Genomic DNA, 57,671 nt, shown 5'->3' with positions numbered 1-57,671 from the left:
ATTGGGAGAGAACAACGCCGAGACAATAGCGGCCATGGGTAGTCTCGCGGCGGTCTATGAACGGAGCGGAAAGATCAAACAGGCCGAGCCGCTTTATGCGAAGGCGGTTGACTGGGAAGAACACAATCTCGGGCGAGACAATCGTGACACGTTGATGGCCATGAATGGACTCGCTGTGACGTACGCCGAGGAAGGTCGTTATCCGGAATCGGAGGCGATGTTTGCTAGATTGGTGCCGGTCGAACAGAGAGTCTTCGGACAAGACGATTTGCAGACACTCAGAGCTATGGGCAATCTAGCCGCGACTGAAGACATGGAAGGGAAGCACGCTGAGGCTGAGGCGCATCTCCATACTGCACTCGATCGGAAGCGCCGCGTACTTGGTGATGATAATCCCGAGACTCTCGACTCGGAGACCAATCTCGCCGCTGTGTATGCAGAAGAGGGCAAGTACGCGATGGCAGAGCCTCTTCTCGGAAAGACGCTCGACACCTACCGCCGCGTACTAGGAGACAAACATCGCCATACCATCAATGCGATGAACGTACTTGCGGGGCTTTATAGAATCGAAGGCAAAACAAAGCAGGCAGAAACCATAGCCGCGCAGGCGATTACAACTGGAAAGGGTTCCCTAGGAGATGCGCACCCTCTGACTTTGGATAGCATGTTTGAACTTGCACAGTGTTATGCCCAGGAAGGACTTTATACACAGGCAGAACCTCTGCTGTCCAAAGCACTCGATGGTCGACGCCATCTATTCGGCAACGAGCATCCGGACACTCTGATCGTCCTAATCGCGGAAGGTGAGGTGCGGCTGCGACAACGGCGATATGTCGACGCCGAGGCAGTTTTCAAGGAAGCTTCATCAGCGTACAAGAAGGTAATGCCCGACAGTTGGCAATGGTTCATGGCCCAGAGCCTGCTCGGGGCTAGCGTAGCGGGACAGAAAAGGTTCGCGGATGCGAAACCGTTGTTGCTTTCGGGCTACGAGGGAATGGTGCGACAACGGGCAACCATGAACGCTCCAGATTTGCAGAACTTGCCGGATGCCGCTGATCGCATCGTGCAGTTTTATAAGGAAAGTGGGGATCCAGGACTCGCAGCCAAGTGGAGCGAGAGAGCGAATGCAGAGTCGCCACCTTCGCTTTCGAATAAGTAATCGCACTACTGTTTCGAGCAATTGTATTGCTGGATTTCATCTGTGGCCAGACAGGACGCAAGACTAGATCCACTGCTGCGAGAGCGGCTGCGGCGACTGAGAATTGTGCCCGGATCGGGATCGCGCACGATTGCCTCACGGCTGATGGCCCCTGCATCCCGTGCAGGATCAGACATCCATTTGCTGCCTCAGGCTCAAGGCCTCCGCAGATGATTGAGTATGTGTTCTCTGCCAGTCCCGAAACAACTCGGAGAGAGCCTCGGGAGCACCGGACTGTCTGCCTCGTATCTAATTCCAAAATCGTGTAAGACCATGCTCCACTCATGCTGCAATTCCTCGTATGCCCAACAGCCCATCTATGCTCATATGCGCTCCAACTTGGCTCGCCACCGGCCTGTACCACTCGTTTTCCAGTTGCACTGCAGTCCCGTGTATCTTGAATTGGACGAGGAATGAACCCGTGCCATGGCTGGCCAGCGATGTGAAGCATTCACTGCGGACGCTCTTCAGAGCCCCGGCGTTCGCGATTGCCGTGATCGCTACTCTGGCGCTGGGTATTGGCATGAACACTGCCATCTTCACGGTGGTTAACACGGTATTGCTGAAACCGCTCAGTTACCCGAATGCTGATCGCATCGTGCAGTTTGGTCAACGTTCGGTGACCATCGCCAGCTTCCGTTCGAACGTTCCGGAGTTTCACACATTTCAGCGACAGACGAACGTCTTCCAGGAAGTCGCTGCCTACGACATGTCGGGGCCCGGCTTCAATCTGACTGGGGAACGTCCCGAGCAAGTCCGCGGTATCCACGTGACCGAGGGATACTTCCGTCTTTTTGACGCTCCAGTGATGCGGGGCCGGACCTTTACGCAGCAGGAGGATCTTCCTAACGGTGGGAAAGCGGTGGTGCTCAGCTACGGGCTGTGGCAGCGAAGATTCGGAAGCGATCCGGCGATCGTGGGCAAATCCCTTCTGCTAGGCAATGAGCCGTACACCATTCTTGGCATTCTCGGCAAAGATTTCGTCCCCCAGCCTCAAGCTGATATCTGGTTACCGTTTCAATTTCCGCAGGTCAGCAGCGACTTCAACAGCTATTTCCGTGTGGCTGCTCTGCTGAGGCCCGGAGTGACTTTGGCTCAGGCAAAAGCCCAGCTGAAGCTCGCTGCAGCCGAGTTCCGAAGAGAATACCCCGACACCAACCAGCGGCTGGAGTTTCACATCGAGCCTCTACGCGACAGTATTGTGGGAGATTCACGCAAGTCCCTGACAACAATGCTGGCGGCGGTCGGCCTGGTGCTCTTGATCGCCTGTTCGAATGTCGCGAATCTGCTCCTGCTGCGCGCTACGGCGCGCAGGCGCGAGATCGCTGTTCGCTGCGCGCTCGGAGCCGGAGGCATGTACATCGTGCGCCAATTCCTGATCGAAAGCGTGCTCCTTTCGTTAGCAGGAGGTCTTCTCGGCCTCGCCCTTGGGTTTGCAGGTGTACGTGGTCTGCTCACGATAAGCCCAGCCGATCTGCCGCGAATAGGCGAGAACGGTTCCCAAGTTGCGATCGACTGGCGTGTCTTAGTTTTCACTCTGGTTATCTCCCTCATCACCGCAGTTCTATTCGGTCTCTTCCCGGCTCTGGTCGCCTTGCGCACAGATCTGAATTCGGCATTGAAAGATGATCCCAATCGCTCTGGAACAGGATTGCGGCAGGGCAAGACGCGTTCACTCCTGGTGATCCTTGAGTTCTCTTTAGCACTCGTACTGGTAATCGGATCCACACTGCTTATTCGCACTCTGCGAGCTCTCCATACCGTTAAGCCGGGCTTCGACGCACAGAACACGCTCACCCTGGAAATGTCTGTCACAGGCGACCGCTTCGAAACGACTGCGGGCGTTGCCGAACTCTCACGTAACGGTCGCGAGCGTCTCAATTCGATGCCCGGCATAGAGATCGCCGCTGCCGCTTTTTGGCTGCCGAACTATGTAGGTGACGCATTACCGTTTCAAATCCTCGGTCAACCGCTCGATCGCGATCATCAGTACGCCAGCAGCTGGATGAGTATTTCACCCGGGTATCTCAGCGTCTTCAGGATTCCTGTTCTGCGCGGACGCGACATCACGGAGAACGACACTGCTTCTTCGCCCCATGTCGCACTCATTAATGAAACAATGGCCAACCGCTACTGGCACAATCAGGATCCTGTCGGCCAGAAGGTGGACGTGAGCCGCGGCCTGGGTCCGGGTCTGAACGAGTCGACCTGTACGGTCGTTGGTGTTGTAGGAGACACGCACACAAACGGGCCTCGGCGCCCCCCAGAGCCGGTGCTCCTTGTGCCCATTACTCAGGTTACTGACGCATACACCGCGTCTTATTCAAACGTGCAACCTCTGCTCTGGGTGGTTCGAACGCGTACCGAGCCTCAGAGCCTCATCACTCCAGTGACCGAACAACTGCGCATCGCCAGCGGCGGCTTCCCCGTTGGTCATATACAGACCATGGAAGATGTTATGCATGGCTCAACCGCACGCGATCGGTTCAATATGCTGCTGCTCACAAGCTTCGCAGGTGTGGACCTTATCCTTGCTGCCGTAGGAATCTTCGGCGTGCTGGCCTACTCCGTCGCACAGCGGAATCAGGAGATGGCAATCCGAATGGCGCTCGGCGCGGATCGGCCAGCAATTCGTAAACTTGTAATTTGGTCAGGAATGCGTTTGGCGCTGATTGGGATTACGGTCGGCCTCGCTGCAGCCCCCGTTCTTACCCGATTCATGGAAAGCTTTCTCTTCGCCGTTCGCCCATGGGACCCAGTGGCCTTACTCTTCGCGCCGGTGGTGCTCATCATCGTAGCTCTCGTCGCGGTATGGGCGCCCGGGATGCGCGCCTGCAGCATCGATCCTCTAAGGGCAATCAGAACGGAGTAGTTCCATGGAAGAGCGGGGCGGTTCAATTGGGAAATCGCCTGTCTTTTGCCCCCTCGCGCGCGCGAATTTCTCTGAGAACCTGCTACCTGCGCCAGAAAGGGTTGTACATCTCCACCCGACGCGTACCTCAGGCTGTAGTGCCCGTGAGCGGCAGATCAGTGGCTTCGGTTTGGACAGTCCACCCCATTGCACGATCAAGCTCGGAGAGCTTTTCTTCTAGCCGGATGGCCATCAATTCCGCCTCATAGCGGCTCCGTACCACAGTTTCAACGAGTCGTTGATCCGTTTTCAGATTGAATCGCACCACCGCGAAATGAGCCAGGTCATTGCTCGACATTGTGACCTCCGGGACATTGTAGGGATTTGAGGGCATGGGACGCTGCCATTATTGCACGCGCGGAATTGGGGTGGCAGCATCTGAGATAGATTATGAGCAAGAGTGATCGATTGGCGGGCGCCGTCGCGCTGCCGGTGCTGGCTGCCTTCGGAGGGCTCTTTGTGCTCACGCGCCTTGCAGTACGAGCAGTGCTGCGCCTTTGCGGACAGCAGATGATTTGGCCGCCCGCGTTGGTTGACGACAAGCCAGAGAGGCCTGGCTACACCAAGTCGGGACGGTCGAGGTCGGAACTTTAACGAGCTCGTGCGTTCTCGAGCTTGAACAGCAAAGACGCGTCGAGATGGCTCACACTTTCTTGATCCGGTGGGCCGGATTCGGCCACTCAGTACCTAGCGAATGTTCGCCTTCTCGCCTTTCCCGCTATCATCAGCAAGATGACACCTGAGTCGACCTCTGCCCAACCTGATGGCCTTTGGATAATCGACGCGAAAGGTGCGACCGTTTACGTAAATGAAGACATGGCAGAAATGTTAGGAACGACCCCTTCTGACATGTTAGGCAAAGATTCGTTTCTATATGTGTTTCCAGAAGACTTGGACGCGGCAAGAGCTCTTTTCGCTTCGAAGCAATCGTGAGCACGTGTAATTACGTTGATGCAACAGCTGCAAACCTTGTGACATCCGATGGGGGAGCCAACGCAATCCCGCTACTCTCTGCGGGACTGTATTCAGCGGCACAGGTTGCGGCTTCAAGTCGCAGTACAACGCCCGTTGGGAAAGGTGAATCGAACTGATAGAACGATACCTTTGCGACCCCTGCCTCCGCAGGGGTATCTTTTTGGCAATCGGGATTGTTCTAATGGGGCGCCTGAGACGCTCGTCCGCTTGCAGCCACTCCAGATCATTCATCGCAGCCTGATGTGATCTGCCTCACCCTCGCGGACTCCCAGGCGATCTACACAGCTGAAAACACAACTCTGTCGCATACCCAGAACACCTCCCGGGCCGCATCGGGTCGGGCGAATTTACGTCCGCTTCGTAAATAGGTCGCACACGATGCCAGCACGATTATCAGCTTCATCACTTGTTGGAGTCTTGGCTGAAGACGTGGTGGCGAACAGCGTCGGATACGTTCAGATGCAGAGATTGTCGTGCTAACTGCATTATTCATTAGACGAAAAGCAGGACCTAAATTTTCCCACTTCATCATGAACTGAACGATTTCTGTCTACTCCACCGAACTGAGTGCTTTTAAATTGGCCATGATCCGCTACTTCTTCTGACCTGGCGAACGCATCCTTCCTGTAGCAATGCTGAAAATGCTCAGGCACTTTGGGCGCTCGCTCGTCCAGAAAGACTTCTATCTCGAGGAGAACACGTGAACCGACACATCGCTGGGTACGTGACATTGACGATAGCCCTGGTTATGAACGCCTCGGCCTTACAGCCCGCGACAGGGGAAAAGGAAACAGGATTGGCTGCAGTCTACTCAGATGCTCTCAACGGGCATATCACAGCCAGTGGGCAGACGTTCGACCAGTCGAAGCTGACCGCAGCACACAAAACTCTGCCTTTTGGTACGAAGATAAAGGTAACCAACACGAAGAATAGCCACAGCGTCATCGTACGGGTCAATGACCGCGGACCTGTCCAGTCGGGTCGAATACTTGATCTATCCCAAGCCGCAGCTGCACGACTTCATATTCCCAAGAACTCAATGCGCGAAGTTTCTGTTGACGTTCTAGCACTCGGAAGCGGGAAAACTGTAAAGCAAGCTGCAAAGTAAGCTCCAAATGGGACTGCCCGCTGTGGCGGTTGGCACTCGTTGGCGGGTGAAATTAGTTGACATCTTCTATCACCCTGCTAGACACTTCGCCTGGAAGACGGTTTGACCTGCGTCATCAGCTTAAAAAAGGGAGATTCGGACGGATGAAAATGCTTCGTTTTCTGGTACTTGGTTTTGTAGCCTCAGGGCTGCTGTCGGTCGCTCAATCAACGGCGCCGCCGTCGCCAGCATCGCAGACGAAATCTGCGAAGGCCAAAGTGCAGGCAGACCATCCAAGCGCCTCCGATATTGCGGATGCAAAGGCGAAGGGTCTGGTCTGGGTCAACTTGAATACCAAGGTCTACCACAAGGCAGATGCGACACAGTATGGTACGACCAAGAATGGCAAGTTCATGTCAGAAGCCGACGCTAAGACCGCCGGGTACCGCGAAGCCAAGGATGCTCCGACGAAGGGTGCCAAGAAATCAGCTGAGAAGAAGTAATCGGACCTCAGATGCGCAGTTCAAATTTGCTTTAGCCAACGTGTAACGGGAAGATCAGTTGGTCATCAAAGAGCCCAGAGTCAGAGATGAATACCCGAGTCTAGCACGAGAGAGTAGCTTCAACTTAAGGCCATGCTCCGAGAGAAAATATCAGCTTTTGGCTTGATGCAGGTCAGCGGCCTCGGGCTTGGATTCCAAATCTGAGGCTCTGATTTCCGCGATTAATAATCCCAATTGCATGTTCTGTTCCTGAGTGCCGATCTTTATGTAGCGGCATGCAGGGTTTGGGCTTGGTAGGCAAAGCCCTGGATGATTACGTTGGAACGCGTTTACGAGCCTTTTGCCCACCGGCCCTAATTCAATGAATTCATATCCATTCCCGCTTCTGATTATCTGCGCCATACCCACCACCCGAACGTTTCGGATGCAAGTACCCCAGGGTGTGGATGCCAATTGCGCGCTCTGCATCCGGCTTGCATTTTCTCAATGATCAATTAGTAGTGCGAATGTGATCTCTTGAGTACTGAAGGAAGGAGTCTCGAGTCTTACAGATTCGACAGAGATACTCCTGTTCATCGTAGAGTGCTCGAACCGTACGTTGTCCGAGACCGCACAGAGTAAGTCCCGCGCACAGGTTTCAATCCTGAAGATGAGAATGTTTCCTGCTAGTTCAACCCGGTGCTCGAATGCTGATTCGATAGACTGATCATTCATCAGTTCGATCAAGCTTCCACCTGCCGTCCATTATCGGCTTCTCCTTCAGCTTTGCGATCAGGCTGTCTACACATTCTATAAAGATTGCCTTCTCGCAAAACTTCTTCGAGGTGTACTGGGTCTCAAAATCAGAGTAGCGCGCAACCGATCTGGAATATCTAATTTGCGATTCCACGCGCGGAAGCATCACGGTTGGCGATATGCGAAAACTGCAGAGATCCTCGCCTGAGGCTTTTTGTAGAGCATCAAGTATCCCATGGTACTCGGCGACCATTGCTTCAGTGATTGAGCCGAAGATGTGCGATCGAAATGCCCGCAATCTCATGAAAGCCTGTTTGAAACGTCTCTCATCGACCATCGGGGACCTTGGGCGTGGCCCTACTTTATTGCGTACTACTTGTCGGCTGGCACTACACTCCTCAACCACGTGCTAAGGCGATCGCCACTCAAGAACTCTATTGAGCAGGAACAGGGAAGAGCGTCCTTGTCGGCGCAGCCATTCATCCGATCGGTAAGTTCGGTGATTGTGGCTGAAGAGGCAAGTCGGCAGAGCATTCCCATTTCTTTTAGATGCGCACGCGGGTTAGACAACGATCTCGAAAAGTTTGGGCAATAAATTGATCTGTACCTTTCGTCCGCGCTAGGCCGCCTAGTCAAAAATGTCTTTTGCATATCTGATCTGGACGGGAGCGATGATTCATCATTAGGCCTCTGCACGCGGCTGTACAAGAGACGCATCAATTGTTGCCTATCTATGAGTTGAAGGATGCGCACAGTGCACTAGCACGTCCAAGCAGAACGGAGAGTGGGCTCGCACCCCAGCGCGTTCGGGAGACATGGATCCGACTGAAGCAGAAATTCATCGGCGAAATGGTGATTTGGAGTGTCGAGCTGGTGACCATCGTGCTATTTCATGCTTCCGGACTTCTGTCTGTTGGAGACGTTATCCCCTCGGACAGTGCCTTTGATCGTTGAGACCACGTCATTTTTGAGAGCTTGTGCCGCGTTAGAGCGGCGCCGAGCCAGCCCGGCAAAGATGCTTTCGGAACGTATGGATCTCAATAGTGAACTAGCCTTTCTCCCTACGAGGAAGCGGCCGGATGCCAGCTAAACGCTCGCTGGTCTCTAGTTTGATTGCTTCTTCACGTTCGAGGCGCTCCGGTGATCGCTCGCGGCAGTTTCCATTCGTGCGCCACGAATCCACTCCAGGATCGTCTGGTACTCGCGGCTCTTCTGGTTCAATTGCCAGCGCTGACCGCCATTGTGCGTGGCCAGGTAGTCCCCCACGTCCCCGGCACTGTCCGTCGGTCTCGTGGGCTTGATGAGGATCAGACTCTGAGCAGGATCAGTGACGTTTACCACACGCATCGCATACTTGTAGTTCTCTTCGCTATCTTGATCTGAAAATGCGCCCTGGGCATTCGGTGGCTGAAGCTTGAAGATAACGTGGTTCGAATGACAGAAAACGCACGCAAGCCCGTCAGGACCTCGCGCAGCAAGGATCGGCTCTACCTTGCTTTCGAAGAACCGGAAATCGAGGACCGATCCCGGTTCGACATCGCGAAGGGCGTCATGCAGGTCTTTGCCCTCGAGCACACGTGTAGCGATGAGTTTGAGCCGCGGATTCCTTGACTGGTTCAATTTCTCCATCGCGGAGCGAAACTCCGGCCGCTTGTCAATTTGCTTGATCTTGCCAAGAGTGTCAAGAGCGGCTGCACTGACGTTTGCATCCGGGCTGAGCAGATCGTCCATTACGGCGTCGACCACAAGTGGATATTCAAGGGGCGTCCGTGGCTGCTTGATACCTGCGTTACGGTTTAGGTAATCCTGATCTTGCGAGACCGCTCCGCCAGAAAGTCCGAGGCGCTTCTTCAGAAACTCGGGGTTGGCTACTTCATCGAGGAATGTACGTTGTGCAACGGGGCTAAGCTTTGAGAGTGCGCTTTTCAAAGCTGGCCCGACGGCTGGATCGGTAAGAAAATGTTCCAAGGCGATGTCTACTGCGGCGCGACGGACATCGGGATTTGACGAGTTCAAAGCCTCGAGCGCTTGCTCCTGCAGCGCTGGCTGATTCATAAGAGAGGGGAATGACGAAGCGGCAAAGAGCAATTGCGCGTAGTTGGACGGTTGCGGCCGTACCGCGAGCATCGCACTGAGCGCCTCCCTTAGTGCAGTCTCTCGGGTCCAGGCGGAATGGGTCGGCAGCGCAGCAAGCAGCGGCAGAACCACTGCCTGACTCTCAGGAGTTCCATGTTTCAGGATCTCGATCACCTTCCGAACAAGATCTGGATTCGGTGTATCAGAGGAGTCAAGCTTGAGGATGCCACGTCGGCCTCCTTCATATACGTAACGGACCGTGTCGCGCACAGCAGAGTTCGGATCCTGTGATAGGTTGAGAGCAGCCAGCGTAAAGCGTGCGTCACCAGCCTCGCTCAGAGTGCTGCCCGCCTTCAGCACCTCAATCTTTATCGGGTCATCGGCATTCTTAAGACACTGAAGCAGCGCGTCCTCAAGCTCAGGCCCGGAACTCTTGAAGAAGTGAATCAGATCGCTATCGTTGCCGATACGTGTTTGGTAAAAACCGTTGTTTACGTCGTAGGTAAAATCGACGGCTTCGCGATACGGCGGATACTCGTACCCTTCGCGATGCAGATCAGGTACCCCTGGCACATATTTCGTTAGCACTGCTGGAAGCCCGATGGAAACGGTGTCGCCCTTGAGCTTCGGCAACGCATAGTGGCGGATGTGGAAGTCCCAAAGCGCATTTAAGATGCCTTTGCGGCCGAGCGGCGTCGCGTTGCGCAAGACCCTTGCGAGTACCTGTGCCTGGTCCCTTACAACCTGCTCGTATCCGTTCTCTATCCTTTCTTTGTCGTCGTTTGTGCCTGAGGTGCGTACCCAGGCGGATAGATAACCAGTGTTCTCGTCGAGCAGGTCGTAGATGCTCTCTTCGAGCCCCCGTCGTACCATTGGATCGGTCTCGGTGTTCATGCGAACAGCGAGGGACTCGAGCGTGGTACGCCGCATTTCGGGTCTATCAACCTGCCAGTAGTACCAGCGCCAGATACCTGCAGCGGCCTCGAAGCGCACATAGGGAACTGGATCATTCAGGGTGTCTTCAAGTGCGCGAAGCAACTCGACATCGCCCGTAAGATCGCGGAAGTGCTGGTTGAACACACGTGCCGCTCCCCAGCGGGTCCGAGCATCACCTGAGCGCAACGCGGCGATGAGCATGGTGCGTCCGGCCGGCGCCGCTTCCGTGCGGCGGGAGAGAATCATGCGAATCGCGTAGGCTGCGCTCGTCTGGACCATCTTCGTCTGGTCGCCCAGCGCCTTCATCAGGTCGGGAAGAGCACCAGGATCGGCCATGTGCCCCAAGGCTCGTGCTGCGGCCTCGCGTGCCAGCGGCTGGTCGCTGTGGACCAGGACGTGCCGGATTTGACTTAGAACCGGCTCGGGTGCGAGATCCCAAAACTGATCGAGTTGCTCAAGCAATAAAGGCAAGTCGCTCGTGTCGAGTTTAGAAACCGGTGCCTCGTTCCCGGCATTCCAATTCTTCTCTTTAGTCGCTCCCGGATAGAGTGTTGACAACGCCATCACCGCAAACTGTGTGGCCCGGAATGGCGTATTGAATCCCTGATAGACGGGGTCGCCCTCCCAACTGCCTTCGGGACGCTGCGCAGCGAGCATGGCCTTGACCGCGAGAGCCATGTGAGCGTCGGTCTCAGGCCGACGCCCGGCCTCTGCCAGTGCCAGAACCATGTTGTAGGAGATAAAGTCCGCGGGCTTGGCTTTCTTGTCGAATTGGTACGGCCATCCGCCTTCAGCATTCTCGTACTCGTAGGCTTTAGCGATGAGCTTATCGATCTGGCCTGAGTATCTCTTGCGCCCAATCTCCGAGAGCATCATGACCTCCCAGGCGACGTCGATGAGGTTCTTCGGTTCGTAGTCCAGAGCGAGTCTCTCGACATGGTCACGCTCTGCCCGCCACGATTCGTCGTGCGTCTGGTGCTGAACCATGTCGAAGGTGTGCCAGCTTTGATCGGCGATTTCGAAGGGGCTCACGTCAGGCTCACAGCCATCCGGTTCATCGCCCGGCATCTTGGTCAGGCCCTTATAGTGAATCTTCAGATATTGGGCGTATGGCACGTCGAAGTTCTGCCGCGGCGCATCGTGGGTCACATTCTCTTCGAACTGTCGAGTGATCATGGGTAGTCGGCTGGCTACCGTGCGCGCCGTATAAATAACTCGAACCCAATTTGCACCCGGCTCGCCGTAAAGCGGCCGCGTGTTGTTGTAAATGCGATCGGTTAAAAACTCAAGTGCCGGGCGCTGGGTCGGCGCATATCCGTTTTCAACGGCCCTCAGATAGCCCCGCGTCGTGAACTGGGAAGGGTGGCAAGCGATGCAGAGCTGGGTTTCGGAGTGCTGCATTACGGTGCGTAGTGCTACTGCTCCTCTGCGCGGTGTATTCGACAGCCACGTGTCGCCCATGTTGATCAGGAAATCCATGCCAGAACGCACCGCCAGATGCGGGTCGGTGTAGGGTGGCACGCCATATTCATACGTGTGCAGTTGAAAGGCTGGATGATTAGCGGCTACGCGCACATAGTATTCCCGGCCTGGTTCGAGGATGCGGGTTCGGAATTTGTAGAGGCCGGGATAGTTCTGCGTGGCCTCGATGCGATAGACAAATTCGCCGTTTGAGTAGGGAACAACATCAGGCGTTCCATCGTTTCCTTTTCCCAAATGGAAGATGTCCACGTCCAGCGGCACGTCTCGGTCGGTGACGTTCAGGACAAAGTAGACAAGGCGAGGCCCTTTGCCGCGATAGGTGAATCTAAACCACTGAAAGCCCCTGAGCATCGCCTTGTAGCGGTCCTCGTTCGGCGCCGGAGAGTAGGGACGCTGATCGTCGCCACCAAAGATCGTCTGGCCCAGTTCGAAGGGCTGTGCATTCTGCCAGGTGCCATTCGGTCCTGCCGCAACAACTCCGCGCTTCGGGCCCTTGATCGAGGCCGCTGCCTCCTCGGGCACTCTGGCGAGAGCTGTTGCAATATCCGGCAAGTGTGATCCGGACGAACTCGCAAGGGTCACCGTGAGCGGCCCATCGGTTCGCGGCCGGAGGGTTAAGTAGAAATCAAGGTCGGCTGGATGCAGCCATTTCCGATCAATCTCTCCTCTTGCGTCCTTCAATATTGCAGCGATGGCATCGCCGGCCTGGAGCTCAGCAGGGTCCTTCACGGCGACGGTGAGGGCATAAGAAAAGCCGGTGTGACCAACGCCGAGTTCGATGGTTCGGACCTTCGAGGGAATCGATGCGCCGGCTTCGACAGCACGGGTCACGTGCACGATCTCTCCGATAAACAGACCGACGATCGCCAACGGAACAATGGCCCAGAGTTTGAAGGCGTGGTCTTTGAGGTTGGTCCTCATGGAAGTGGTACCCCCCGGAAGCCGCAGCTTATCGTTCATTGATGAATTGAGACTGATGCCCACCGAGCATATCAGGGACTTTATCTTCGGGACCATCGCGTTTTTGAGAGCTTGTCAATTACATTGAGGCCCAGCCAGTCCGGCAAAAAGGCTTCGGAGTATACATAGGCCAATTAACGCTTCGCGTACGGGAAAGCGGTCTCAGAGCAGAATCCGATCTCAATTCTGGAACATTAGCCGACTTCCTCGTCACCAATAACCGGTGATCGGCCCTGAAGGACCAAATCTGCCGGCGAGTAGATGGGCGATTCAATCAGTCGTCCTTAGATTCTTCTTGAAAGATCTGATGAGCGGTGTGTTAGGGTTTATCCACTAATTCACATCTAGAACTTTTTGGCTAAAGCTTTCAACGCGTTTTGGCGTTTCAAAACGCGGAAGTAGCGAGGACCATCGGAGGGATTGTCGAATGATGTCTGCAATCGATACCCGTGAACTGAGGCACCTAGTTCGGAGCGCAATCTATCTCCCATCCGAAGATGGCTACGATGAAGCGCGCCAAGTCTGGAATGGAATGATCGACCGCAGGCCTGCAGCAGTGGTTTGCGCCGCTGGGGTCGCAGACGTGATGGCTACCCTTCAGTTTGCGCGCGACCGCGGTCTGACCGTTGCAATTCGAGGTGGTGGACACAATGTAGCAGGAGCCGCGGTCGGCGAAGATAGCATTGTCATTGACCTTGCACGATTTAAGTCGGTCCGAGTTGATCCCCTACAGCGTAGTGCTCTCGCAGGAGGCGGATGTCTGTGGGGCGAGTACGATTGGGAGACGCAGGCCTTCGGGCTTGCTTCACCGGGCGGAGCGATCTCTACGACCGGAGTCGCCGGTCTCACGCTCGGAGGCGGCTACGGTACGATTTCGCGATGCTACGGCATGGCCTGCGACAATCTGCTCTCCGCCGATGTGGTGCTGGCGTCTGGCGAATTGGTATCGGCCAGTGCTGACTGCCACTCCGAGCTCTTCTGGGCGTTGCGCGGCGGAGGTGGCAACTTCGGTGTCGTCACCTCATTCCAATTTCAACTCCATCCCGTTCGGCAACCCCTGAGCGGTCTTGTGGGGTTTCCGTTCGAAATGTCGCGATCCGTCTTGCAGCGATTCCGTGAGCTGGGCCTGGAGGCGAGCGATACGTTAACTTTGATGGCTGCAATCATTCCTCTCCCTGGTGGTGGGAAATGCATAGCTGCAGTGATATGCGATATCGGCGACACCGGTGAGGGCGAACGTGCTGCCAGGGCGTTTCGGGAGCTAGGATCTGTGCTGATGGATACAGTGGCCCCAATGTCGTATTGCGCAATGCAGAAACAATTCGATGTGTCTTATCCGAAGGGTCAGCGTCACTATTGGAAGTCAGCATTCCTCAACGCTCTCCCGGATGAACTAATCGACCTGGCAATCGAATTCGCCGGAGATGCGCCTTCGCCGCTGAACGTAATCATGATTGAGATGTACGGGGGTGCAGTGGCCCGCTTCCCGGATCATTCGACTGCATTCGGACATCGCGACGCATTGTTCAACCTAAGCATGCTTGCAATTTCGGATAATCCCGGGATCGACGCCGAACAAAAGAAATGGGCACGAGATGCCTGGCAGCGCGTTCTGCCGTATTCAACAGGCGGCACGTATGTGAATTACATGTCGGAAGGCGAGGATGTCCATGCTGCTTACAGCGATGCCCGATTCCAGCGCCTGGCAAAGGTCAAGGCTCAATACGATCCCACCAATTTGTTTCGTTTCAATCAAAACATTCCGCCGGCGAGTTCATAGAGGACCTGCGATCCACCGCAAAGAACTTCGGCTCGCGGGCTTCGGCTACTCGGAATGTGTTGTTTGCGTTGGTTTGCAGATGAGGGTAGACCGGAAAAGCACAAGTGTGAATCAATCGAGCACGAACTTATGTGGTTGCAGAATTGAGGTCCGAGCGATCCCTCCGGCAGTTGCCACGCTCATTAGGCGAACGTGTCGTTGAGAAATGCGGCCCGAAAACTCGTGGGAATACCCCATCGCTGATAGCCCATCTTAGTCTGGTTCTTCTGGTTATTCTATGGTCTTCATACCGCGGGAGTTCTGCCCGACCTAAGACTTCATGCACAGGTGAGTCTTACCGAACGCACAAACGCGCTAGAACTCGAAGCGTGCGGCAAGCTGCGCCTTACGCTGGTCGGTGAGTAGAACTGTGGCGTTGCCGAAGTTAGTCGCATTGTCGAGGGTAGAGTTGATTGAATGTGAATCAAAGCGCACGCTGTTGGTGACATTGAAAGTCTCCCAGCGTATCTGGAGCCGCGTATGCTCCGTAACGGCAAACGATTTGTTCAGCCCCGCGTCCCAATCGTAATAGCCGTCGCCGCGTAGGGGGTTTCTGGTCCCTGAATCTCCGGGTAGGGTGTAATCAAAGGCGGCGAAGACTGCTTGCGGATCGGCGAATCGCTGTGCCAGGTGACCGCGCTTCGCTGCACGCGATGGAATCTTCGAGATTTGTGTTGCCCAACCTTCGATGTCCCAGTTGGTCGGCCAGTTTCCTCCTTCATTCACCGCGAAGGGAAGCCCGCTCGTCCATCTGATGATTCCGGTGGTCTGCCAACCGCCAAGCACTGCATCACCGATCCGGTTGGCTCTTCCGAGATAGCGGCGGCCGTGACCGACCGGAAGATCCCACACATAATTGGCGTTCATCTGGTGCGTCGCGTCGTAGTCTGATACGCCGTAGAGCTGATTCGGAGCCCAAGTATTGATGATCTGCGCATTGTTATTCGAGCCGGACGTACTCAAGCGCTCCGACTGCGATGCGATGTCCGTCGACTTCGAGTAGGTGTAATTAAGATCGGCGAACATGCCGGCGCCGATTTGCTGCCTGTAAACCACCTGCAGAGCGTGGTACTTCGAATAGGCGATGGAGCGCCAGGCATAAAGAGCAGAGTACTGATCGTGGTAGAAACGGTAGGACGGATACGCTCCGTTCGGGTTGATGCCAGCTCCCGTTTGCGAATCAGGCAAATCCAGGGAGAAAAGCGCGTACGTCTCGTTGTAGAGAGTCTGCTGAAAAACCTGGTAGACGTTTTGCGTCGCAGAGGCGGGTCCAGCCCCGTACCCAAGATCCACGTTGTCCAGCGCGCCGAAGAGTTTTTCCCAATACGCACTGGGCTGGATCGCGCCTACATCCGTACCGGCCCTGGCAAGCTTGGACATCTTGGCAGCCTCGGCAAAGTAGGTAGAGCCGCCGGCCTGCAGATTGATGGGCATTGCCACGTCTTCTTGCGCCAGCAGACGATGAGCCAGCCTGCCTACGTACGCAATCTCGATGGACGATCCGTTATGGAGTTGTCGCGCGATGGAGAAATCGAGCAGATGCGAATAAGGAGTCTTGATCTTTGAATCCAATCCCCAACTGATCGCGAACAGAGACGGATCGGGAACCGCAGGGAACCCGCCCGGAGGTGCTGACGGGATAACCTGCGCCGGAATCGACGTGATACTTGTGAACCGAGGCGCCGTGCCGACGTCCACTGACCCGGGCACATTTGAAATTTGCGATGAAAGCCCGAAGGAACCGCTGGTGTCGAAGGTATTTACGGTCGCCGCTCCGAAGTGATCGAAGACCAATGAGTACCCGGCTCGGATGCTGCTCTTTCCATCTCCGAACATCTTGTTCAGCAGTCCGCCCTTCGCGCTGGGCGAATACGCGAACGCGACTCGAGGTCCGATGTCTTTTTTCTCCATGTTCCAGAAATCGGGTTTGCCATTCGATCGCCCGTTGAGGTCGAAGCCGATCTCTCCCACTGCGTTCGCGGCTCCGCCTCCAGCCGCCTGCGCTGCGCTTCCCTGGAAATAGTCGTTAAGTGCGTAAGGCCTGCAGGCTCCGCCAGAGAGTTTGCAGGTGCCTACCTGCGTTCCGCTGGTCTCTACTGGCGGCTGCAGCAAAGAGTAGCGAACTCCGTAGGTGATGGTCAGGCTCTTGCGAGCCTTCCACGAGTCCTGCGCGTAGAACTCGTACTCATTCCACCGGTAGTCGCGCTTGAGCGGAGTTCCAAGCGCCAGGGCCGTCCCCTGTTTTGTGTAGTTATAAACTGCGTCGCCTTCGGTGATGATGCCTACGTCGCTCAGCAATGCGGCGTTGTAGCGATTCTTGAAGCTCTTGGCCACGGCGGGGTATCCGTATGCGGCGGGATCGAACGGGCCCCCATTGCCGGCGACGGTCGATCCGTTAGAGAGCCAGCCGGCATTCATCTGGCCACCCGGGAAAGAATTGGCATTGCTTGTCCGCTGATCGTCGATGAAGCGAAGGTTCAGTCCGAACTGAAAGCTGTGATCATGCTTCGTCCATGACAGATCGTCCACAACGTTGTGCAGGGGAATAATTACGCCTGTGCTGCGCGTGAATGCCTGTGGCGCGGCAACTCCGTTGAAGCTCACCTCCGGCTGATTCGAGAGCCCTGCATTCTCTACCCCCTGGCGCGTGAACCCGTACCGCACTGCGTTCACCAGGTTTGGAGTGATCACCGCCGTGTATCCCATCGCGTAGCCCTTGTTGTTGGTCAACACCCGCGTGGATGGCGGCTCACCGGGAAATGCAGGTGTGGTGGGCTCATCATCGTTTTGCAGATTGCCTCGCCAGAAAATGCTCTGCTTGCCGGTAATGTTCCAGTCGCCGCGTGCGATATAGGTGTTGTAGGTACGGTGCACGTTGTAGGGGAACCGGAATCCCTGCGTGTTCAAGGAGTCGCCCTGACTTGGGTCGTTCGGCTGAGGATACTTCGCGAAAATCGACAGCACGTTCTGGTTAACGCCGATACCCTGTGGGTCCATACCCTGGATCTGCGACGGCGTTAAGGTCGTGATGGTACCCGACGCGTTGACATACTGAATGTTGCCGGCGCGAAAGCTTGGAGTGGGCACGGTGCCGGCATAGACGCTTTCACCTTCGGCATCACGCCGGCCTTCGTAATTAAGGAAGTAAAACGCGCGATCCCGCAGGATCGGGCCACCGACGGCAGCTCCGAAGACATTGCGGATGAGCTTGGGCGGCCGGTTGGCTTCGCCCGCATCAAGTTGCTGCTGCTTGTTGAAGAACGAATTGGCTTCGAAAAGGCTGCTGCGGTTGTATTCGTAAGCCGAGCCATGAATGTGGTTTGTGCCGCTCCTCGTTACGAGCCCGACTTGAGCTCCGGACGATCGGCCCTCGGCGGCATCGGGATTGCTGGTCGTCACTCGAAACTCTGAGATTGAGTCCTGCGTCACGCGCAGCACGCTGGTAAATGCGTAGCCGTTGTTAATGTCGTTTACGTCAACGCCGTCCAGCGTGATATTCGACTGATCGCTGTGTCCGCCATTCACAGCGCCGCTTCGTGAGTCGCCGGCGCTGTTACCCACCGAGTTGGTTCCATTATTCGAATCTGTTCGGCCGAGAAACGTGACGCCGGGCTGCAGGCTCAGCAAGTCGGGAACATTCCTGCCCTCGATCGGCAGAGACTCAATGTGTTCCTGAGAGAACGCGTTTCCCAACGTGGCGTCAGTGGTGTTGAGCATTGGCTGCACATCGACTTCGACCTTCACGTCCTGGGTGACGTTCGCGATCGACAACACCACATCTTCAGTCGCGGGCTGACCGACAAGCAGATTCATCCCGCGCTTTTCGGTCGTGGAGAAACCCTGCTCACTCACTCGAAGTAAATACTCCCCCGGAGGAAGCTGGGCAAACTGGTACTCTCCCGTTTCATCTGTCTTGCCCTGCCTTGTCGCCCCGGTCGCTGTCAGAATCAGTTCGCAGCGCGCACCGGAAATGGCAGCTCCGCTCGAGTCTGTCACGTGGCCGCGCAGAGAAGTTGTCGCTTGACCGAACAAGGGAACGCAGCAGCAGAGAACATAAGCCAGTAGGACAAGTGCCGTACGCGTGTGCCGCATCTGAGCCTCCTCTGATCTCGGAATGTGTGAATGGCTGGGAATGTAGAACCGAAACGACCCCTTGCTGATGAAGACCCTCTTGGAACGGCAGAGGGAAATCGACTCCTTTGTATATCAGAGCCCCACGGCTCTGAAACGAGAATTTCAAATTACAGCGGAACTGCTTTGAGGGGGAGGGGTTCCGACTCGGCTTAGACAATGAGCTCATGTATCACGTTGCCGGCAAGGTCGTCAGGCGATGCCGTTCTTCTTCGCCTGCGTGCATCCCCGCCACACGATCTAGTCGCTGATCGGCTGCTCGTGATCGCGGTGCATGCGGGACGGCAACAGGTAGGTGCGTGGCTTGAGCCATCGCCAGTACGCGCGCAGGTTCTCGAGCAAGGTCGAACTCAAAGGCAGATCGCGGTCCTTGTGCCCCTTATCATCGACCACGTGGATGACCAGGCGTTGGCTATGTGGGCGATCTTCAAGCGTGCCAGTTCTGACCGGCGCATGCCGGTGCCGTAGAGAACCATCAGCATCTTGCGTTGAAATAGAGTCGCGCTGGCGTCGATCAGACGTGCCACTTCTTCCTGGCTGAGGATCTCGGGCAGCTTCCTGTGCGTCTTGGGATAGGGCAGAAACTCGCGGAACTCATGGCGGCGCAGCGTGCGTACGTAGAAGAATCGCAGCGCGGCGACATGGTTCTCGACAGATCCAGGGCAGAGCTTCCGCTCGCCGGAGCAGATCCGCCTGGTAGCTGCGCAGATGATCCGGACCCAGCTTGTCCGGCGACTCGCCGAAGTGCTGTGCGAACCGCTCGACGAAACGCCAGATAACGTCGCGTCACGTCTGCGCAGTAGTTGCGACGCTCGAGCCCTTCGAGCATCATTTTGCGAAGACGAGTCACAGTGGGTTACCTCTTGCGACTCACAACCTACCCCGGCCGCCAAACTACTCGTCAGCCAGCACGGCAGCTGACGCGGCGCCTGCGGCTTCGTTCTGACCCGCTACTCGGACATAACCCTATTCTTGCCCAAAGCGAATGGGAGAAGACTTGCCTTCAACACGGGCAAAAAATCACCCGTCGCGTGGTACAGTGAAGCATCTTTGCTGTTCCGGGCCGCGTTAATGACCTTTAGCTGTGCCGTCAACGTTGCTGGCCGCATCGTTGAGCTCCGTATTGAAACTCTTGACTATAATGTCTGGTGTTGGTCGATTCGGACAGCAGACAACTTGGTATTGCGCGAGGGTGCAATGAATACGAGGGAGTCAGCACAGGTCGTATGCCAGCGCGCGTTTGAGCAACGTTTATCTCGAGCGGGTCTTGAGAACGAGATACCCGCTGAATACCATTGGAAAGTAGCTTTCGAGCACGGCTGAAATGCTCAGGTTTCCCGGATTACCTGCGTCGCCTTCCTGTCACTTCGTAGTCCAACGAATGCAGCGTGTCTCAATCGTTCATCTGGCGTCCACTCAGCGAACTCGATCTCTGCCACTGCGGTAGGCTTCAGCCATATGCAGGCTTTCAACTTCGCTTTTGTGATCCCCTGTCCCCAGGCGCCCTGCCGCCTGTCTGGAAGGTTCACAAAAGGGCAGGAAGTCACGACTAGGGAATTCAGTCCGTCGCGCACCTGCCGACGCAACTGGGGAGTGAATCCGCCTCGCACTGCTCCCGCAAATCTCAGTTCCTTGTCCTTGTAGATCCCGACCAGAAGCGCATCCAGCCCGAGATCGCTCGGGGTGAATCCGCCAATCACGAACTCTTGCCGACAATTGAACCTGAGCTTTACCCAGCTTCCTGAACGCCTGCCAGGTTCGTATCGGCCATCAGCTCGTTTAGCCACGATCCCTTCGAGCTTGTTCTCTCTTGCGAACTGCTCCAAAGCATTCAAATCACTCGACCAAGCGGCCAAGTCAACGTGTGGCCCGCGTGTAAGTAGTGACCGCAGGAGCTTCCGGCGTTCAAATAATTGCAGTTTCGAAATGTCACCTCCATTATGCACCAAGATGTCGAACGCGAAGTACATCAGGTGGGCTGAACCGCTCCGATAGTTCTGGAGCAGGTTGAACCGCGGCACTCCACTCTCATCCAGCGTGACCAGTTCACCGTCGAGCACTGTGTATGGTGGCAGGCTCTCCAGTTCTAGGGCCACCTGCATGAACTGTCTTGTCAGGAGCTTTCCCTGCTTCGAATACAGAGTGACGTGATCCCCTGTGCGAACCGCTTCGACCCTGAACCCATCGAGTTTGATCTCATACGTCCACATTGGACCGGTAGGCAGCTTTTTCGCGGGGAGACACTCCATCGGCTTGGTGAAAGTGAGGTTCATCGCGTTCTAGTGCCCCTAAAATAACAACCTTCTGGCCCATCCCGTACAGATGTTGTCAACTTCTTCGATACGCTCGGAATTTCTGCGATGTTACGGTCTTGAGTGGAAGGGCCCCGTATCGTGAGAGCTATAAGAGACACAGCAGTTGAAATTGCATCGCAACCCCCTGCATTTCCCGTCAGTCGCCCCGATAGTTCTTCAATTTCTTCGAATGCTATGAAGCCCTTCTTCAAGAGGCTCATTAGCTGGATCTGCCCAGATAAACGTATCGCGAGCCGCTATGCCAACCCTCCTCTAACCGCCTACCTTGGTAGGATGCGTGGCTCAAGAGATTTAAGGGTCGGGAATTTCAGTATTGCTGGTTTCTATATGCTCACTGAAGATCGATGGGTTCCTGGAACATCCTTTCCGATCACTCTGGAGCGAACTGATGAAGAAGGGATGGGCATATCCCTTACCGTAAGCGCGACAGACGTACGGGTCGGCCAAGACAGCGTCGAATTCTCATTTGTGCCGCCCGCCGAGGATGATTGCCTGAGCGAGCGCGAGAACAGATCGGAGACTCTTGTCAATCTCACGAGGCTTGCTGAGTTCCTAAAGGGGCTTCCCCTTTTTCAAACGCAACCCGCCTTCGTGCAACGCTCGGCTGCTGACCGGGAAGTTGAGCCTCCTAATGGGGGCTACCGGCTTAATCGATAAGCCGGAGTCTGAAAAACAAAGAATGCCGCGAATAGCGCACCTTCGCGATCCGGACGTCTGACACTGTTCGCGGCTGCGGAGTGCGGCCGCTTGGAGTCGAGTGTCGAATGTGCCGACGAAAAGAGGGCTAGTGTTTGGAGGTCTGAGCCAGATGCACGATCGCTTGGGCCCACCTGTAGTACTTACTTTCGGCCAAATCGCGGATTGTTCGTATCTTGAATGCCTTCTCCAATAATTCAGCATCTCCCTTCGATACGCCCTGAAGTGCGTCCACCGGCGCCTCTGCTAACTGTTCGAAGGACATCTGCTCGTAAGCCTTATCCACGTGTTTTGATATGTCTGCCATGCGCGAGAGTATAGCCCCGGGCTCGTTCGCGGTCAAAAGATTGGAGGTAGTCTGACAGTTCCCGGCATCGAGGCGGCCGGGATGAATCTGTTGGAGCGGTGCGATAGTGCTGCGGCGCGAAGGGCTGTGTGGGCCGGAGCTGCAATTCAAGCCAGGCTAAGGAGCCTTTCGTTCCGAATCCTGAGCGCGATTAAGAGGGAGAATCGGACCCCACCCGGGAGGAATAAAATGTCTTCCCAATGCTGGAATCGTGTACCACCCACATCTCTCATTTCGAAACTCCACCGTGTAAGAGGTGTGCCGGAGCAGCCCAAGGCGGGCCGGTTCGGAAATTATGCTGGGAAGCTCGATTCAGCGATTGGGATTTGCGCAGCTTTTCGGCCGAGCTCGCAAAGTAAAAAAAACGCCCGAATGCCTCGGGGCACTTCGGGCGATTCCTTGGTTGTTAGGGATCGTTCGTTTGTAAGATCAGCATACCAGTCTTTATAAAAATGTTCACAATTGAGCCGGGCTTGACGCTCGATTTGCTGAGCGGTGAACGATCTTGAGTGGCTCCGTTCTGATGAACGTCCCGGACGCTGCGACGCTAGCCTACCGCTTTCTAAAAGTCGCCCGAAGACGTGCAACGGACTCTCCGGGCAAGTTCTCTGCTTTTTTCAGCTAACTGTGCAAAGCATAGCAAGGATTTTCATGAGTATCGCCAGGCGATCGAACCGCAGTAATGACTAAAAAGTGGTGCCTCATGTTCTAGTGTGCAAACAAACGTCCGAGAAACGTCGTTCGCTCAGGCAGGTAATTTGAGGTGAGCTTCACGGGGCGGGAAATAAAGGGCTCGAGGGTATAGACAACGACCTCAGCAATTTGTTTGCGCTTTAGGATAATCGGGGAAGCCAGCACAGAGATGATTTTGCCGTCCGTTCATTCCTCCCGTCGAGGGTGAAGAAGTCACTCTGAGAGAAAAAGGCCGTCGAACCTAAAAAGCCACAGATTGCGATTAAGGCAGCCTGCCGATCACAATCTGTGGTGCTGAATACAGGTCCCGCAGAGATTCACGGGGCATGCTTGCTTGCTCCGATGTCAGAAGGCTTGTACCCGTTGCATGGACGTTTTCCGCGGTCGACGGGGCTTGAGAAAGAGATATAGGTGCCGGAGTGGGAGAGAGCCTTCGGCATCTTTTGTTCAGAGCTCCTACTGCACCGCAAAAGGAATCTTCGCCGATGCGTTCAAACCATTGTGCGTGCCCTGGACTTGAAGGGTGTAGTTGCCAATGGTGGTCGTTTTTGCAGTTTGTACATATACGTAGCCTTTCACTGGCGCAGTACCGGTTATCGCTGGCGGCTGGGTTGATACAGTGCAGGTGGGAACGCTGATAGCCCCTGAAGGTCCGACAACCGAACAGGTGAGAGGTACGGCACCCGTGAAGCCGCCCTTCGGAGTCACGGTGATTGGGACGTGGATAGAGCCGCCCCGCCATGTGATAGTGAAGGTGCTACCTGAAAGCATGAAGGATGCGTTTGATGTCGACGCCTGAATCACGTAAGAAGTGCCCGAAACTACGCTCGTTCCGAGGGTTGGACTGACGGCGATTGCCCTGATCGTCTCAGAGCTGGCGACAGTTATTGGCCTTGTGTATTGGTTGGACGCGGGTGTCGGTGTTGAGCCATCGGTGGTGTAGTAAATGACTGCGTCGGGTGTTTGGCTCGTGAGCTTTACGTTTTGTTGCGAGGAATAGGTCCCTCCCCCGGGCAAGAATGCAGGACGAACGGCTTGAGTCGTGTAGGTCCAACTAACGAGTTTTTGGCTTGCGGAGAGTCCGCCGGTGCCCCCAGTGAAGCCTACGTAAGCGAGGTTTCCACCAACAATAGCGGGTATATTCATTGACTGTGAATAGGTGAACGTTTTGTTTGTCACCAAATCGAGGAGTTTGAGCGTGAGGGTCGAGCCCGTGTAGGAGATCGTGGCCTGGATTGAGTCGCCACTTCCAAGTTGGATCCCGCTGGGACTGACGTCCACAGTGGGAGTGACCGGCGCCTGTCCGTTGGTGTAGAAGCCTGTAGAGTCGCTTCCCTCGCCGTTGTAGTTATAGAAGTTGAACTTTACTGCGACGCTTTTCGGGATGTTTTGATAACCGAGACCTGCAGAGTTTCCGCCGAGCGCAGTTGGGCCGGAATTCTGGATGGTAAACGTGAAGCCGTTGCCTTGAGCATTAGACAGTTGAAATTGGAAGGTAGTAGTGAAGGCCTGGACGTTAATGGGAGTGTTCCAGAATACGCTGCCGGCTTCGTTCAGCCCTCCATTGGTGAGTTGCAGTCGAGTGTCGTTGCTTGCAACTGCGCTGCCGTTAAACTGAAGGCCTGTCGTAGAAGAGAAACCGTTGCTGAAGTTGATGGAATTGCCGCCGACCTGGATGACGTAGGCTCCACTGCTGATATTGCTGTTCTGGAGATTTGGATCAATCGCGATGGCTTTGATCGTTTGCGATACCGTGACTTGGATCGGCCCAGAGTAGAGCGCAGAGGATGCCGAAGGAGTCGAACCGTCGGCAGTGTAATAAATCTTCGCATTGCTGTCGGCATCAGAAAGCATGACATTCTGAGCGGATCCATAAGTGCCGCCACCTGGCGAGAACGTCACGGGAGCGGTCTGCGAAGAGAAAGTGAATGAGGCGGCGCTGATGCTACTCTGAACGTATCCGGGAGCACTAGCGATTGCCTTAAGTGTTGCATCGGTGCTGACAGAAATGGCTCCCGTGTACGAGGTAGACGCGGGTGTCGGAGTAGATCCGTCAAGAGTGTAGTAGATCGCAGCCGACGGTGTTGAAGAGGTCAGCGTGACGCTCTGAGCCGTTGTGAATGCGCCCCCATTGGGGCTGATGACGGGAGCTGAGGCGAAAGGCTGCCCATTGAGCAGCCCGAACACATCCACTTCCTTTTGTGCGGCGACGTAGACCTTTCCGTTGGTTACAACCGGCACGGAGAACTTATTGGCGGGGCCGACATTATCCCGTGCTGGGTTCGCATCGCTCTGATAAATCGTGCTGGTGAGGTCATTTGCGTTCCATGCGTAGAGAACACCGGGCCCCTTCGTATTGAACTGATCGCTCCGCACGGCCCAGGCTATGCCGTTTTGTGTCCCATCGGAGGAGATAGAGAAAGTGGGATCGGGAAAGGCTGAGGTAATGGACGACTTGCTGTCGGGCTGCGTATCCAACACGCCCCCATTCAATTTGAAGAGCATGGGAACGTTCTGTTCGGCCCACATATAGACATTTCCATTCCAGTAGGCTGGTGTGCTCCAGAATCCCTGAGCCTGCGGAACAACGCCGGTGATGTCTTGGAGCGCATTGGTGCTGTAGGTCGTTCCCGCAACGTAGCCGCCGAGGTTATCGCGATTGAGGACCAGGATACGGCCCTCTTTCCCTGCGGTGATGAGCATGTGAGGGTTGGAGCCAGGCTGATCAGGCGGCATTAAAAGTCCGCCGGAGCCCTGATCCCAGTCGTGGCTGTTTAGGGTTTGATAGTTGAATGGAGTGAAGACGTCCACCGGGGTGATTTTCCCATTTGCGAGACTAAAGGCAACGACACTCTCTCCGTATGCGCCGCCGGACGTGAACGGCGGCGTGCTTGTACGAGTACCGTTGCCCGTGACGATGTACATGCGGCCACCGGAGACACCGGTGTCGATAGGCAGACCCGCGCCCGAAGCCCAAATTCCGGCACCAACACCGTTGGGAGAGAGGCAAAGGACGTCTGTCTGTTGTAACGTCGTGCTGTTATAAGCAAAGAGCCAGCCATGCCAAGGACCATTATCTCCATGGGCTGCATAGCCGATATAAACGTACCCGTTGTAGAAATTGAGCGCGGGTCGCTGGTTCTCCCAGAGAGCGCTGAACGAGAGCTGACCGTTTGAGCTGCCGTTGCCCGTTCCTGCCACGGTGGCAGTAATGTTCACAGGACTGTTTGGCTGCTCTTTGCCGGTGATGATGCTGATCGCGTGGAGGCGCGAAAAATAAGAGCCATTCTCTTTGGTCGAGCCGACAACGAACATCGTGTTGGTGGCGACATCGATGGCAGGAGTTCCAGTGATCCCTACAGTCGGTGCGACGTCCGGGGAGCCGTTATCTTGCCATGGAACTGCCACAGCCCCCGAAGCTGCACCGTAGGCAGAGGAGAGCAGGCTGATTTGCCAGATCGGCTTAGCGTTGGAGCCGCCGTTGGAGTCAGCGTCGAATGCGTAGATAGAGTCGTTCTCTGTTGCGACGAAGAGCACGTTATGTACTTGACCGTCGCTCATTGTCAGTCCGGGAATGTAGAGCGGCTGCGCGTAGACCGTGCTGTCGACGGGAAGAGAGAACAGCTTGCCGAAGGAAGCGGGATTTACATTGGATGGGTTCAGAGCCGTCTCGCTTGTGTTCTGTCCGGCGTGGCTCAAATCGTATCGCCACGTAGGAACGGCCACAGGCGTTGGCGATTGGGCGAACATCGGGTAGGCAAGGCTAGAAAGGATGGCCCAGGCAAGGGCAGATGGTTTGAAGAGTTGACAACGAAACGACCGCAAAGTGTAAGGAAGAACATCAACATTTTTCAGCATGGCGCCTTCTATTGGTGAACGACAAAGAATTTTGCTTCAGGGCGGGTTCTCAGGATTGGATTCGGTCGCTTATAGCTGTAGGCGGTCTACGGAGATCACCAATCGAGGTCGAGAAATTGTGCGCCGCCATCGGCTGCGTCGCCGCCCAGGTACTTCGCGAGAGGAGTTTTTGGAGGGCGACTCCCTCAGGTGCCGGTGCCAATCACAAATGGAAGAACTCTCTGACAGTCACAATCTGTCGGGCGCAGCCGTATCGAGTGAAGCACCGTGCAGTTCCCGTTTTTAACTAGGTGGCGAATGGTACCAGGAGACTAGCGCCTTTACGCAACTGTGGCCGCGCTCTTTTCTATGTAGACTGAATTGACGCAATTCGGTCGCAACGGTTGCGAAACACCCGTGGCAGATTGAATCGATGCTGCCGTCGAGGTTCAAGCGATGAGAGAACTTCTTCATAATTGCCATCACGGTCCTCAGACACCCCTTACTACCCTGACGTATAGCTCTACCGGGCCGCTGATTGCATCGCCATTCGGTAACTGTGTCTCGCTTACTCTGTAACCGACCGCAGGTTACCGTGCGACCAACTTCGCTAGACGCTCCTACGGCACTCTGGCTTCGAGCGGATATGAGATTGGGTACGTAGTGGTCTTTAGGCGTAGAGGCGCATGAAGAGAGTGGGCTCCAAGGCCTGGCCAATGTGCGATCTGCGAAGATTAGGGCTCAGGGGAAGACCGAGAACATTGCACGCAAATCAATCTCGGTTCCAGCATCCCTGATCAACGGGTACACACCGAAGATCTCCTGGACAGTGCGCAATGTGGAACCGTGGTTATAGTACGTTGAGTTGGAGTAATGATTTCCTTTCGCATAGGGCGAAAGCACGATCATCGGAATAGGCCCATCGCCTTGCGCTGCTTCGTCCCAAGTGATGAATAGAACTCCGCCGCTGCGATATGCCGTGGAATCGAGGATCATCGGGACTACTTTCTTTAGCCACTCGTCTCCATGCGCAATCGCGCTCCCGCCGCAATTATCATGCATGTCATCGCAATCGTTTGGGGTAATGAAATTGTAACGAGCCACCGTATTCGACGTGAGATCACGGGCGAGTTGCGAAAACGGCCGAATGTGCGCCATGCAAGTTTCGGACGTGCTGGCGCCATTGTTGGTCTGATCATCAAAATAGACGAATGGATCATGGTGAACTTGGTAAAGCTGGTTTCCGTTAGAGTCTTTCGAGCCCTGATTTGTCAGCGGGCAGTTCGTGCCGCTGATGTCCTCGTCGTACGATCGCCAAGAAATTCCGGCATTTTCAAGCAGTTTTACTAGGTGATTGCTGGTCGTTAGCTTATGTGCGGACGGAGGCTGATCATCGTAGACACCGAAGTTCGTACCGGCCTCAAGCCACAGATAATCGGGCAGGCTAGGGTGTGTTCCCGCCGGATTCTTGTAATTGTTCGCGTACGACGACATCGGGAGAAGAGTGTAGTTGATATACGGCGCTTCCGGATTGTTCTTGATGTTCCCAGCGCTTGCACCAGTCCAGTTGTGATTCTCCATGACTATCAAGAAGACGGTCTTGACGTGGTGCAGCGTCGTTGTGGTGTCTGGCTCGAGTTGAGCCATCTTGCTTTGCTGAGCGATCGCGGTGCTACACACACAGATCGCAACAACGAAGGTCAGAAAAGTCGGGAAACGAGGAACCGAAAGCATAGCTCTTCCTCTCGATTTGTGGAACTTGCCACGGCAACGTACCGGAGGGAATCAAGCGGAATTGCAGGCCATCTGGCGACAGCTAAGTTGAATCTGGCGTCGGAAAGGATCGAATCCTCGGTCGGATTCTCGGCAACGCTCCTTAATCTAACCTTAAGGTGTTTTACCGGCGGGCGGGATCGGGGTCGCAGAGCGGTGCAGTAGGCAAAAGACTACATAGCTTCAAACTCGGCGATTCGCATTGGCATGGCGCAGTCGGCGCCATTGACGATCGGTCCCGCACCAGCAATCTTATAGATCCGCGAGCCGCTTCTCTAGGTCGAGGGCTGCTCGGCAGTAGGAAAGCGCGAGCTTGATCACGTGGCGCTGACGCTCGAGCGAGTCGCGCTCGCTGATGCTGCGGCCGACTGCCGGGAGCTGCTGTTGCAGCTGCTCCAGCAAGCCTTGGAGGTGCAGGATGTGTTTTTCCAGATCTTGCATGCCAACTGGGGGGAGGAGGCTGGAGCTAGTATGCGCGTCGTTAGCCTGGACTCGCGATGAAATTTGTTCAAGTCGCACCAGAGATGAAAAGCTGGGTCACGCCAGCCTGGCGCCCAGCATGGGCTGGCGCACCGGTGGACAGGGAACTTCGCGCGCTGTTTGGCGAGAGCGACCTGGACGCGGGCGCAGATTGAGCGGCGGTGATCGGGTTAGGTCCTCCCACCCTTGCCGTTCCGCACGGCAGGAAGCGAGCAAGCAAACCACCACGAGGTGCCGCTCCCGAACCTGGATCAAGGCCCATGGCGGGCCAGAAACGGGCGTCGCTTCGAGGGTGGCGATCAGTCACCCCAGACTGCATGACTCCGTTGTAGGCTCATCGTCGCGTCGGACAGGCTTCGATACCACTCAATGATGCTCGGATTGCAAGAGTGCAGCCGCTCTTTGCGCCCAAGATCAGCTTCGCCGCGCATGCTTGCGACTGTGACGAAACATTGGTGGCAGATTGAATCAATCGTGCCGTCCTGATTGTGGCGATGAGAGCTTTATGCTGCCTGCCATATCAACGTACCTCCAGCGTGGCTCAATGCTTTGAGGTATAGCTCCGCTCGGGCGTGAATGCAATCGCCATACGCTAACCGCAGGTTGCTTACCGAAGTTGGTTTAACGTTTTAGGTCAAAATCTTGCCCTAAGGGTTTCACAAATGTACTGATTCGACTGGCCTGCGGCTCTTCGCGTTCATGCAGGCTCTTCGAAGTGCCACGTCCTACTTCTGTAATCAGCGGAACGGTTACTTCGTGAGGGTAGTTTCGGTTCATGTATACGTTTCTCCCGCCACATTAGCTTCAAACCGATGAGATGTGTCGTTAGTCGAATTCCCTGGGAGGGAACGATGGAAGAAATGTATCAGGATGTCACGATCACTCCGATTCGCCGCTTGGCAGCTGAACCGTTCATGTACAGGCTCCTTGTATATGGAAAGAAACCGAACTTGTGGACCACGCCCGGCATCTACAGCACGCCGGAAAAGGTACTCGCTTCCTTCGCACCCCCGCTGTGCGTTGAGTATCAGACCCAGATCTTAGACACGCTCCGCGATGGCAAGGAAGTGAAGATCCGGTTGAATGATTCCATCCAATAAGCAGTTAATGACCCCTTGCACGACTGGAAAGTCGCATCCTGCACCTGGAAGGCGTTATGGACCCTCTGTGCGAACCGCTTCTACGCGCAAGCGATCAAGTTTGATCTCATATATCCACCGTTCGCCCATAGGAAGTCTCTTGGCAGGTAGTACATCTTGCTTCCATCCCTCTTGGCGCTCAGCCTCAACCTCGGTGGCTACCGGTCCAGCCCTTCAACCCGAACGCCAACCGGATTCAGACGAACTGCACAGCACGGAATCATTCCTTTGGGCTTGGAAAAGGGATCACAGTACAACCCGTTCCGCCTAGTTTCTGGTGGATCGCTTGCGCCTTGCTCAGTGCTCTCAAGTAGGGACGCTCCCGCTGCGACTCATAGGAGAGACGAGACAACGACGGCAGGCGAAATAGGTTGCGCCGTACAGAATCGTCGCTCGACGGTGGCAGCATGGACAGCGGATCCATGGCCGAGTACCTCGGAAGTGGCAATCGAAGCGACGATATTGGAGGAGTCCATCAACATCTCTGAGGGAACAATTTCGAAAGGCAAACACCAGGCTCTGAGCGGCCCAAAAGGCCTATGAGGGTTTGAGAGCATTGATCCCTACAACACTGCGCGGAATTGCGATGGCCAGCATCTGAGTAGATTATGGGCAAGGGCGATCGACTGGCGGGTGCCGTGGCGTTGCCGGTGTTGGCTGCGTTTGGAGCGCTCTTTGCACTTACGCAACTAGCCGTTCGGGGATTGCTGCGCTTATGCGGACAACAGATGATTTGGCCACCCAAGTTGGTTGACGATAAGCCAGAGAGACCTGGCTACACCAAGGCGGGACAGTCGAGGTCGGAACCATAACGACCTCGCGCGTTTTCGAGCTCGAACAGCAAAGACGCGTCGAGATGGCTTACACAGTCTTGATCCGGTGGGCCGGATTCGGCCACTCTCTGAGACATGGAACTGCTTGAACCGGATTGGAATCAGCCGAGTCAGGCTGGTACCAAGGCTCCTTCTTCTTGGGGAAGATGCTCTCGTCCCGCCAGAGCTGAGAACCCGAGTGCGAATAGAACAGCATTGGAGCCAGAAAGGACCTTGGACGCTCCGGGCCCACTAGAAGCAACAACAGCTTACTGCCCATAGACCATGAGCGTGAAAGTACCGGGTTTTATCTCGGGCCAGGGATGAGGATTCTTTGGGGTAGGAGCGGGTGGAGGCCCGAACTCGGCGCTTACGGTATAGACTTTGTGATTAGCGATGTCGAGCGCCATAGTTCGTGCACCTTTCATCGTCGAGATCGTTTGCACTACGGTGAACTTGTTTGGTGCGTCTTCATGCGCGACGGTGATCGTTCCGTCACCTAAGGAAGCAAAGGCAAGTCCCGTCCCAGGGTCAAAGCGATTAGCGTCGACTCCCTTGCCGATCGGAACAGTTCCGGCTACTTTACCAGTAGCATAATTCCAAAACTCCATCAGCCCATTGTGGCAGCCAATGATGAGAAGCGAATGGGCTGTATCAATCGCCTGACCGGAAGGGTTTTTGCAGGGCGCCAAAGACCAACTATGCATGACTTGCAAAGTTTTGGCGTCGATTTTGCGCAACTCACTCTTGTCTTCGATGTTCACGTAAATGTGGCCCTGGCCGTCTGCCTGAGCAGTCTCTGGCTTGCCTCCGAGCGGTACTTCTCCCACTACCACGCCCTTCAAAGCGTCGATCGCGGTGGCGTCGTTTCCTTTGCCGCCATTGAAGGTGAACACCCGCTTCGAAATCGGATCGTATTCTATGTCATCTGTATCCCTGTTCGGGATTTTTACGTCACCAATCACTTTCAGAGCCACCGGATCGAAGATCGTTACTGAACTGCCGCCTCCATTGCTGGTAAACGCACGATGAAGATCGGGCGCCAGCGCGACCGCATGCGCTTCGTTCACCTTGCCCACGTCGAGCTTTCCAATCACGCCTCCATCGGAGTCGAGCATCATGACGTAGCCACCTCGACCAATGAAAATGTGGTGCGTCCCTGGATCCACTGTGAAGTAGTCCCATCCTCCTTCGCCTCCAAGGGCGACTCTTTTAATCAGATGATATGGACCATCGGAGGAATTCTGAGCCCGGATTTCGGAAGAAGCAAGGAAGACAGCAATGATCAATACGGCAATCAAACGTAGCTGGTGGGGAAACCGATCGGTCCTCATGGATGCGTACCTCCCTGCAACTGCGATCAGCCAATGTTACAGGCAGCGGCCTTAAGCTTGCCTGAGATACTTGGTGAGGCCGAAAGAATGGATCTGAAATTTTTGTCACCAACTCCGAACCAAAATCCGTTAGGTTCCGAGTTGCCGGTGATACTCCAGCTATCGCCTAGGACAGCTCCTGACTGCTCGCACAGCACCTAACCTATTGAGGTAGAACTGAAGAGTGAAGTCACTCTTCTCCCTGTTCTTATTGTTTGTGTCCATGGCAGTACGGGGCCAGGCAAACCGCGGTGAATTGCGGTTTACCGTCTCCGACCCCTCTGGGGCTGGGCTCCGCTGTAAGATCCAATTGGTTTCGCAGTCCACTCGCTTTTATGAGTCTCGCGAGACGGACGTTGCCGGACATCTGACGTTTGCGAACGTACCCTTTGGTACATACGTGGTATCCGTCGAACGGAGCGGGTTCGCCTCATACCAGACGAGCATCGACGTTCATTCAACCGTCCCTGACGTACGGCGAGTGCAGCTGTCTCTAGAAGGCGTTAAGAGCGAAGTCACGGTCAGAGAACAGAACACGCTAATTGATCTTCATTCCACTTCGGGTAGCAGCCCGATTGGGTCTGAGCAGATCCAACAGAGGCTCTCCTCATTACCTGGTAGATCTGTCCAGGATCTTGTGGTGTCTCAACCGGGTTGGCTCTACGAAGGCAACGCCGTTCTCCATCCGCGCGGATCGGAATATCAGACACAGTTCGTGATCGATGGCATTCCTTTGACTGACAACCGATCACCCAGTTTCGGACCTGAGATCGGGGCCGATGATCTGGAGTCGATCAGCGTCTACACGGCAGGTTTTCCGGCGGAATACGGTAGGAAGATGGGCGGTGTGGTGGAACTAAACACACGTCGCCAGACAGATCCAGGGCCACACGGCGAGTTCGTATTGTCGGGCGGAAGCTACGATACGCTGTCGGGCTACGCAAGGCTGCAGGAGACACGGGCACACGACTCCGTCTCCGTCTCGGCATCCGGTTCGCATACGGACCATTACCTTAACCCGGTTGTGCCTCAGAACTTTAACAACACGGGTACAAGCGCAGATTTTGCTGCAAGCTACGAACGCGATCTCAATGGGAAAGATCGGCTGGAGATCAGTGTTCGCCGCGAGCTCTCGCGTTATCGCATCCCGAATGAGCTCATACAGCAGCAGGCGGGCCAAGTGCAGAACGGTGGAGATTTCGAGACCCTCGGATCAGCCCATTTTCAACACCTTGTATCTCCCGATAGCCTGATCCTCTTGTCTGGAATGCTGCGGAGTAACTCAGAAAGGCTAGAGTCCAACCTCAACCCCACTCCAATCGCGGCGTTTATAGACAACAAGTTCACCGAAGGATACTTCAAAGGAACGTACTCTGTTCACCATGGACACCACGAGCTTAAAGCCGGTCTGGAATCCGATGCATCGTTTCTACTCGAGAACTTCCACTATTCGATCACGAACCCCGAACAGTTTGACCCAGGCACGAAACTAGAACTGGCTTTTAACGACAGAAGACCCGATCTCGAACAATCCGCTTTTATCGAAGACCTTGCACGACTGAGGAATTGGAACGCCAGCCTGGGCCTGCGCTGGGATCATTACCAGCTCCTTCTCAATAGGCACGCTCTTAGTCCTCGGATCACCATAGGACGCGCTTTCCCCGGACAGAACCTCGTGCTTCACGCGTCGTACGATCGCCTTTTTCAAACTCCCTCATTTGACAATATTCTGCTCTCGGGTTCTTCGGCCATCAGTTCCATCAACGATGAATTTCTGAGGCTGCCAGTTCAGCCCTCCACCGGCGATGATTACGAAGCTGGGCTAACCAAGGGGTTCTTGAATCGCATACGTCTTGATCTCGCAACGTACCGGAGAGAGGCGCGCAATGCAGCGGATGACGATCAGCTTCTCAATACTGGTATCAGCTATCCGATCGCTTTCGATCGGAGCATAGTGTACGGAGCCGATGGGAAGCTCCAGGTGATTTCAGCGGGTCCTCTGAGCGGATTCGTGAGTTATTCCTATATGGTCGCCATGGAATGGTTCCCTGTGACAGGAGGGTTGTTTCTGGGGCAAGATGCGCAGAACGCCGCCTCCGAGCTCACCGGTCATTTTCCAGCCACCCAGGACCAGCGAAACACGGTGGCCACGCGCTGGGAATCGCGAGTCACCTCGCGTTTGCGACTTGCTGCAGGAGCAAGCTTCGGCTCCGGTTTGCCATTCGAGTACGGCGGCACTCGCGATGAAGCACTGGCACAATATGGACCAGAAGTCATCAGTCGTCTCAACTTCTCACGCGGTCGCATTCTGCCCCAGTTCGCACTGAGCACCTCATTAAGTGCAGAGATTTATCATCACGGCCATTTCCAGTCCAATCTGCACATCGATGCTGAAGACCTAAACAACAGGCTTAACGTTCTGGATTTTGGAGGGCTGTTCTCCGGCAACGCCATCGCACCCCAACGATCGGTTTTGGTCCGCTGGGATAATCGGTTTTAGAGAGTACGGCTGTATTGTCGGCAACTCTTCCCTATTGTGGCAGAGGCGTAGTTACATCCATTTGGGGAGACGAACGTTACCGCCGAGGATGTCGTCGGTGAGCTGATAGGACTAACCTCACAATAGTGCATGCGCTTGAACCCGGTGGTTCCGAGTTCGAGCATTGAGTCCGCTGCGAAGCGGGCTCTTTGTTTTCGCGATGACTGACTCGGCTAACTAGAGCTTTCCCGTTTAGCCAGTGCAAGCCTTGCTTCACGTAGTTCGTTTTCAATTCCCAGCTGATCGGAACGGGTCCAGCGTTCGACGACGATTATGCACGTGACATTGGAAAGACGAGATCGCTAACGTGTATGCATGGCCGCCTTTAAAGATTCGCGCATAACTGAATTGAAGCGCCAAATATCTCTGCTTAGAAACGAGGAAGAGCGGTTGCGCTGGATCATTTCGTCTGAATTTGTCAGTGACAAATTGAAGGACCGGGCGCGACGCGATCTCCAATCGGTACTGGAAAACCTCTTTGCGGCAGGCCACGAGTTGAAGCAGTTGGAGGAAGTGCTATGAACCTTATTCTCGACCGACCAAGGATGTGCTAGAAGTACATCGAACGGATGCCGATACATGGCCAGCCGCTCTGGAATCGAAAATCATCTGGTTCTGGCACGCCTCTCAGGTGATAAAGAGGACCGGAGGATTTCTGAGCCGGAGCTTGGAAAGCAGCTGTGAGGGCTGCAATGAACAATACGACCGTAAGCCGCTGGTAGGCCCGTAACCGATTGGTCCTCATGTAAGGCATACCTCGAAGCGCGAAATGATCAACCGATGTTACAGGACCTGGCCTTAAAACTCGCCTGACATGTCTGTGCGGCACACGTTGTGAGTAGCCTCGGGAGTCGGTAAAGTGGAACGCCGGTGAGAGTGGACCCCATCTCGAAGTGGCGGAAACCCGACGATCGGGCAGCACTTTCGACAGCTGTGAGGATTAGTGAACCCGATACCCTGGCGGGCAAACAAGAGATGAACGAAGATTGCGCGTCCCTTGGCGGCTTCGGTATTGGGATTAAGTGAGTAGCTTGGGTTCACGTCAGGTTCACTTCACTCCTCGGGGGTTGAGCGCGAACGTTAAGGCCCGGGTCATGAATTCCGCACATGGCATATACCGACCAAATGACGACAACTTCCGATCCAGGATGATCTATGCGAGAAGAATACAGTGTTCAGGGTTCGGCGCAGGGTGTTGTTCGGTGTGTTCGCCCCATATTGACAAGCAATCGAATGCGTCCTAACATCCGTTCATGTTTTGCTGTGTTCCCGCAAACATGCCGCACTTGCTTGAGTCTAAACGGGCTCCAAGCAGAACTGTGCCAGGCGATCTTCTGCTGCCCTTTTGTTGATTCCGGCGCCCTTCCCAACCTCTGAAAGCCCGCACACCGACTCGTTCAACCGGCCATCTTCGTATGGCATTGAGGACCAGCATCATGGTAGTTCGTTCGCTGAAGCGACTCGTCGCTCTTTGTGTTCTATATACGGTTTCGGTCGTGGCTGGCAACGCACAGGCTGTCTCAGGCAACGTGGACGGAACGGTAACAGACTCGTCTGGTGCGGCCCTCCCTCAAGTCCAGATCTCAATTCGCGATTTGGACCGAGGCACAGTCTTCAACGCCACGTCCAATGCGGAAGGCAACTTCTCGCAGATACACTTACTCGCCGGCCGCTACGAAGTGAAGGCGGAACACGTGGGCTTTGCATCCTTTGTCGCGCAGGCAACAGTGGAGGTGGATGCGACAACGCGTGTGGATGTAGTCCTCCGGCCTGCAGGCACGGAGAGCACCGTGTCGGTCAGTGCAGAATCGCCGCTGCTGATGACAGATCGCGCTGAAGTCTCGACGACCCTTACCAACACGGAGATCGAGAAGCTCCCGGTGCTCGATAGAAACGTGACCAACCTTCTGCTTGTCGTTCCCGGAGCTCAGTTGAATTCGTGGCAGCACGCCGCGAGTGAGAACCCTCAGCAAGGGATCCAGGCAAACGTAAACGGCCAGTTCTTCACATCGAACGGGTTCCTACTGGATGGTACCGAGAACGAGAGTGCCATTCTTGGGATCGCTGTGATCAATCCCAACATCGACTCCCTTCAGGACTTTAAGGTAACCACCAGCAACTACGATGCGGAATTCGGTTCGGCTTCCGGCGCTCTGATCCAGGCAACCACCGCATCCGGCACCAACCACTTCCATGGCACGTTGTTTGAGTTTCTCCGGAACAATGTTACCAACTCCTCCGACCCCTTCACCGGTCAGAACCCCCCGATTCGATGGAACCAGTTCGGAGGATCTTTGGGCGCTCCTATCCTTCGAAATCGCGCGTTTGGCTTCTTCGATTACCAGGGAACACGGCGTCGGACGGGTGGTTCGCTGGTCACTACCGTGCCCACTGCGGCTGAGCGAGCCGGCGACCTCACTGCTCTCTTAGGCAGCTACATCTGCGCTGACGGCTCGACCTCCGATGCGCCCTGCAACTCGCCTCTTCTAGTGCCTACAACGGAGGGGAGCCAAATTCCTGCTCGTGCGGGAATGGTGTTCGATCCTTCGAGCGGAGACGCATCGGGTGCGGGCCGAGCCGCATTCACGCAGGGTGGACAACCCAATCTCGTTCCGGTCGCGGCTCCGATTGCGGCTCTTCTGAAGGATTTGCCTTTGCCTAACCGCGGAAACGATGTCTTCAATAACTTCGTATCCTCCGGAAGTCAGCGCTTCGACAGTGGGCAATATGATGGGCGCTTCGACTACGACTTGCACGCTGCATATCACTTGTTCGCCCGCTACACGCTGGCTGATTTCAACAACTATTCGCCAGCGGCGTTCGGTGACCTAGCCGGTGGTCCGTCGGCGTTCAATTTTTCCGGCGATTCCGTTGATCGCAACCAGAGTCTTGCGGTGGGATTTGATCATCCGCTTAGCGGGAGTCTTCAGACAGACTTCCGCTTTGGATTCTTCCGGTACAGAATTCGTGTCCAGCCCAACGGAGTAGGCACGACACCGGCCTCTGACGCCGGGCTCCCCGGCCTTAATACTGGCACTCCCGAAACGAGTGGTATGCCGGCGTTTTATGTTAACGGGAATGGCGGCTTCGAGTTTGGCTACGCGCTGGGCATCAACCAGTGCAACTGCCCCCTGAAGGAGACAGAAAACCACTTCCAGTGGGTGAACAACTGGACCAAGCAACTCGGCAATCACTCCATCAAGTGGGGAGCCGATCTCCGTCGTGCGCAGCAACAGCGGATTCCCAGCGACTCTCACCGGTCAGGCGAGATTTCTTTCAATGATTCCACGACCGGCAGTTCTGATGCCGATACCCTGGCGGGTGGACAGGCAAGCACGGGTTCGGCGCTCGCATCGTTCTTGCTTGGCTCCCCATCCTACTTCGCGCGCTACTTTACAGGCTCTGGCTTTCAGCCAGGGCTTCGCCAGACACGCTTGTTCTTTTTTGGCCAGGACTCCTGGCGCATCACGCCGAAATTTACACTGAATTACGGGCTCCGCTGGGAAGACTATATACCCCAGACAGCTGCCCACCCGGGCGGCGCTGGCAGCTTCGATCCGACTACCGGCGAGGTACTCGCGGCGGGCGTGGGATCAGTGCCCGCGAACATGGGAGTGAAGGCATACAATCTTGGCTTCGCTCCCCGGCTTGGCTTTGCATATCAGTTCACCAGCAAGTCCGTCTTGCGCGGTGGAGTTGGACGCAGCTTCAATCCGAGCGGACTGGGGGCCGTATTTGGTCAGGGCGCGGATTACAACCCGCCGGTCACGAATCCACAAAGCGTTGGACAGCAAAATCCCTATATACCGGACTTCAATCTACTGGCTGGCCCGCCCGCTGTGCCCACACCTCCCGTCGGCACCTCAGGACGCTACCCGTTGCCGGACGGCATCAGCGTCTACTACTACACGTATCCCGCTGACTCGTACCGCATACCTGAGACTTACTTCTGGAATTTCACCATAGAGACTGAGATCAAGCCATCGCTCGTCTATGAGATAGGGTACGTGGGTAATGCCGGACGGCACCTCTTTCTCTCGATCAACCAGAATCAGGCGGTACCAGGCCCGGGAGATTACGACCCGCGTCGTCCGTTCTATGCAAATTTCGGACTGGAGCAGCCACTTTATCAAACCTGCAATTGCGACAACTCGAGCTACCACGGTCTTCAAAGCAAACTCCAGAAGAGAGCTTCTCACGGGCTCGATTTCTTGCTGACATATACATGGTCGAAAGCTATGGATAACTCGGAAGGCGGCGGTGGTTTTGCCAACAACTACGACATTCGGGCAAGTCACGGTCCGGCTTCATGGGATCGAACTAGTGAACTCACCCTGGAACACAATTGGGATTTGCCATTCGGCAACGATCGCTACTGGAAGCTCGGCGGTAACTCTCTGCTGAATGAAGTCGCAGGCGGTTGGCGACTGAGTGGCACGCACAATTTCGGCTCCGGATTGCCCTTTACGCCGACGGTCGCTAACGCACCGCTGCTGAATACCGATTTCAACTACGTCAACGCCGACGTGATCGGCACTCCGAAGGTTTCCGACCCATCTCGCGAAATGTGGTTCAATCCAAGCGCATTCAGTGAACCTCAGACCCCGTTCCGAAATGGCTCTGCACGTCGAGACTCGCTCCGCGGACCCAATCTAGCAGTTTCGAACCTCTCGGTCTCGAAGAACCTTCTTCCGCTCGAGGGCAAGTCGCTAGAATTCCGAGCCGAGGCGTTCAATGTGTTCAATCACGTGAACCTAGGACTTCCGAACTCAACGATCGATGGCTTCGGTGCAGGGCAAATCACCTACGTTCAGGTTGCGATGCGTCAGATGCAGTTTGCTCTTCACTTCAGCTTCTGAGGTCCGTTTGTCAATGCGAGCCCCACATGTCGCTCTCTCGCTGTTCTTCGCTGGCGCCGCCATCATTGGCAGCGCGCAATCTATCAAACCAGTTCCTCCGGACAATCGCTTCAAGGCAGATATCCTCCTCGTGGTCGCTCACCCCGATGACGAAACCGCCGTCACGGGCTACCTGGCGAAAGCGATCTTTGATGAGCACAAGCGCGTCGCGGTCGTCTTTGGAACGAGGGGTGACGGAGGTGGTGATGCGGCGGGCAAGGAACAAGCCGCCGCGCTCGGGGCCAAGCGTGAGATCGAGGCACGTCAAGCTCTAGCTTCCTTCGGCGTAAGCGACGTCTGGTTCTTGGGTGGTCCGGATACGCCGGGACAGGATGTGCTTCGTTCTCTCGAGACATGGAACCACGGTGCTGCCCTGGCGCAGACTGTACGTCTCATCCGGCTCACTCGCCCAGCAGCGATTCTGACCTGGTTGCCGGATTACGTTGCTGGGGAGAATCACGGAGATCATCAGGCAGCCGGAGTCATCGCGACTGAAGCATTTGATCTTGCCGGCGACCCAACAGCCTTCGGCGAGCAGCTGGCGGCGCCCCGCGATCGCAACAACATCGGAAATCTTACCGAAGGCCTCGAGCCGTGGCAGCCCCAAAAGCTTTACTACTTTACGGATGCAACCGACACTAGCTTCCAGACCGGTAAGGGGCCGCGCTACTCCACCGAAGAGCTATCCCCGGCGAAAAACGAGTTTTACTACAAGCTCGCGGCCAACGAGATGTCCTTTCATCTCACTCAGGATGACACGGGCCAAATGGCCGTCCGTGCCATCAAAAGCGGCGACTTTAGCTATTTCAAACAACCTGTCTTGCTCGTTCTGGGTAAGTCCCTAGTCGGTGGACATGTAACCGGAGACGTTTTCGAATCCTTAAGCCCATCCCCCCTTGCATTCTCGGCGGCAAGAGGCTACCGACAGTCAAGCGATGCTCCGCTTTCGATCGAACTGGGCGGACCCTGGAGTTTTTACAGAAAATTTTGGGCGGCGCACGACCTGAAACTTCTGCCCGACCTTCTCCCCGACTTCGGCGTGGAATTAAGTGCGGGCGAGCGGATTCAAATACCGCTTCTGCTCCACAACGACACGGCTAGCGAAGCTACTTTCCAGGTGAATGCTGAGCTTCCGGGCGGCTGGACTGATTTGACGGGCACAGGTGCTTATGAAGTTCCCGCGCACGGCTCTATTCCCTTGTACGTTCGTGCAAAGGTCGCTCCCAACGCGTCGAAGGAGCGCCAATCACTCACCATCAGGGCATCTGCCGAAGGTAATGGCCTGCCCCCACTTGAGCTGCATGTCACAGCCACCAAGGGCTCCTTGCCTCAGTAGCGTCACTCTAAAGCAGGGCATACACGGCACCCACAAACGGCATACTGCTTATGCATTCGAGGAAAGTTTGAGAAACGAGAAACTCTTCGCTGCATGAATCGGACCGGATCGACAAGCGATAACGGTACTACTGAATGGTGGATAATCTCGGGCCTCTGCGGATTCGCTGTGTCAAGCTATCTGGCACGTGCAAACATCTCTGTCGCGTCGGAGAGTATGCGCAATGCACTCCACCTCAACCAGGTGCAGATGGGAGAGATCTTCTCGTCCTTCCTTGCCGGGTACGCTCTGTTCCAGATCGCCGGTGGTGCGATAGGGGATCGATTCGGCCCTAGAATAACTCTGGGTATCTCTGCTCTGCTCTGGTCTGCAACCTCTGTGACGACCGGCCTTGTCCCCCGCCTTTTTGCGTCTTCCACAGCATCCATTCTCATTGCCTTCTGCGCCGTTCGACTGCTGTTGGGTGCGGCCGAGGCCACGACCTTCCCTGTCGGAAACCTGGCGATTCGGATGCGACTGAATCCAAGCCAGCATGCGAGGGGAACATCCGTAATGTTCCTAGGCACCTGCATTGCTTCCGCGGCGACAGGGCCGCTGGTTTCCTATCTCAACACGCGGTTCGGATGGCAAGCAGTCTTCTACTTGACCGCGGCACCACCATTCGTTCTTGGATGTGGGTGGCTCCTCCTCGCACCCGGGGACAACCCTCAGCCGTCATCACGTACGAGTGCTGATCCCGCCGCGAGGCTGGAGGTGCTCAAAATTCTCTCTCGTCGGAATACCGTTCTCCTGGTGATGAGCTACATAAGCGAGGGATATGTGTTATTCCTGTTCGTGTTCTGGATGTACACCTACCTTGTAGAGCGCCGAGGATTCAGCCTCATGAACGCGGGCTGGCTTTCCGCTGCTCCATGGCTGACTGCCCTCGTGCTTACCCCTCTCGGTGGAATAGCCTGCGATCGAGTGAGCCGCCGTTCCGGCAAAGCGTACGGTGCACGAGTGGTAATCGCTACCGGCTATGTAGCCAGCGGAGTGTTTCTATATGTTGCGGCCTATTCGAGGTCGCAGGGGCTATGTCTTTTTGGATTATGCGCGAGTATTGCTTCGCTCATGGCTGCTGAGCCAGGATTCTGGTCATTCGCAGCGCATGTTTCAGGAGACCACGTCGGGCTCGTTTCCGGCGTGATGAATACCGCGGGAATCGTCGGAGGCATCGCTTCTACCTTACTCGTACCAATTCTGGTGCGTTCGCTTGATTGGGGAATAGCTCTGGCCTCAGGAACAGCCATGGCTTTGTTCTGCGCTGCTGTTTGGCTGTTCATCGGCGAGGTGTGAACGACAAGGTCGATCGATTCGTTTTGTTAGTACTGAACTGCTCACATTTCGTCCACGGAGGAATGGATCTCAGCCTGCCATGCGCTTTGCTACGCAATCCGAGCGCGACTGCGAGAGTCTCATCTCGGTTTCACCTGCATCCGACGCCGTGATTGATTGTAGAAGCGGGGCGCTACTATTGCGCACTCCCGTGCTCCAGGAGATTCGATCTGCTGGTTTATCTTGTCCGCCTGCCTAGAAACCGACATGAAAAGGCGTGCGAGACCGGCGGCCACCGGGTCGCGGTCTGTTAATGTTGTAGGCTGAGCGGCAGCGTACATGACGACATTCAAAACAGTTCCAAGGGCTCGCTGGGACTAATTTCAGCAAGGTAAATTTGTGCGGGTGTGAGGCGAAGGCGATCGCGGCCTGCCTCGGACGGAGCTCCGTAGGAAACCGAGGTATGGGTGGATCGACGCCAAGTATTGCTGATGACCGCTCGAGCGGGAGCGGCAGCACTGTTGAAGGACGTGACGCCAACCAGCGCCGCAGCCTCCATTGAGCCGGCGCGTGAGTTGACGCCTGCATTGAAGGTGTACGAGAGCCTTAGGTTCGGGTGTTCCTTTCATTTCGGCATGCCAAACTTTACAGGCAACGATTACGACGTGGGACGCGCGCCCGCGAGCACATACGACCCCACGCATCTCGATGTGCGGCAGTGGATCAGGGTGGCGCACGATCTCGGCGCGAAATATGCGGTGCTCGTTACGAAGTACATGTCGGGATTTTGTCTCTGGCCTGCGAAGGAATACGACTACAGCGTGGCGCAGAGCGGGAACAAGACGGATGTAGTGCGTGCTTTCATCGATGCGTGTCACGAGTACGGATTGAAGCACGGATTTTACTACTGCATTCTCGATCCGCACAACGAGGGTACGTTTGAGAAGTTCGACTGGGATTCGCCGATATCGGACATTTATTTCGAGATTATCAAGCGTCACGTCATCGAACTGCACTCTTTATACCCGAACACCTTCTATCAATTGTTCGATATTCCATGGAAGCTGAAGCCGGCACAGCGTAGGGACCTGTTTCGGCTGGTGAAGGAGCATAGTCCCGACTGCCTTGTCGTGAACAATCAGGGATTCAAGCAGAGCCGCGTGAATCAGGGGCGATTGTGCGATGCGGCGAGCTGGCCATGCGACGTGATCAACGGCGAAGACACACTGCCACCGCTCGAGGGGCACGATGATCATGTGGTGTACGAGAAGCAGCAGTACTACCTGCCGTTTGAGACGTGGTTGCCCACGGGCCCCATTTATCCGCCGATGCCATGGATGCACACGTGGTTCTGGCATCCGTGGTACAAGACGCAGAGCGCCGAAGTGATTGAGAAATCGTACCGGATATGCATGAGCGCGAATGCCAACCTGCTGCTAAACCTGACGCCCGATTGTACTGGCCGACTGCCGGAGGAGCAGGTGGCGACGATGCGGAGGGTTGCGGAGTTGATTCGCAGGTGAAAGGCTTGTGCAGGGACTGAAACTTCGTTGGCAAGGGGCAGCGACTCGGCACGGCCGAGAGACTCGCGCAGAAGGTCTATCGATCTCAGCGGCCCGATGGGCGCGGCACAAGCTTCTGCATCGATGAAGTCGTTCTTGTTGGTCTTAACGTACGGCTTCACGTTGTGCAGGCATCAGAGGCACATCTTGCCCCTGCTCGCGCAGAGCACGTCCCAGGAAGTGCGCTCCTCCACAGGCCTCCATGCCAATTAGGCAGGCATGCGAGTTCGCTGTGAAACGCAGAATCTGATTTCGCGAGCACTTCTTGCGTACCACTACTTCGCCGCGCAGGTTAAGACCAACCAAGTGAAAGCCGTCTTAACCAAGATCAATGCCGATCGTGTGAATCTCCATGGCACGGCTTCTGTGCACCACTTATACCCTCGAGGGGCTGAGCCGGCGAACCATGCCGATGCTTTGACGTTTTGTTCGCCAGCACCTTCGTGCTGACTGAGGCAGCATGGTGGCCAGATTGATACTGATAAACGGGCTTGGCAGAAGTTAAGCCCTGACCGCTTCCCGCGTGAGGAAGAGGGCAAGGGAATCAATTTATGGGAAGTTGCTGATTACAGAATGGTAAGCACGATTGGATTCTCTTCCGTGTCAAGGCTTAGACAATCAGTGTAATCAACAACTCACAACGGCGCTGAAGGCTGCCAAACCACGCCAAACCACGATGAGGCTGACGAGTAGGCCGATCTTTTTACAGGTGAGAATCGACCTAAGCTCGTCCGACAGGACGATAAGAAATGCAATGCTAGACCTGAATAACCCGCAAGCCCGGTTATGCGGATTTCGCGGTCCACTTCTATCCGTGAGCGTTGCGCAATGCGCGACTTAATTGACGGGTATCCAGGCAATGAGCCACTCAGGACGTAAGCACTCTTACACCTGCTGATGAATTTCTAAGCGCCTCTAACCAGGGCTATATTCTTTGAAGCAGCCCACTGCTCGATGTCTCTACCTGTTAATGCAACCGCCATCAGGTCGGGCAACTGATCGGGCGTGCAGCCGAAGACGGGGCAGTGCATGGCTGCGATCTTTGCAGCGTGCTCATTGTTGTAGGCCGGGTGGCCATCATCGGAGAGAGCTAGCAGCACGATCACTTTGACGCCACTCTGCTTCAGCGAAGCGACACGGGCCAGCATCGCTTCCGCGTTGCCGCCTTCGTACAGGTCGCTGATAAGAATGAGGTGAGTCTTGGATGGCTGCTCAATGTGCTGCTCGCAGTAGGCGAGGGCGGCATTGATGTCTGTTCCTCCGCCCAGTTGAACTCCGAAGAGCACGTCAACGGGGTCTTTCAACTGCTCAGTCAGATCAACAATCGCAGTATCGAAGCAGATCAGCTGAATTGCAAGGCCCGGCAACGACGCCAGAACCGCGGCGAAGATCGAGGCGTACACAACGGATGAAGCCATAGACCCCGACTGGTCAACGCACAGCATTACGTGGTCCAGACTCGCGCGAGTCCGAGTGCGACGCTGATGCCCGATCAAGGTCTCAGGAACTACCGTCCTATGTTCGTGCTGGAAGTGCCTGAGGTTTGCGAGGATCGTCCTTCCCCAGTCGATATTCGCGTGCCGAGGACGGCGGGTTCGCTGGGAGCGGTTGATGGCTCCGCCTACAATCTCGACTGTCTTGTGTTCGAGTCGAGTAAGAAGTTCGTTAACGACCTTGCGTACGACCATTCGCGCGGTTTCTTTTGTCTTCTCGGGAATAGCGGATCGAAGTGAGATCAGATCGGCGACAAGGTGAACGTCCGCCTCGAGAGTAGAAAGAAACTCCGGTTCAAGCATCAGCGACTTGAGATTGAGTCGCTCAAACGCATCTTTCTGAATGATCTGTACGGTAGGTGTCGGAAAGAACTCACGAATATCCCCAAGCCAGCGGGAGACCCGCGGTGCAGATGCCCCAAGACCGCCTCTGCCTTTTCGCTGAGATCTCGATTCATAAAGCGCTCCCAGAGCAGCCGATAGCCGCTGATCCTTTTCGGAGAGCTGTGAAGATTCTTCGCCAAGAGCCAGCCGCCACCTGCGCAGGCGCTCCTTCTCGTCGTTCGCGATCTGGGTCATAAAGGACCGCCGGATTCTGCGCTGATTCCGAGGATCTGGAGGAGTAGCGGCAATGCCCGCTCGAACGCGTCACCCGAGGTGCTACCGGAATTGCTGACCATAGTCGACTCGTGCGCACCCTTCCCGATGCGCTCCAAAAGCCGGCGTCGTGCCACGGCGTCGTATGCGGAGAAGCTTCGCCGCAACAGTGGCAATGACTCCGTGAAGTCGTCGTCGCTGAGTTCGCAAAGCCATTCATCGAGCAGCTGTAGGATCGCCTGATCCTGTAACAGAACCTCAGATCCTCCCGCGAGGAAGTTCTCGATGAAAGCGCCTGCCCTCTGTGGGGTCTCGCCTCGCGTGCGTAGCGAGAAAGCTGAACTCACCTGCGGAAGTTCCCACGCTTGCAAGTCGTGGAGCCGGCGAAGGGCGAGTCCTGCGACCTGTGCAGCCACCTGGTCATCTTTCACCATGGTCTCGAGCTGCTGTCGCCACGAACTGGCCAGCGACTCATCTCCAAAGAGATGAAGCGCTTCATCGTAGCTTCCCATCGCGGCAACACGGGCCGAGGCTGCATCATCGTCTAAATTGTGAGAAGCGAGACGGACTCCTGCGTTCACTTCAACGCTGAGAGCATAGATGAGCGATCGCAGCTCTGCTTCGGGAAGCTCGCGCGCTGTTCCATATCGCAGTACCCTGACAAGGGGCGCAACCGCCTGCATGAGCTCGGTGACTTCCCCTGCATCGACCGCCGTCTCCTGCAGTCGGGCGATGCACGCCTTTGCCGCTGAGGGTAGATCGGCTACAAGAGTTGCGCGAATTAGCTCCGCCAGTTCGGAGATGGAAGTCGTCTTCTGGCATCGGTCTATCTGCGCATTGGCAGCTGCCCGCTCGATGGTGCCGCCGTAGACCAACGCTTCGGCGAGAGAGACAGATAGCTCCGGGACCCAGCGCAATCTCCAAATTTCACGGAACGTTCCTCGTCCTGCCTCTGCCTCAATCAGCTTGCCCCAAGGCACATTGAGAATCAGCAGCCTATGCAGCAGCGTGGATTTCAGCAGACCAGCCTCGCTACGCAGATCTATGCGAAGTTCGCTCTCCAGATCCTCCGGCTTGAGCCTCGTCTTTTTCTGCCAGAGTGCCAGGTCGCGCGCCAGGGGCATCTGCGGAACACTGGGATCGATCTCGCCAACCTGCTCGCCGATGTAGAGCTTACGTTCGATGATCCGCAGCGGGACATCTTCGCCATGACAAAGAGAGGCCAGCGCCGATTCCCGCATCTCCTCGAGGCCGGGCATGGGCCGCTCGCGAAGGGCAGCCAGCGTGAGAGACAAACGCGCCGCCTCGATCGCGGATGCGGTAGAAGCAGAGTATCCCTCGCTGCGGAGAAGTGCTGCTGTTCGCGCCTGCCATTGCGCGGCGAAGGCCGCGGGCTCGGTCGTGTCTGGTTGCGTATAGAGCTTCCAGAGGTGGCTGTACCAGCCGGGTGAAATCACCCCTGCGCCGTATCCTGAACCCGCGCTGAGGCGACTATTTGTCCAGGGCACCCACGTGACTTCCACCTTTTCTCGCTCGATGTCTTTTACGAGTACCTTATCTGCGGTTGCGCTCGAATTTTCACGAAGTGCGCTCACGTGCCATGCTCCGACGACTGCGGCCACCGGTCCCTCGCAATCCTTAAGCGCCTGGCGGATATGAATTCGCATCCAAGCCTCGCGTTGCGAATCCTTCAGGCGGGAGCGCTCACTCCTCGTCAAATCTGAATCTGTTCGCACCGCCGTCATTGCCTGCTCAATAGCGGCAAAGACCGCTAGCGCATTCTCTTTCCCGTCGTTCTTACCTTGTCGCCCCACTCTCCCTTGTTCGATCAAGCCGTTCCAGAATGCTTCGCCGTCGGTGAAACCGGCGATCTCTGCCAGAGCGTCCAGAGGGTCAGAATCAACTTGAACCTCGAGCTCTTCGGGATCCTTCTGCTTCGCCGCGATCATTTGATAAATCGTGATTCCGCCCGGCCAGTCGATGAACCGCGCTGGCCTGCCATGCGCAAGGGCCCACTGCATGGCCTGCCATTCCGGCGAGAACTCGGCAAACGGACTGAAGAAAGCCGCATTGGCGTCGGCGCTCGCATGCACCAGCAGAGCGATCGGCGGCTTCATGCCCGGTGCCGCGGCAAACGGTATCAACGGGCCGGCTTCCGGCGTCCCCTCGATGAGCACACACGCTGGATTCAGCGCATCCAGGGCTTGCTTGAGCAGCGCCGCGGACCCCGGTCCATGGTGACGAACTCCGAAGATGTGCAGCCGTTCATCCATTCAGGTTCACATCACATCGCGAATCGCGCGATACAAGTCGTTCCACTCGTCACGGGTGCGGACCACGTTCTCTAGATACTCTTCGAGAGCCACAGCGTCCTGCACGGGGTCTTTCACAACTGCGCCAACCAGATTTGGAGCGAGGCTCTGCGCATCGATGGCTCCATTCCCAAAATAGGCCGCATCTGCCCATGCGCTCACACCTACCGAAATGGCTTCTCCTGTCGAAAGTGATCCTGACGATGTCTTCAGCTTTGTCTTTCCATTCAGTGTTTTGCCTTCACGCAGCTCTCTGAAGAGGACCACGATGCGCGCGAGCTCTTTCTCAGCCGGCTCGATCGGGGGAAGCGTAAGATTGGCTCCAATCTCGCCCACACGCTTCACGACGATTACTGTTTCCTCTTCCACGGTAGCCGGCGACGGCAGCACAACGACGTTGAACCGCCGCTTAAGTGCCGAAGAAAGATCATTTACACCTTTGTCGCGATTGTTTGCCGTTGCGATAACGTTGAACCCCGGTGCAGCGTCGATGCTGATATCCAGTTCCGGGACAGGAAGCGTCTTTTCCGATAAAACGGTAATCAGCGTGTCCTGAATGTCGGAACCCATGCGTGTCAGCTCTTCAAGCCGTACGATGGTCCCCTCCTCCATCGCGCGTGTGAGCGGAGTCTTCACAAGGGCATCGATGCTGGGGCCCTTCGCAAGCAGCAGCGCATAGTTCCATCCATAGCGGACCTGATTCTCATCTGTCCCGGCTGTGCATTGAATAATGCGCTGCGATGAACCTGAAATCGCCGCGGCCAAGTGCTCCGACACCCATGATTTGGCTGTCCCTGGCAACCCAAGCAAAAGAAGAGCTCGATCCGTAGCCAAAGTCGCCACTGCAGTCTCAATCAACCGCCGGCTGCCGATGTACTTCGCCGAAATCTCAGTTCCGTCCTTCGCCTTTCCGCCCAGCAGATAGGTCACCACTGCCTTTGGTGACAGTTGCCAATTGGGCGGCCGCCCTGCGTCATCGTTCTTGGACAGGACATCTAGTTCCGCAGCGTAGATCTCTTCCGCCGGTAAACGCAGTTTCTGATCACTCATCGCACGTTCTCCAACTCGTCAAGAATGTCGAGCAACATCCACCCCTTGTCTTTCCGATCGACCTCAAGCGGATCAAGCTGCGTACGCACTAGTCCCCGCAACTCTGGAGGGCACAACGCGCATATCACCTGCACAAACTCCGAGCCGCCCTTCTTTTCAGGCTCAAGCTGTTCCTTCCAGACCTTCGACTGCAGAACGTCTCGCATGATTCCTCCGGGAAGATAGCCTTCCATCTGCCGATGCAGCCAGCTCCATGATGGGAACGGCGATGCGGGAACCCACTTCTTTGGCTTTAGCAATGCGCAAATCCATTTGAAAGCTTCTTTGCCGTCCTGCTCGAGATCATCGTCGCTCAATTCACCCATCCGTCCCCACGCATCCGGCAATCGATCCGTAATCGCATCCAGCAAATCGAATCTCCTCTCCCGGGATGACAACAGGGCCAGTGCAAAGAGCAGATTGTCGTCCTTCTCTGCAGCGTCGACCAGTTCGCGGTCCGAGACGCGATACGCATGCGCTAGTTGCTCGAGGTTCACATCGGCAAACTGCTCCTGGATCCACCGATTTGCCTCATGCTCTTTGACGTTCGCTGGCAGCTCCAGCTTGAGGGTGAGGCGCTTCTTCAGAAGCCCTGTTTTCGATTGTTGGATTCGCTCGCTGCACGCCGCCAATGCAGCGTTCTCGCCTGTTGTGCCTGACAGAGTGCCGAGCATCCGGTGCACAATGGCGCGAACCCGAGGTGCCCGGTCCTTTTGAATGCTCTCGAGAAATTGCTTGTCCTCGGCCGACAGCCCTGTCAGCAGTATCGAAAGCAACTGAACACGACTGTCCGGATTTTCCCCTGACCAGCTTCGCTCGAGCAGACTTCGGGCTGCTGCCGGATCCTGGTTGCGAAGTTCTCTGAGAAACTTCACTCTCTGCCGAAGAGCGCTTTCGGTCCAGTTGTCAGCCGTAAGCTCATCTGCTTCGAAATACCCGCGAGTCTGCTGCGCCGGCGTCTCCCTCTGTACCCAGAATTGTGCTGTTGCGCCTAGTCGATCTGCGTACCGGCGCCCGAATCCATCCAGTAGTGGCAAGTCGAACGGGTGGGGGCGCAGCTTTTGCTTCTCGAAGGCAAGCGCCAAGGCCCTGGCTGTATCGTCGGTACTTCGATCGAGCAGGCGAAGGATCGGCCGCCTCAACCCGTCCGGAACAATGCGTCTTTCGTCTCTCGGCCAGTGCTCTACAGCGAACTCGCTGGGAACCGCCGGACGCGTGAACCGCAAGGATTGCCCTGTCAGACTTAGTGCCGCGAGGATTGAGTGCTCTCGATCGTTCCCCAAAATCAGCAGCTCTTCGCCCGAGCCTCGTCGCGCTCCGCTCAACAGAATCGGCAGCAGCTGTACTTTCAGCTCCTCAGCGTTCATTCAGCCACCCATCTGCCGAGCGGCGTCTGAGCGAGGCAAAGTCTGAACGCATAGCCGTCCCAAAGGCCGAAGCCCGAGAATCCATCAATGGCAAGCAGAGGAGTAGCTAGCGACCACTGAGTGGACATTAGCGGCAGTGCAAGCGCGTCACCGTCTCCGGGGCACAGGAAGAGACTTTCGCCACTTCGCCTGAGGCGGGCATTAGTGAACGCGAGTGGCCATAGGTTGAGCCACGGGATCACCGCCAGAGCCTGTTCGTGCCCTGAAAATGCTTCAAGCAAGCCGCCGTCACCCAGCGCAACTTCTGAGCTGCTTTCTTGCACCGGACTTGTAATCTCTTTGACCAAGGCGCGGAGAGGCCGTGCAGAGGGATAAAACACCAGTGTCGCGTGCATCTGCTCTCCCGTTCTGTATGCTCCTTTGGTCTGACCTGCAGCGACAGGAACAAAGTCCAGAAGCACAGCTGCTCTGGGACCCTCACCGGGGTCTTCGCGCCATAACCATGTTTCTAGGCGACGCAATTTGTCCGGCTGCACCTCGCTTACTGTACCCGTAATCCGCCATCTCCCTGTCGCGGTGATCGCTCCTTCCTCGCTCAGCAATGCCTCGCGCGTCTGCATCCAGCCCACCTCGCGGCGCACGTCGGCGCATAGTTCAGGGGCTAAACTCTCCTGGCGTCTATAGGCCTCGGCAATCAGGTGAAGTTGGCCAAGCTGCTCTACTGCTGCCATGGGCCTTGAAGAGTCGGGAAGCCCAAAGAGGCGAGCTGGCAGCGCGTCAACGCGAGACGCTAAGCTCGGTGCCTTTGCATCCACAAGTCTCTGTGCGATTGACCGGCACGATTTCCCCGCATGTCCCGCGAAACCTGCCAGTCCCGCGTCGGCCTGATCGAGGAGCCAGGTGTCCAGATCATCGAGTCCGGCAACGATTGCGTCCTCACGTTCGCGGCGGGACCGCTCGCGCGCCGCTGCCGCACGCTCCTCTGCTTTGGGATCTGTCTCCTCAGGTTTTTCCGCAACCGCCTTCGCCAGGTTCTTTGGCTGAGGTGCAACTTCCTTGTCCGCGTTGTCCGCTGCTCCGGCGCCTGTTCGCCTCCGACGCAGCCAGTCCTGCACCCACTCCGGCGTTGTCGCCGCCTCGAATGGGACCTTTCCTTCGGCCCGCATCCACATTAGTGCGAGGCTGTGCTTGCAGGGGAACTTCCGACTCGGGCAGGTGCACTTGTAGCCAGCGTCGGATTCGGAAACGATGACTCGATAAGGTGAAGAGCCGGAACCCTGACATTCGCCCCAGATGAGCCCAGCGTTGTCCGACGACAGCCCTGACCAACCCGAGGGCTTCACGAGTTTCCGCGCCGCGACCAAAGAGGCCTGGTCCGGTGCTAGCGCTTCAATCTTCTCGAGGCTGATACCAGCCATCAGGGGGGATCCTCTGCAACTCTTTTCTGGACGACACAAGAATACAGCCGAGTCCGGAATCGGCGATAGGATTGCTAGGTACATCGCGAACCAAACCCGGGAGTGATTGCGGATTCACAAAGGACGGGGGTGTGAACCAATAGCGTCTTCCGTAGAACCAGTGAAGGCTTAGATTCACACCTTCTTGAAACCCATTAGATCCTTAAGAACGACAGCTTGTGCTTTGCGGCGTTCTGCTGTGACCGATTGTTGATAGATATCGAGTGTCACGCGGCTGCTAGTGTGGCCGAGCAATTCCTGTGCGGTCTTCACATCTACCCTGTTTTGCCTCATAAGATTGGAAAATGCGTGCCTGAAAGAATGCCAACCAACCTTCTTCGAGATGCCGAGTCGCACCAATGCGGGACGGATGTAGTTCCGGAGAATCATGCCTGGCTCGACTGGATGTTTTCCGTTGGCTCGAATAGATGGAAATACGAAATCGTCCGAAGCCACGTAGGGAGATTGTGTTCTCCACGCCTTTAGCAGATCAACAATGACTGCGTGCAGTGGCAGAGACCGTCGAGAGGCCGGCGTCTTTGTGTCTCCTTCGATGTTGTGCCAGACGGAACGACTTACGTGAAGGAGCCGTTCGTTAAAATCCAAATCAGCCCACTTGAGCCCTACCAGTTCGCCACGGCGGATTCCAGTTGATGCCGCAAGGACGACCATCAAGCACTCTCGCGTGGGCAATTCATCTCTCAGTTGTCGAAATTCAGCGGGCGTCAGCATCTCGGGCTCACGCCGCCTGCTCGACGAAGTTCGGACTGCGGTAATTGGGTTCCTCCCCGCCCACCCGTACCTGATTGCATGCGAGAAAAGTGCTGACATCAGGTTTCGCACCTTGCTCTTTGTGGCCGCGCTCGCTGGAGTCCCGCCTTTAGTCTTGAGATTTCGAATCCAATGCTCGACATCCATGCTTTCCATTGATGCGAGAGCAGATTGACCCCAGCGTGGCAATATGCTGCTGCTCAGCATGCTTTGGTATCCGTTCTGCGTCGAGCAAGCTTTGTGAGGGAGCTCAGCACGCCGAAAATGAGCTGCTAGCTCCTCGATTGTGTAGGGGTGCATACCCGCACGTTCGTTGATCTCGATTCTGAGCTGAGCTACTGCTCTTTCTGCATCTATGCGGCGAGGTAAGTCGATGAGCGTCCCTATGGTCGTTCGCTTGTACACACGTCGGCCGTCCTCATTTATGTAGTAGCGAAATACCCAGGCATCGGGACTATTTTTATGCTGCAAAACGCTCAGCGAACCGCGCTGATATCGCGGCGACCGCTGACGGCCAAGTAAAGGGGTTTTGCTGATCCGACCAGCAAACTTGGCGGCTCCAGGAAACCTAGACACTTCCTCAAGAGCAGCGTGGTCCTTTGAATCGGATGGCAAAGATGAACCACGCATCTCCGCCCCGTTGAACTGAGCAGATACCCAAGCAGACAGCTCATCCTCGTAAAATCGCCAGAACCTGCGCTTTCCTTCTCCGAGTGGATGTGCGGGTATGTAAGCTTGCCGAGCCCACCGGGATACAGTCTTCTCATTCAACTTGAGGTATTTAGCGGTTTCCTTTGCATCCATAAGGCGAGGACGAAGCAGTTGGATTTCTGAGCTCATACTGAAGATTCTCCAGGCCCGCATCACGCCCGGCGGAAGTTCCACTCTGATTCTTTATGATCCGGAGCCTTGCATTCTGCTCCTCTACGTTGCGAGTCCGAAACACCTTTTACCTTTGCAGGGATCGCGATTGATACTACTCTTGTTCGATATCACCTAGAATTCATTTCTTTCCAGGAGGGAGTAATGCCTAATGACCCTCATGTTCCCTTCCCAAGGGAGCCAGGGCGCCCAGACCAGGATCCGATCGATCTACTTCTCCGCAGAACCTACCTCCAACTGCGACTGGGAATTGCGATTATCGCCTTTTCGCTGCCTTGGATTCTTTGGCTCGGAGGTTTGCATGCCGGGATTCCCCTTCTTCCCTCAATGAGCGCGTATTATCACGCGACGCATGACTTTCAGAGCCCGTCTGATCGGCCCTGTCCACAATGCGAGAGCAAGAGTCCGACCTGTTGCAACCAGACTGAGATAACTGCCTGCAAGACCAACTCAGCACTCCCCCAAGGCACGCTGGAGCCATGGTTTGTGGGGTTTCTATTTGCAGTCGGAGCGCTACTGTTCGTCTACCAAGGCCTATCTCGATTGGAGTACTGGCTGCTGAACTTAGCCGGCGCATTTGCGATTGGCGTTGCTCTGTTTCCCATGCCATGGGTAGAGGGAAGTAGGTGGTCGATCCATGGCACCTGTGCCGTCGCCTTTTTTGTTCTTTTGGCCCTCGTCTGTGTCCTCTGTTCCGGTCAGAGCCTGACGCTTATAAAAGATGAAGATCTGGAGAAAAGATTGCGAAGCGCATACTGGGTTTTGGCCGCTGCGATGCTGTTGTCGCCTCTGACTGCAGCTGTCTTGAATGCTCTGGGTAGATCACATACGCACTTCATCTTCCTGGCAGAATTTTGCGGTGTCTATTCGTTTGGACTGTATTGGTGCCTCAAAACGTATGAGTTTAGCTTGATAAGGAAGAGAGGAAGAAGTCCCGCGGAAGCAGTAGAGCCGTCGTTTATTCGAGACCGTCGATGAGAACGCAGGTAGCGTAGATTGTGGTTCCTGAGCCTTAGTCGACCTCTTCCGTCGGAGGGAAGCGGCGTCACAACCATCACTCGCTGCTTAGTCGCGAATCGAATTAACGGAAGAATCCACCAAGTCATGTTCATGCTGCGCCACCACCCTGTATCGATGAACTGCTCGAGTGGGGGCCGGAAACTCACGACACGGTAGGTATTTCGTGTGTAAGCGTCGACGAAGAGAGACCTTTGCATCTGGGTCAAATCCCGAATAGCCTCAATGATGCGATAGCGCCCTTAGACGTCCACCGAGAGCGTTGTGCAGCACGGGGCGTCTAGGTGGATTTACTTGCTAGCGCGTCTCAGCACGCGCTTCGACGGACCAACAGTTGCGCATGGATTTCTACCGGGTGCACTCCAGACTTCTGTTTTATAAAGGCCGCGACGCAGATCGAGTCAGCAGAAAGGGTTCGGTCTGCCCTCGTCGCCGAAACGAAGCAGACAGCTCTTTTCGAGCTTGACTCACGTCAACAACTTGAAAGAGATTCGGAGAAATTTCGAAGAGGGCTGCAATCACGGAACGAAATTTCGACCATACAGCGTGACTTGTGTCTTTTTATCGGGCCCGAAAGCTTTGGAGAGTGGTCCCGCAACGTACGCCTTCTGGGGAGCATCCAGTGGAAAACTGGCCGAATTCGGGACTTGCATTCCCCATGTCTGCGATTTGCTGGCGCTTCCTGGGAGAATCAGTGCAACATGCCCATGCGGCTGCGCTACATACACTGCCACCACAGGTTTTTTCAAATTCGCGTAGCCTTGAGCTTGATCCAGGCTGAGTTGTTTGTCGCATGAACCAAGGCTCGTCCACTTTTGGTCCGCGGCCACAAAAGCTGCAATGGCATTAGCTGACATCGGCTTGTCCGGAGCTAAAAAGAAATCGTCGACCGAATAAACCTTTTTAACTGCTCTCGCAAGGAAGTAATTACACGGGCTCCGGTCGTCTATCGGTGTTTGGCAGGATAGGAACTGATTTAGCATGTCTGTTACATCGTGTTCCCAATCAGTTGCAGAGGCCCACCCGCAGCGGAGTGCGAAAGACGACTGAAGGACAAGAAAGGTTCGACGATTGACTTTCATGTTTATCACCGTGCTCACTTGTTATTGATGCACCTAGAGCCAGGTATTTGTCCGATGCCAAACTTCCTAGCAGATGAGTCTCACCATACACTTAGCTCAGTGGCTCGATTGTAGACGGGAACAGGCGAGTACTTATTGAATGCCCAATCGGGTGTTATGTCAAGGCAATAAGGCTCCTTGGCGTTGTTCGACCGGAAAAATCTCGATGCTGTGTCATCCTGTCTACCGGATTCGTGACTATGGGCCGTCCTTATTTTCGATCACCCAATCAAACTCTCCAGCTGTATCAAATTCTACTTTGATGTTCGTAGGGATCTGGAAGACTTGTTCCCGGTCCGGACTCACCGGTTCATTTGGGTAGGGTGCGGGTAGCCGCACATCAGGCTCTTCTACGCTCACGAAATACTTTCTATGCTTACGGTCCACCTGTCCAGAATCAAGGTTTTTTCTCAAAATGTGCGCTTCAGTTGATTGTGGTACATGGTTTTCCGCACCCTTCTCTCGAATTTCCAGCCGGAATTTCCGGCTCGATGCCTCACAGTATGCTGTGCAGTTCGCCAAACCAAGTAGTTCAATCAATGAACGATGGGCGTCGACGCACAGGGATCAAGAGGAAGCCGCATCATCTGTGCGCTTGGAGGGACGAGCGACGTGCAAGTATACGGATTAGTAGAAAACGCACTCTCTCTATCGAATGAGAAAGGATGACAATCCCGGTCAAGGCGCCCATGGATGCAATCGCTACAACTAGATATGCAATTCCTGGGGGCCGGGGCAGAGGAGATGCCGTAATCTGCCCGGTGAAATCCCGGTCGGCTGAATCAAAAACCTCCGGGCAAAGGCATGCTTAGCTTTTGGTTCGCCCGATGTCGGTGAACCGACTTGGATTAAAGCTCGCCGAGTACCTTGCACAGCGTCAAGTGTCCGACTTTGTGCTGATCGATTTCCGAAAAGCCGAAACAGCGTCTCGAAATCCGTGCCCGAGACGGGCAAACCAGCGTCCCCCAAAAAACAAAACTACCACTGCCCCGATGATTAGAAGATGCGTCGGCTGTAACAATTCTGCGAACATTTTTCTTCCCTTTCAGATCAATTTCTATTGGGACCTCGCCTGCCCTCAGATCCAGAAGTGCCCCACTGTCCTTACAGAGTGGGAAAACTTCTAACCGGTCCTATATGGTGCCATTATCAACAGAACAAAGGCAAAGTAGAAGAATCACTTACAGACAAGTACTCTTCAAACGAGCGTTTCCACTGAAGCACAAGCGAGCCCAAACCGAGACGATCCACCACAGCTATTCACTTTGATGGAAGCGGAGAGTAAGCCAAAACGCTCAAAGTCGTCAATAGGAAACCTTACAAGGGACGTAGACGGATGGCTAATCTACTTCAAGCTCTTTTCAACACTATTGACACAATACCCTTACCAGCTTATTCTCTTGCGAATCAGCTTTACGACAATGAGAGTTTGCCTGCCCCTTTAGGACAACCCTCGCTGATCCACAATTGCCAAAGCGCGGATTGAACCTATAACGAGGAGGTTAGGCAATGGGATACGAGTGTACGTCGAACAGAGCTCATTGTGATTGACACGAGGTTAATCGGCGGGCTACGAGCCCCTTCCGACTAGCTCAAGATCGGTTCGCATTCTTTCATTAGTACCGGGATCGCCATTCCG

32 protein-coding genes (1 of these 32 only partly in view) are annotated in these 57,671 nt (G+C 55.5%); 14 read left to right on the top strand and 18 right to left on the bottom strand.

The features are described from left to right. Together DHV10_RS07945 and DHV10_RS07940 are read left to right on the top strand one after the other, a co-directional pair. Positions 1 to 1,159 carry the 3' portion of a serine/threonine-protein kinase gene (locus DHV10_RS07945; RefSeq protein ID WP_109485833.1) on the top strand. Its footprint begins 1,379 nt before the window's first position, so the window shows 1,159 of its 2,538 coding nt (coding positions 1,380-2,538); its start codon lies beyond the left edge, outside the window; its stop codon occupies positions 1,157 to 1,159. Between the two features lie 460 nt (positions 1,160 to 1,619). Further along, on the top strand, positions 1,620 to 4,070 hold the full coding sequence (locus DHV10_RS07940) for an ABC transporter permease (protein WP_204101366.1): 2,451 nt from the start codon (positions 1,620 to 1,622) through the stop codon (positions 4,068 to 4,070). 127 nt (positions 4,071 to 4,197) lie between these two features. On the opposite strand, the gene DHV10_RS07935 is transcribed toward DHV10_RS07940, so the two are convergent. Continuing rightward, a complete protein-coding gene (locus tag DHV10_RS07935) occupies positions 4,198 to 4,407 on the bottom strand; it encodes a hypothetical protein (protein WP_109485831.1) in 210 nt (69 codons plus the stop codon). A 92-nt stretch (positions 4,408 to 4,499) separates the two neighbouring features. Between DHV10_RS07935 and DHV10_RS07930 the strand changes: the two genes are divergently transcribed. The 4 genes from DHV10_RS07930 (at position 4,500) to DHV10_RS07915 (ending at position 6,674) form a co-directional block, all read left to right on the top strand. Continuing rightward, positions 4,500 to 4,703 carry a hypothetical protein gene (locus DHV10_RS07930; RefSeq protein ID WP_109485830.1) on the top strand — a complete coding sequence of 68 codons (204 nt, stop codon included), beginning with the start codon at positions 4,500 to 4,502 and terminating at the stop codon, positions 4,701 to 4,703. A 138-nt stretch (positions 4,704 to 4,841) separates the two neighbouring features. After that, complete coding sequence (locus DHV10_RS28210) at positions 4,842 to 5,042, top strand: PAS domain-containing protein (RefSeq protein ID WP_109485829.1); 201 nt, start codon at positions 4,842 to 4,844, stop codon at positions 5,040 to 5,042. Positions 5,043 to 5,784: 742 nt separating this feature from the next. Beyond that, positions 5,785 to 6,192, top strand: coding sequence for a septal ring lytic transglycosylase RlpA family protein (locus tag DHV10_RS07920; protein ID WP_109485828.1), 408 nt, complete (start codon positions 5,785 to 5,787; stop codon positions 6,190 to 6,192). Between the two features lie 143 nt (positions 6,193 to 6,335). Next, on the top strand, positions 6,336 to 6,674 hold the full coding sequence (locus DHV10_RS07915; protein ID WP_109485827.1) for a signal protein: 339 nt from the start codon (positions 6,336 to 6,338) through the stop codon (positions 6,672 to 6,674). 706 nt (positions 6,675 to 7,380) lie between these two features. Here the strand turns inward: DHV10_RS07915 and DHV10_RS07905 are convergent. Both DHV10_RS07905 and DHV10_RS07900 read right to left on the bottom strand, forming a co-directional pair. Continuing rightward, entirely contained in the window at positions 7,381 to 7,746 is a 366-nt protein-coding gene (locus DHV10_RS07905; protein ID WP_109485825.1) for a hypothetical protein, read from the bottom strand. A 767-nt stretch (positions 7,747 to 8,513) separates the two neighbouring features. After that, entirely contained in the window at positions 8,514 to 12,824 is a 4,311-nt protein-coding gene (locus DHV10_RS07900; protein WP_162601315.1) for a HEAT repeat domain-containing protein, read from the bottom strand. Positions 12,825 to 13,290: 466 nt separating this feature from the next. Between DHV10_RS07900 and DHV10_RS07895 the strand changes: the two genes are divergently transcribed. Then, on the top strand, positions 13,291 to 14,643 hold the full coding sequence (locus DHV10_RS07895) for an FAD-binding oxidoreductase (protein WP_109485823.1): 1,353 nt from the start codon (positions 13,291 to 13,293) through the stop codon (positions 14,641 to 14,643). 354 nt (positions 14,644 to 14,997) lie between these two features. Here DHV10_RS07895 and DHV10_RS07890 read toward each other — a convergent pair whose 3' ends face one another. The 6 genes from DHV10_RS07890 to DHV10_RS07855 form a co-directional block, all read right to left on the bottom strand. After that, positions 14,998 to 18,774 carry a TonB-dependent receptor gene (locus DHV10_RS07890; RefSeq protein ID WP_109485822.1) on the bottom strand — a complete coding sequence of 1,259 codons (3,777 nt, stop codon included), beginning with the start codon at positions 18,772 to 18,774 and terminating at the stop codon, positions 14,998 to 15,000. Positions 18,775 to 19,163: 389 nt separating this feature from the next. Beyond that, a complete protein-coding gene (locus tag DHV10_RS28205) occupies positions 19,164 to 19,706 on the bottom strand; it encodes a tyrosine-type recombinase/integrase (RefSeq protein WP_420818740.1) in 543 nt (180 codons plus the stop codon). Between the two features lie 435 nt (positions 19,707 to 20,141). Then, entirely contained in the window at positions 20,142 to 21,086 is a 945-nt protein-coding gene (ligD, locus tag DHV10_RS07880; RefSeq protein WP_109485820.1) for a non-homologous end-joining DNA ligase, read from the bottom strand. 2,233 nt (positions 21,087 to 23,319) lie between these two features. Then, entirely contained in the window at positions 23,320 to 26,721 is a 3,402-nt protein-coding gene (locus DHV10_RS07865; protein WP_109485818.1) for a chitobiase/beta-hexosaminidase C-terminal domain-containing protein, read from the bottom strand. Positions 26,722 to 27,441: 720 nt separating this feature from the next. Further along, positions 27,442 to 28,347, bottom strand: coding sequence for an alkaline phosphatase family protein (locus DHV10_RS07860; RefSeq protein ID WP_162601312.1), 906 nt, complete (start codon positions 28,345 to 28,347; stop codon positions 27,442 to 27,444). A 378-nt stretch (positions 28,348 to 28,725) separates the two neighbouring features. After that, positions 28,726 to 28,914, bottom strand: coding sequence for a hypothetical protein (locus tag DHV10_RS07855; protein ID WP_109485816.1), 189 nt, complete (start codon positions 28,912 to 28,914; stop codon positions 28,726 to 28,728). 890 nt (positions 28,915 to 29,804) lie between these two features. Here DHV10_RS07855 and DHV10_RS07850 point away from each other — a divergent pair. After that, a complete protein-coding gene (locus DHV10_RS07850) occupies positions 29,805 to 30,053 on the top strand; it encodes a hypothetical protein (protein WP_109485815.1) in 249 nt (82 codons plus the stop codon). A gap of 1,120 nt (positions 30,054 to 31,173) precedes the next feature. Here the strand turns inward: DHV10_RS07850 and DHV10_RS07845 are convergent. Further along, positions 31,174 to 32,238 (bottom strand): YncE family protein, encoded by a 1,065-nt coding sequence (locus tag DHV10_RS07845; RefSeq protein ID WP_162601311.1) that lies wholly within the window; start codon positions 32,236 to 32,238, stop codon positions 31,174 to 31,176. 262 nt (positions 32,239 to 32,500) lie between these two features. Here DHV10_RS07845 and DHV10_RS07840 point away from each other — a divergent pair, with 262 nt between their 5' ends. The 6 genes from DHV10_RS07840 (at position 32,501) to DHV10_RS07815 (ending at position 43,887) form a co-directional block, all read left to right on the top strand. Further along, positions 32,501 to 34,777, top strand: a complete 2,277-nt coding sequence (locus DHV10_RS07840; RefSeq protein ID WP_109485813.1) for a TonB-dependent receptor — start codon at positions 32,501 to 32,503, stop codon at positions 34,775 to 34,777. Between the two features lie 354 nt (positions 34,778 to 35,131). Next, positions 35,132 to 35,338: a hypothetical protein gene (locus DHV10_RS07835; RefSeq protein ID WP_109485812.1), complete on the top strand. Its 207-nt coding sequence runs from the start codon at positions 35,132 to 35,134 to the stop codon at positions 35,336 to 35,338. Positions 35,339 to 36,252: 914 nt separating this feature from the next. Further along, positions 36,253 to 39,675, top strand: coding sequence for a TonB-dependent receptor domain-containing protein (locus tag DHV10_RS07830; RefSeq protein WP_162601310.1), 3,423 nt, complete (start codon positions 36,253 to 36,255; stop codon positions 39,673 to 39,675). 13 nt (positions 39,676 to 39,688) lie between these two features. Further along, positions 39,689 to 41,050 (top strand): PIG-L family deacetylase, encoded by a 1,362-nt coding sequence (locus tag DHV10_RS07825; protein ID WP_162601309.1) that lies wholly within the window; start codon positions 39,689 to 39,691, stop codon positions 41,048 to 41,050. A gap of 93 nt (positions 41,051 to 41,143) precedes the next feature. Further along, positions 41,144 to 42,385: an MFS transporter gene (locus tag DHV10_RS07820; protein ID WP_109485809.1), complete on the top strand. Its 1,242-nt coding sequence runs from the start codon at positions 41,144 to 41,146 to the stop codon at positions 42,383 to 42,385. Between the two features lie 446 nt (positions 42,386 to 42,831). After that, positions 42,832 to 43,887 carry an alpha-L-fucosidase gene (locus tag DHV10_RS07815; RefSeq protein WP_162601307.1) on the top strand — a complete coding sequence of 352 codons (1,056 nt, stop codon included), beginning with the start codon at positions 42,832 to 42,834 and terminating at the stop codon, positions 43,885 to 43,887. Positions 43,888 to 44,831: 944 nt separating this feature from the next. On the opposite strand, the gene DHV10_RS07810 is transcribed toward DHV10_RS07815, so the two are convergent. From DHV10_RS07810 to DHV10_RS28200, 8 genes are all read right to left on the bottom strand, one after another. Further along, complete coding sequence (locus DHV10_RS07810; protein ID WP_109485807.1) at positions 44,832 to 45,998, bottom strand: VWA domain-containing protein; 1,167 nt, start codon at positions 45,996 to 45,998, stop codon at positions 44,832 to 44,834. Continuing rightward, entirely contained in the window at positions 45,995 to 48,289 is a 2,295-nt protein-coding gene (locus tag DHV10_RS07805) for a DUF5682 family protein (RefSeq protein ID WP_109485806.1), read from the bottom strand. The genes DHV10_RS07810 and DHV10_RS07805 overlap by 4 nt, the downstream gene beginning before the upstream one ends. 6 nt (positions 48,290 to 48,295) lie before the next feature. After that, on the bottom strand, positions 48,296 to 49,378 hold the full coding sequence (locus DHV10_RS07800) for an ATP-binding protein (RefSeq protein ID WP_109485805.1): 1,083 nt from the start codon (positions 49,376 to 49,378) through the stop codon (positions 48,296 to 48,298). Continuing rightward, a complete protein-coding gene (locus tag DHV10_RS07795; protein WP_109485804.1) occupies positions 49,375 to 50,784 on the bottom strand; it encodes a DUF5691 domain-containing protein in 1,410 nt (469 codons plus the stop codon). Before DHV10_RS07795 ends, DHV10_RS07800 begins: the two co-directional genes overlap by 4 nt. Next, the gene (locus DHV10_RS07790; protein ID WP_109485803.1) at positions 50,781 to 52,202 is read right to left on the bottom strand and encodes an SWIM zinc finger family protein; all 1,422 of its coding nucleotides are present in this window, start codon (positions 52,200 to 52,202) and stop codon (positions 50,781 to 50,783) included. The genes DHV10_RS07795 and DHV10_RS07790 overlap by 4 nt, the downstream gene beginning before the upstream one ends. 174 nt (positions 52,203 to 52,376) lie before the next feature. Next, positions 52,377 to 53,852 (bottom strand): tyrosine-type recombinase/integrase, encoded by a 1,476-nt coding sequence (locus tag DHV10_RS07785; protein ID WP_162601306.1) that lies wholly within the window; start codon positions 53,850 to 53,852, stop codon positions 52,377 to 52,379. A gap of 1,577 nt (positions 53,853 to 55,429) precedes the next feature. After that, positions 55,430 to 55,993 carry a hypothetical protein gene (locus DHV10_RS07775; RefSeq protein ID WP_162601305.1) on the bottom strand — a complete coding sequence of 188 codons (564 nt, stop codon included), beginning with the start codon at positions 55,991 to 55,993 and terminating at the stop codon, positions 55,430 to 55,432. A 916-nt stretch (positions 55,994 to 56,909) separates the two neighbouring features. Then, positions 56,910 to 57,065: a Sec-independent protein translocase subunit TatA/TatB gene (locus tag DHV10_RS28200; RefSeq protein WP_109485798.1), complete on the bottom strand. Its 156-nt coding sequence runs from the start codon at positions 57,063 to 57,065 to the stop codon at positions 56,910 to 56,912. Between the last annotated feature and the right edge of the window lie 606 nt (positions 57,066 to 57,671).

Source organism: Occallatibacter savannae, from assembly GCF_003131205.1.
Classification (GTDB): domain Bacteria; phylum Acidobacteriota; class Terriglobia; order Terriglobales; family Acidobacteriaceae; genus Telmatobacter; species Telmatobacter savannae.
This window is presented reverse-complemented; position numbering and strand designations above follow the sequence as displayed.

Excerpts from the sequence above, each read along its gene's own strand:
- DHV10_RS07845 (WP_162601311.1), bottom strand. The coding sequence starts at position 32,238 with ATGAGGACCGATCGGTTTCCCCACCAGCTACGTTTGATTGCCGTATTG.
- DHV10_RS07805 (WP_109485806.1), bottom strand. The coding sequence starts at position 48,289 with ATGGATGAACGGCTGCACATCTTCGGAGTTCGTCACCATGGACCGGGG.
- DHV10_RS07820 (WP_109485809.1), top strand. The coding sequence starts at position 41,144 with ATGAATCGGACCGGATCGACAAGCGATAACGGTACTACTGAATGGTGG.
- DHV10_RS07855 (WP_109485816.1), bottom strand. The coding sequence starts at position 28,914 with ATGCAAGATCTGGAAAAACACATCCTGCACCTCCAAGGCTTGCTGGAG.
- DHV10_RS07785 (WP_162601306.1), bottom strand. The coding sequence starts at position 53,852 with ATGAGCTCAGAAATCCAACTGCTTCGTCCTCGCCTTATGGATGCAAAG.
- DHV10_RS07835 (WP_109485812.1), top strand. The coding sequence starts at position 35,132 with ATGGCCGCCTTTAAAGATTCGCGCATAACTGAATTGAAGCGCCAAATA.
- DHV10_RS07810 (WP_109485807.1), bottom strand. The coding sequence starts at position 45,998 with ATGACCCAGATCGCGAACGACGAGAAGGAGCGCCTGCGCAGGTGGCGG.
- DHV10_RS07915 (WP_109485827.1), top strand. The coding sequence starts at position 6,336 with ATGAAAATGCTTCGTTTTCTGGTACTTGGTTTTGTAGCCTCAGGGCTG.
- DHV10_RS07905 (WP_109485825.1), bottom strand. The coding sequence starts at position 7,746 with ATGGTCGATGAGAGACGTTTCAAACAGGCTTTCATGAGATTGCGGGCA.
- DHV10_RS28200 (WP_109485798.1), bottom strand. The coding sequence starts at position 57,065 with ATGTTCGCAGAATTGTTACAGCCGACGCATCTTCTAATCATCGGGGCA.
- DHV10_RS07935 (WP_109485831.1), bottom strand. The coding sequence starts at position 4,407 with ATGTCGAGCAATGACCTGGCTCATTTCGCGGTGGTGCGATTCAATCTG.
- DHV10_RS07850 (WP_109485815.1), top strand. The coding sequence starts at position 29,805 with ATGGAAGAAATGTATCAGGATGTCACGATCACTCCGATTCGCCGCTTG.
- DHV10_RS07800 (WP_109485805.1), bottom strand. The coding sequence starts at position 49,378 with ATGAGTGATCAGAAACTGCGTTTACCGGCGGAAGAGATCTACGCTGCG.
- DHV10_RS07890 (WP_109485822.1), bottom strand. The coding sequence starts at position 18,774 with ATGCGGCACACGCGTACGGCACTTGTCCTACTGGCTTATGTTCTCTGC.
- ligD (WP_109485820.1), bottom strand. The coding sequence starts at position 21,086 with ATGAACCTCACTTTCACCAAGCCGATGGAGTGTCTCCCCGCGAAAAAG.
- DHV10_RS07840 (WP_109485813.1), top strand. The coding sequence starts at position 32,501 with ATGGCAGTACGGGGCCAGGCAAACCGCGGTGAATTGCGGTTTACCGTC.
- DHV10_RS07930 (WP_109485830.1), top strand. The coding sequence starts at position 4,500 with ATGAGCAAGAGTGATCGATTGGCGGGCGCCGTCGCGCTGCCGGTGCTG.
- DHV10_RS07830 (WP_162601310.1), top strand. The coding sequence starts at position 36,253 with ATGGTAGTTCGTTCGCTGAAGCGACTCGTCGCTCTTTGTGTTCTATAT.
- DHV10_RS07865 (WP_109485818.1), bottom strand. The coding sequence starts at position 26,721 with ATGCTGAAAAATGTTGATGTTCTTCCTTACACTTTGCGGTCGTTTCGT.
- DHV10_RS07860 (WP_162601312.1), bottom strand. The coding sequence starts at position 28,347 with ATGGCTCAACTCGAGCCAGACACCACAACGACGCTGCACCACGTCAAG.
- DHV10_RS07775 (WP_162601305.1), bottom strand. The coding sequence starts at position 55,993 with ATGAAAGTCAATCGTCGAACCTTTCTTGTCCTTCAGTCGTCTTTCGCA.
- DHV10_RS07790 (WP_109485803.1), bottom strand. The coding sequence starts at position 52,202 with ATGGCTGGTATCAGCCTCGAGAAGATTGAAGCGCTAGCACCGGACCAG.
- DHV10_RS07825 (WP_162601309.1), top strand. The coding sequence starts at position 39,689 with ATGCGAGCCCCACATGTCGCTCTCTCGCTGTTCTTCGCTGGCGCCGCC.
- DHV10_RS07895 (WP_109485823.1), top strand. The coding sequence starts at position 13,291 with ATGATGTCTGCAATCGATACCCGTGAACTGAGGCACCTAGTTCGGAGC.
- DHV10_RS07900 (WP_162601315.1), bottom strand. The coding sequence starts at position 12,824 with ATGAGGACCAACCTCAAAGACCACGCCTTCAAACTCTGGGCCATTGTT.
- DHV10_RS28210 (WP_109485829.1), top strand. The coding sequence starts at position 4,842 with ATGACACCTGAGTCGACCTCTGCCCAACCTGATGGCCTTTGGATAATC.
- DHV10_RS07795 (WP_109485804.1), bottom strand. The coding sequence starts at position 50,784 with ATGAACGCTGAGGAGCTGAAAGTACAGCTGCTGCCGATTCTGTTGAGC.